We start from the raw sequence: 56313 nt of genomic DNA, 5'->3' as shown, positions 1-56313 counted from the left end.
AGGTTGCCCTTCTCGCCCCAGTTGCCGACCTGGAACATGAAGCGGTGCGGGGTCGTCGGCACGTCGTGCGTGATCGTGCCGAGGACCTTGCCGTCGACGCTGTAGGTGACGGACTGACCGGGGACCCAGTCGACCTTGTAGGTGTGCCAGTCGCGCCACGAGACGCCGGTGCCGAGCTGGACGCGCTCGGCTTCCTTGCCCGGGGTCATCGAGTGGTGGAACACCGAGGGGCTGTCCTCGAAGTTGCCCTCGGGGAAGTCGATCTCGCCGTCGGCCCACACGTTCGACGTCGGCCACAGCATGAAGGCCGCGCCGTTGCCGTCGCCGCCGGTCGCCTTCGCGCGGACCGAGAAGGAGCCACCGACGTGGTCCCAGGCGCCGGCGGAGGAGCCGAAGGTGCCGGCCGCTCCGGCACCGGTGCCGAGGGCGACGTCCATCACGCCGTCGTGCACCGACACGGTCTTGCTCGGCGCGTAGATGCCCGAGGTGCCGTCGGGGTAGGCCTGCCACGACTGCGGGTAGAGCGACGAGACCAGGCCGGTGACGGCGTCCTTGCTGAAGTCCTCGACGAACGAGGCGTCCGGTGCGATCGCGGACAGGTCCGCGGGGGATCCCTCCGCTTCGGGCGCTGCTTCCGGCGCTGCCTCGGGTGCGGGCTCGGCGACGGGGGCGGAGTCCTCGATCGGCGCGGAGTCCTGCTCGGGCTCCGCATCCGGGGTCCACTCGTCGGTGGGGGCCGGGGTCTCCGTCTCGTCCGGGGCCGGCGTCGGGGTGGGGTTCACCGGGGCGTCGTGCCAGCGGCGTTCGCCGTCCCAGCCCCACCAGGTGCGGGCGGAGGCGGCGGTGGGGACACCGAGGACCAGGGCGCCGGCGGTCGCGACCGCCAGGATCGCGCGGTGGCGGATCATCGTGTGCCCCCTCGGGTGGTCGGGGGTGTGGACGTGGTCCGTGTGGTCGTGCCGCGCGAGGGCGTGCACGTGCTTCGGGTCGAGATGTCGGGCTCCTCGTGGATGCTCGGGCGCAGGATGCGGGGAGGGACGGACGCATCAGCCGGCCGGATGCCGAGGGTTTCGTTGACACGTCCACGGACATCTTGCATCATTTGTGACCCGTTCGGGGGGCGTCACGGAAATCGACCGACGAACGCCCGGTGTCCGACGGCCGAACGTGCACGGTGCAACGCGCGACGAGCCGACGGGTCAGACCCGGGGGATCGGCTGCAACCGCTGCAGCTGCGTCACGTGCCCCGGCTCGAGCTCGTCGAGCGAGGCCACCCCGAGCAGCCGCATGGTCCGCTCGATCTGCTCGGACAGGATCTGGATCATCCGGTCCACCCCGGCCTCGCCGCCCGCCATCAGCCCGTACAGGTAGGCGCGGCCGACCATCGTGAACTTCGCGCCGAGGGCCACGGCAGCCACGATGTCGGCGCCGGACATGATGCCCGTGTCGAGGTGCACCTCGGTGTCCTTCCCGACCTCCTTGACCACGGCGGGCAGCAGGTGGAAGGGCACCGGGGCGCGGTCCAGCTGCCGGCCGCCGTGGTTCGACAGCGTGATGCCGTCGACGCCCAGGTCCGCCAGGCGCTTGGCGTCGGCCAGCGACTGCACGCCCTTGACGACGACCTTGCCCTGCCACTGGTCACGGATCCATGCGAGGTCCTCGTAGGTGACGGTCGGGTCGAACATGTGGTCGAGCAGCTCGCCGACGGTGCCGGACCAGCGGTCGAGCGACGCGAACGCCAGCGGTTCGGTGGTCAGGAAGTCGAACCACCACCACGGCCGCGGGATCGCGTTCACCACGGTCCGGGCACTCAGCTGCGGCGGGATCGAGAACCCGTTCCGCTTGTCCCGCAGCCGCGCACCCGCGACGGGGACGTCCACCGTGACGAGCAGGGTGTCGAAGCCGGCCTGCTGGGCGCGGGAGACCAGCGCCATCGACTTCTCGCGATCCTTCCACATGTACAGCTGGAACCAGTTGCGCCCGTGCGGGTTGGCGTCGCGGACGTCCTCGATCGCGGTGGTGCCCATCGTGGAGAGCGAGAACGGGATGCCGGCACGTCCGGCTGCCCGGGCGCCAGCCCGCTCGCCCTCGGTCTGCATCATCCGCGTGAAGCCCGTCGGCGCGATGCCGAACGGGTACGACACCGGCGCGCCGAGCACCTGGCGCGAGGTGTCCACCCTCGAGACGTCGCGCAGGATCGCCGGGGTGAACTCGATGTCCTCGAACGCCTGCCGGGCGCGGGCCAGGGAGATCTCCGCCTCGGCCGCACCCTCGGTGTAGTCGAACGCGGCCTTCGGGGTGCGGCGGGCGGCGATGTCCCGCAGGTCCCAGATCGTCAAGGCCTGTTCGAGGCGCTGACGCCGACCCGGCAGCGACGGCTTCTTGAACTGCATGAGCGGCGCGAGGTCCCGCACCGTCGGCAGCTGCCGCTTGACCCGCGTGCGAGCCGCGGACGCGGAACCGGTCGCGGGCGCCGGTGCGCCGGTTGCGGGGTCGATCCGGTGCTGGTCGTCGGTCGTGGTCATGCGTGGCTCCTGACGGGGGATCGATCGGGATCGGCGCGCGACGACGCCGACGGGGTGTACCGCACGGGCTCGACGCTCCGTGCGACGATGCTGCGGAGTGCCTCCAGTGAAGCCCCTCCGAGGCCCGCGAGTCCGACGGCGCGCGCCTGCACCAGCACGTTGCCGAGTGCGGTGGCCTCGACCGGTCCGGCCACGACCGGCAGGCCGGTGCGGTCCGCGGTCAGCTGGCAGAGCAGCCGGTTCTGCGAGCCGCCGCCCACGACGTGCACGACCCGGATGGCCTTGCCGGTCACGTCGGCGATGGTGCGCAGGGTCTCGGCGTACGCCGTCGCGAGCGACTCGAGGATGCTCCGGACGAACTCCGCGCGCGACGCGGGGGCGCTCAGCCCGTGCGCCGCGCACCACGCGGCGATCCGCGCCGGCATGTCGCCTGGTGCCGTGAACGACTCGTCCGCTGGGTCGAAGACGGGGACCGGGGCGGTGACGGCCGCGGCGGAGGCGAGGAGGGCCTCCAGGTCGACGTGGTCGCCACCGCGCTCCCAGGTGCGGACGCTCTCCGACAGCAACCACAGTCCGGACACGTTCTTCAGGAACCGGACGCGGCCGTCGACACCGCCCTCGTTCGTGCAGTTCGCGCGTCGTGCCGCGTCCGACAGGACGGGCGCGTCGAGCTCGACGCCGACGAGCGACCACGTGCCCGACGAGATGTAGGCGAAGTCCGGCTCCGTCGCGGGGACCGCGACGACGGCGCTCGCCGTGTCGTGCGAACCGACCAGCGTCACGTCGGCCTGCCCGCCGACGAGCGCGGCGACGGACGGCAGCAGGGGGCCGAGTCGGTCGCCCGGGTCGCGCAGCGTGGGCAGCAGCCCGGCCGGGAGGCTCGCAGCAGCCTGCACCGCCGGGTCCCACCCACGGGTGGTCGCGTTCAGGGCCCCGGTCGTCGAGGCGTTCGTGCGCTCGGCCGCCTCGACCCCCGTCAGCCAGTACCCGAGCAGGTCGGGGACGAGCAGCGCACGCTGCGCGAGCTGCAGCGACGGGTCGGCAGCCCACTGGAACAGGGTGTTGAACGGCAGGTGCTGCAGGCCGTTCCGTGCGTACAGCTCGGTGGCGGCCATTCGGTCGTGCACGGGGACGACACCGCCCTGGTGCCGGTCGTCGCGGTAGTGCGAGGGCAGCCCGAGCAGTCGGCCGTCGCGGAGCAGGCCGTAGTCGACCGCCCACGAGTCGATGCCGATGCTGGCGATCGCGGGGTGCTCGGCGAACGCACGCCGCAGCCCCTCGGTCACCTGTCGGTACAGCTCGACGACGTCCCAGTGCAGGGCGTCGCGGCCGGTGTCGGCGTCGCCCTCGTGCAGGGTGACGGGGCCGTTCGGGAACCGTGCGACGTGGTCCATCCGGACCCCGTCGGAGTCGACGTGGCCGACGATCACCCGGCCGCTGGTGGCCCCGAGGTCGACCGCGGCGACGCTGCCGCTGGTGTGCATGGCTCTGCTCCTGCTCGGTGTTCGTCGGTCGTCGCTACCGCAGGAAGGCCGCGGCGACACCGGCGTCGACGGGCACGTGCAGGCCGGTGGTGTGCGAGAAGTCGTCGGTGCAGATGGCGTAGACGGCGTTCGCGACGTTCTCGGGCACGACCTCGCGCTTCAGGATCGTGCGCTGCGCGTAGAACTTGCCGAGGTCCTGCTCCTCGATGCCGTACGTCTTCGCGCGGTTGGCGCCCCAGCCGCTCGCGAAGATGCCGGAGCCGCGCACGACGCCGTCGGGGTTGATGCCGTTGACGCGGACGCCGTGCTCACCGAGCTCGGCGGCGAGCAACCGCACCTGGTGGGCCTGGTCGGCCTTCGTGGCGGAGTACGCGATGTTGTTCGGCCCGGCGAACACCGAGTTCTTCGACGAGATGTAGACGATGTCGCCGCCCAGGCCCTGCTCGATGAGCACCTTCGCGGCGGCCTTCGACACCAGGAACGAGCCCTTCGCCATCACGTCGTGCTGCAGGTCCCAGTCCTGCTCGGTGGTCTCGAGCAGGCTTTTGGACAGCGACAGCCCCGCGTTGTTCACGACGAGGTCGAGGCCGCCGAAGTGCAGCAGGGTCTGCTGGATCGCCTGGTCGATCGCGCCGGCGTCCGTCACGTTCGCGGCGACGCCGATGGCGTGGTCGAGGCCGCCGATCTCGGCCGCCGCAGCGGTGGCCTTCTCGAGGTCGAGGTCGGCGATGACGACGGCGGCGCCCTCGGCCGCCAGGCGCTTCGCGATCGCCTTGCCGATGCCGGAGGCAGCCCCGGTGACCAGGGCGATGCGCGTCGCGAGCTTCCTGGGCGCGGGCATCCGCTGCAGCTTCGCCTCTTCGAGGGCCCAGTACTCGATCCGGAACTTCTCGGCCTCGTCGATGGGGGCGTAGGTGCTGACCGACTCGGCACCGCGCATCACGTTGACCGCGTTCACGGTGAACTCCCCGGCGACCCGGGCGGTCTGGGCGTCCTTGCCGTACGAGAACATCCCGACGCCGGGGACCAGCACGATGAGCGGGTCGGCGCCGCGGATCGCGGGGGAGTCCGGTGTCCGGTGCCGGTCGTAGTACGCCTGGTAGTCCGCGCGGTACTGCTCGTGCAGTTCGTGCAGGCGGGCGGTCTGCTCGTCGACGCTCGCCGAGGTCGGCAGGTCGAGGATGAGCGGCTTCACCTTGGTGCGCAGGAAGTGGTCCGGGCAGCTCGTGCCGAGGGCCGCGAGTGCTTCGGCGCGCTCGCTCGCCAGGAACTCGAGCACGACGTCGCTGTCGGTGAAGTGCCCGACGACCGGCTTGTCGTGCCCGGCGATGCCGCGGATCGTCGGGGCGAGGGCGGCGGCGCGTGCGCGACGTTCGTCGGTCGGCAGCGCTTCGAACCCCGCTCGGACGCCGCCGAACGGGTCCGCCTTGCCGTGCTCCGCGAGGTACCGCTCGGCGGTGTCGATGATCCAGCGCGAGTTCGCCTCGGCCTCGTCGCTCGTGTCCCCCCAGGCCGTGATGCCGTGGCCGCCCAGGATCGTGCCGACGGCGTCGGGGTGGTCACGCTTGACCGCTGCGATGTCGAGCCCGAGCTGGAACCCGGGCCGGCGCCACGGCACCCAGACGACCCGGTCGCCGAAGATCCGCTCGGTCAGGGCCGGACCGTCCGCCGCGGTGGCGATCGCGATGCCGGCGTCGGGGTGCAGGTGGTCGACGTGGGCGGCGTCGACGAGGGCGTGCATCGCGGTGTCGATCGACGGCGCGGCTCCGCCCTTGCCGTGCAGCGTGTAGTCGAAGGCGGCGACCATCTCGTCCTCGCGCTCCACCCCGGGGTAGACGTCCTGGAGAGCCCGGACGCGGTCGACGCGCAGGACCGCGAGGCCCGCCGGGGTGAGGGTGCCGAGGTCGCCCCCGGAGCCCTTCACCCAGAGCAGCTCGACCGGTTCGCCCGTGACCGGGTCGGTGTCGGTGCCCTTGGCGGAGGTGTTCCCGCCCGCGTAGTTCGTGATCCGCGGATCCGAGCCGAGCGCGTTCGAGCGCGCGATGAGTGCACTGATCGTCTCGTCTGCATCCGTGAGCTGCGTTGCGGGGTCCACCCGTGCCTCCACTGTGTTCGTCATGTTCCTACGCGCCCCAGCCGGCCTGGACGCCGCCGACGCGGTCCTCGGCGATGGACTGCTGGTAGCCCGAATCCAGGTACGCGCGCATCGGGTTCGCCGGCAGTCCGCGGGACTCGCGCCACTCGGCCAGGTCCCTCCGGACGTCGGTCTGGTACGCGTCCATGAAGACCTCGTTGGCGCCGAGGACGTCGTGCGCCTCCTGCGCCGCGGTCAGTGCGACGCGGTCGAGGAGCAGCGCGCGGGCCGTCATCTCCTGCACGTTGAGCACCGAGCGGATCTGGCCGGGGATCTTGTCCTCGACGTTGTGGCACTGGTCGAGCATGAACGCGACGTCGGGGTTGTCGTAGCCGCCGCCGCGGATGACCTCGACCAGGATCCGGAACAGCTGGAACGGGTCCGCGGCGCCCACGATCAGGTCGTCGTCGGCGTAGAAGCGCGAGTTGAAGTCGAAGGAACCGAGCTTGCCGAGGCGCAGGAGCTGCATCACGATGAACTCGATGTTCGTGCCGGGGGCGTGGTGGCCGGTGTCGAGGCAGACCATCGCCTTCGGCCCGAGTGCCGCCGTCTGCACGTAGCTGGTGCCCCAGTCGGGGACGTCCGTGTGGTAGAACGACGGCTCGAAGAACTTGTACTCGAGGACGAGCCGCTGGTCGGCACCGAGGCGGTCGTAGATCGTCGAGAGCGACTCGTGCAGGCGGTCCTGGCGGGAGCGCATGTCCTCTTGACCGGGGTAGTTCGAGCCCTCGGCGAGCCAGATCTTCAGGTCGCGGCTGCCGGTGGCGTTCATCACGTCGATGCAGCGCAGGTGGTGGTCGATCGCCTTCTGCCGGATCGTCTCGTCGACGTGGGTCAGGGCGCCGAACTTGAAGTCGTCGTCCTGGAACGTGTTCGAGTTGACGGTGCCGAGCGAGACCCCGTGCTCCTCGGCGTGGCGCTTGAGGTCGGCGAAGTCGTCGACCAGGTCCCACGGGATGTGCAGCGCGACGGTGGGGGCCAGGCCGGTGTACTCGTGCACCTGGGCAGCGTCGGCGATCTTCTCGTAGGGGTCGCGCGGGGTGCCCGGCGTGCTGAACACCTTGAAGCGGGTGCCGGAGTTGCCGAAGGCCCAGCTGGGCAGCTCGATCTGCTGTCGTGCCAGCTGGTCGGCGATGCCGGCGAAGCTCGGGGTCGATGTCATCGTGTCACTTCCTCGTGTGCGATTGAATCGTTTCATACAGTACGGCGCGCGGCGGTCTGCCGCAACCGTGGTGGTGTCGCGTGGTGGTGCCGCGGGGTGGTGCCGCAAAACACCGGTGTTCACGTGTTGAACACGCGCGTTCGGGGGTTCGACGCGCGAACACCGGTGTTTTGCGAGCCCGGGGGCCTACGCGGCGGGGACCGCGGCGGGGGCGCGGAGGTCATGCGTTCCGGCGCCGACCCGCTGCTCGGGCGCACCCGGCAGGCGCACCACGGCTGAGACGCCCTCGGGCACGGTCGCCCGGACGCGCAACTCGCCGTCGACGAGCTCCCACCGCACGGCGACGTGCCCGTGCACCGTGTCGAGCGAGGTCTCCGCCCACGTCAGCCCACCGCCCGGCTGCGGCGCGATCAGGACGGCCGAGTACCCCGGCGCCAGCGGCGACAGGCCACCCACCACCCGGTGCATCCAGTCCGCCACGGCGCCGAGTGCGTAGTGGTTGAACGAGGTCATCTCACCCGGGTTGATCGTGCCGTCCGGCAGCATCGAGTCCCACCGCTCCCACACCGTCGTCGCGCCCATCGTCACCGGGTACAGCCACGACGGGCACTCCGTCTGCAGCAGCAGCCGGTAGGCGTCCTCCAGGTGGCCCGTCTGCGTCAGCGCGTCGGTGATGAACGGGGTCCCGGCGAAGCCCGTCGAGATCCGGTACCCGGACGCCTCGACCAGCTCGGCGAGACGCTCGCCGGCCACGGCCTGCTCCTGCTCGGACAGGATCCCGAACACGATCGCCAGCGTGTACACCGTGGTCGCGTCCGACAGGATCCGCCCGTCGTCCTGCAGGTAGTGGGTGCGGAACCCGGCCTGGAGGCGCGTGGCGAGTTCCCGGAACTCCGCTGCTTCCGCCTCGTGACCGCCCAACAGCTCCGCCGCGTCCGCCACGATCGTCGCGGACCGGTAGGCGCAGATCGTCGCGACGACGCCCTTGTCGGCCTTCGCGTCGGCCGGGGCCTCGGGCGGGGCGTCCGGGTCGAGCCAGTCGCCGAACTGGAACACGGTGTCCCACAGGTCCTCCGGGGACAGGTGGTCACGGACCCGGCGCAGGTGTGCGGCCATCGAGTCGAACTGCTCCTCGAGCACCGCGCTGTCGCCGTACGCCTGGTACAGGGTCCACGGCACCCAGACGCCGGCGTCCGACCAGACGGCGGTCGCGTCGGGCGTGCCGAAGTCCTCGGCGGGGGAGTACTTCAGCACGTCCGGCACCACGAACGGGATGACCCCGTCGGCGTGCTGCTGCTCGAGCCAGACGTCGCGCAGCCAGTCGGCCAGGAACGTGCGCGTGTCGAACAGGTACGAGGCCGTCGGGGCGAACGCGGCGATGTCGCCCGTCCAGCCGAGTCGCTCGTCGCGCTGCGGGCAGTCCGTCGGCACGCTCAGGAAGTTGCCCTGCATGCCCCGGACGACGTTGTCGTGGAAGGTGTTCAGCAGCTCGTGGCTCGACGCGAACGTGCCGGTGCGGGTGAGGTCCGACCCGACCTGTACGGCGGTGACCGCGGCACGGAGTTCGTCGTGGGTGCCCGGCCAGCCGTCGACCTGCGCGTACCGGAACCCGTGGAACGTGAACCGGGGCTCGAACGTCTCGGGCTCGTCGTCACCACGCAGGGTGAATCGGTCCGTCGCCTTCGCGGTGCGTAGGGGGCGGGTGCCGAGCTCGTCGTGCTCGAGCACCTCGGCGTGCTGCAGGGTGAGCACGGTGCCGGCCGCGCCAGTCGCGGTGACCCGGAGCCACCCGACCAGGTTCACGCCGAAGTCGAGCAGGGTCGCTCCCGACGGGCTCGTCCAGATCGCCACCGGGGCGATCTCGGCGAGCGGGCGCACCGGCGGCACCGTGTCGGCGACGAGTTCGCGCTCGCCGATGTCGACCGTGTGCACCGTGCTCGTCCGCCCCCGGTGCCCGTCGACGCTGGGCACGGTGACCTCGCCGGGCGTCAGGAACGAGCCGTCGCGGAGTCGGGCGTCGATGTCCTGCCCGTCGTAGAGCTGGTCCGCGGTGATCGCGCTCGACAGGGCCTGCCAGTCGGTGTCCGTCGTGACGTGCTGCTCGTGCCCGTCGGCGAAGGTGATCCGGAGCTCGGCGAACCCGGCACGCTCGTCGGTGTACCAGCCGCCACCGCCGCCCCAGGCCAGTCGTCCGGCGGCCCAGCCGTTGCCGACGACGAGCGCGAGCACGGCAGGCTGGCCGGGGAGCGTGTCGGACAGGTGCTCGGTGACGTCGTGCGAGACGACGCGGATGCGCCACTCGTAGCTCGTCCACCCCGGTTCGAGCAGGTGGTCGGAGACGCGCTGCCCGCCGAGCCAGGCCTCGACGACGCCGAGGGCGCTGACGTCGAGGGTGGCGGCGGTGACGGCGCCGTGGCCGTCGTCGAGGGGGAACTCCCGACGCAGGATCGGGGCGCTGCCGAGGTCGGTGTCGGCCGCGATGAACGGTGCGGTCCAGGTGGTCATGTGGTGGTCCTTTCACGCGACCGGTCGTCGTCGACCGGTGCGGGGGTCGTGGGCCCGGCCGTCAGCCCGGGTGGGCGGTGTGGCGGAGGCGGGGCGCGCCTCCCGGCCGGGGTGGGCGGTCAGCCCTTGACGGCGCCGCTGGTCATGCCGGCGACGATCTGACGGTTGAAGAAGACGTAGAGGATCAGCGGCGGGATCGTGATGAGCAGCACGTCGGTGAACAGCAGGTTGAGCTGGCTGACCGACTGGCTCTGGAACGCGTAGAGCGTCTGCTGCACCGTCGCGTTCTCGGACCCCGGCAGGAAGTACAGCGGGTTCGTGAAGTCGTTGAACACCGTCACCGACTGCACGAGCACGACCGTGATGATCACCGGCTTGAGCAGCGGCAGCACCACCCCGAAGAACAGGCGGATCGGGCCGGCACCGTCGAGCACGGCGGCCTCGTCGAGTTCCTTCGGGATCGTCGCGACGAACGCCCGGAACAGCAGGATGCAGAACGACAGGCCGAAGGTCGCCTCGATGAGGATCATCCCGCCCATGGTCTTGAACAGGTTGAGCCCCTGCAGCACCCAGATGGTCGGCACGATCGCCGGCGGCACGATGAGCCCCGCCAGCACGAAGAAGTTGATCAGCCCGTTCCACTTGCTCGGCCGCCGCTGCAGGACGTACCCGACCATCGCGGAGAACACCACCATGACGGTGACGCTGCCGACGGTGAGCAGGGCGCTGTTCCAGAACGCGCGCAGGATCCCGCCGTCGCCGCTCTGGAACACCGCCCGCAGGTTCTGCCACAGCTGCCAGTCCGTCGGCAGGCTGAAGCCGAGCTGGTTCGCCTCGGCGGGGTTCTTCGCCGCCTGGAGCAGGACGAACACGAACGGCACCAGGAAGACGACGAAGCTGACGACGATGGCGATCGAGCCGATGATCCACCGGCGAGCACGCCCGGGGTGGCGGTTCCGGCTCGCCGGTGTCGGGCGGCGGCTGCCGGACGCCGGCGCGTGACCGGTCCCGGGGGTGGTGACGGCGGTCACAGGTCCGCCTCCTTGCGGTTGAGGAGCCACGAGACGGGGACCATGATCGCCGTGACGACGACGAACAGGACCACGTTGCCGGCGGTGGACAGGCCGTAGAACCCGGCCTGGTACTGCTTGTAGATCACGCTCGCGATCACGTCGCTGGTGAACCCCGGCCCGCCGCCGGTCATCGCCCAGATCAGGTCGAACGACCGCAGGCCGCCGATGAGCGACAGGATGATGACCGTGCCCATCGCGGGGCGGGACAGCGGCAACGTGATGTTCCGGAAGATCGACCACGCGCTCGCGCCGTCCACCCGTGCCGCCTCGAAGTACTCCTGCGGGATCGCCACGATGCCGGCGATGAAGATGAGCGTCGCGATGCCGACGCCCTTCCAGACGTCCACCGCTGCGACGCTCCACAGGGCGAGCGCCGGGTCGGTCAGCCAACCGGGGGTGGGCAGGCCGACCGAACCCAGCACGCCGTTGATGATCCCGTGGAACGGGTCCATCAGCGCCTTGAACGTGATGCCGATGCCGATGGTCGACACGAGCACCGGGAAGAACACGACCGCCCGCAGGTAGCCGCGCCCCAGCACGGGCGACGTGAGGAGCAGGGCGAGGGCGAGTCCGAGGACCACCTTCGCCGCGCTCGTCACGAAGCCGTACTGGAAGGTGTGCACGAACCCGGAGACGAGCTGCGGGTCCTGGAAGAACCGGACGAAGTTGTCGAAGCCGATGAAGGTCTGGTCGAACAGCGTCCAGCGGGTGAGCGAGAAGTAGAACCCGGCGAAGGTCGGGACCGCGAAGAACACGACGTACAGCGCGATCGCGGGGATGAAGAACCACGCGGGGTAGAACGAGCGCATCCGCTTGCGCGCTGGTCCGGGGCGGCCGGCCTTGCGTGTCTGCGGCGGGGCCACCGCCGTCGTGAGGGTCGCGGTCACACCGATCACCAGCCCTTGATGCCGAGCTGCTGTGCCTGCTGGACGACGTCGTCGTCGTACTGGTCGGCGCCCTTGCTCGCGGTGGTGATGCCCGAGCCGACCTGCACGCAGATCTTCTCGAGGTTCGGACCCTTGATCGGGGACAGGAACTCGAGCGCGGGGCTCGCCTTGCCGTCGTCCAGGTACTTCTGCAGGTCGTCGATCATCGGGGGCACGTCGTCCGGCAGCGAGCAGGTCGAGATGACGTACGGGCCGGCGGGGGTGCCGGTGTCGTTCTGCACCTGGCAGCCCTCGGTGGAGTTCGCGAAGGCGATGAACTTCTTCGCCGCCGCCAGCTTGTCACCGGTGGTCGTCTTCGGGATGTACAGGCCGTTCGGCTCCCAGATCGTCAGGTTCGTGTCCGCGGCGTCCTCGGCCGGCAGGGCGAACGCGCCGATGTCGTCGACGGCGTCGGGGGAGTCCTGCTGGATCGCGGAGATCGCGTTCGTGAGCATCGGGTACTGCGCGCCGGTGCCGTCGGCCAGCATCTTCAGGCCGTTCGCCTGCGTGGCCGAGGCGTAGTCCTCGTTGTAGAGGTCCTTGCCCTTGCCCTCGGCGAGGTGCTGGAACCCGGCGAGTGCGGGTTCGTCGGCGTAGGACTCCTTGTTGGCGGTGTAGTCGTCCGCCCACTTCTCGTCCTGTGCGGTGATGTTCGCGAAGTCACCGAGGACGAACAGCTGGCTCGTCCAGGTGTCGCCGTAGGTCTGGATGATCGGGGCGACGTCGCCCGCGTCCTTGATCTTCTCGCTGTTGCTGATGAACTCGTCCCACGTGGTCGGGACCTTGAGGCCGAGGTCGTCGTAGACCTTCGTGTTGTAGAGCACCGCACCGCCGAAGCTCGTGCCGAACGGGGCGCCGTACATGCCCTTGTCGGTGCTGACGACCTTGGTGAACTGCGGGTCGACGTCGCCCGCCCACTCCTCGTCGGACAGGTCCACCAGGGTGTTGTCCGGGTTGAGGGCCTGCATGAGCGAGCCGGAGTTGTAGTTGAAGACGTCGGCGGCCTCGCCGGTCGACAGGCGGGTCTTGATCAGGTTGTCGCCGTCGGTGCCCTGGGGTCGGGTGTCGAACTTGACGGTGATGTCGGGGTTGGCCTTCTCGAAGGCCTCGATGAGCGGCTTCGCGGTGGCCGCGGTGGCCGGGGCGTTGTCGGCCTGGTAGGTGATCTCGACCTTGCCGCCGCCTTCGTCGGCGGAGCCGCCGGACGAGCACGCTGCGAGCCCGCCGATCAGGACCGTTGCGCCGCCGATGGCGATCGCGCGCTTGGTCATGGAACGAACTGACATTCCTTACCTCCTCGTAAGGCCCGGGGCTGGGGTACCCCGGGTGAAACGGACCCGGATCCCGCGCCGTCGCGGGGTCCGGTCACTGCGTTTTAGAACGTTTCAATCAGGATGGAACCACGCGGATTGAAGCGTGTCAATCGCTGTGCCGATTTCGTTACGCGATCCCGCGGAGCTCGCTCGCTCGCCCATTCGTCTGGTGCGAGGTTCCACACTCCGTGACGGGCGCGCGGGCTCGCACGGAGTGCGGAACCTCGCACCGAGCCGACGCGCGGTGCTGCACCGTGCGGTGGTCGCGCCGCCCGCCGGCCGGGAGGCCCGTGCCGGCCCCGCCCCGCGCCTCCCGTCCGGTGCCCGGTCTCGTCCGCGGGCCCCCGTCGCCTCGTGCGCGCCGGCGCGCCGGCCCGTGGCCCGCTGCCCGCACCGCCCGTGCGCGCCGATGTGTCGGCCCGCCGCCCGCTGCCCGCGAAGGCGACAGTGCGCCGCCGAACGTTCGCGCCGATCTGTCGCTCTGGCGGACCGGACGGCGTGGCCACCTTTGGATGTGTCGCTTTCGCGGGTTGGTCCGCCGCCGGTCAGGCCTCGGTGCGCCTCGGGTCGCTCGACGTGATCGTGCCCGCGACGGCGGCCGCGGCGGCTGCTGCGGCCGCGCCCTCGCGACCGAGCGTGCTCTCGCGGGGCACCAGCTCGCTGCCGAGCACGACGGTCCGGTGCACGTGCATCGGGTCCGTGAGTTCCTCGAGCAGCAGTTCCACCGCAGCCGCACCCATCTCCGAGCCGTGCATCGTCACCGAGGTCAGCGGCACCGCACCACCCCACGCCACGGAGTTGTGGTCGCAGCCCGACACGGGGATGTCCTCCGGGACGCGGATCCCGGCGGCTCGGAGCTCGGAGACGACGGCCATCGCGAGCAGGTCGGTCACACCCAGCACCCCGTCGGGGCGTTCGTCCTCGGGCATCCGGGCGATGCGGAGCCCGGCGTCGGTGCCACCCGGCGGGTCGATGTCCCCGGCGTCGACGTCGACGAGCTCGACCCCGGGATGCGCCGCGACGGCCCGCAGCACGCCGGTCCGTCGTCGGTCGACGGGCTGCAGGTCCGGACGGGCGCTCACGAACCCGATGCGTCGGCAGCCTCGGTCGATCAGGTGCTCGGTCGCCAGGAACCCGGCCTGCTCGTTGTCCACGACCACCGCGCACGCGTCGAGTTCGGTCGGTTCGTAGTTGACGTACACGACGGGTCGGCCGTGGCGCCGCGCGACCTCGACCTGGTCGCGGGACTCCGTCATCGAGGCGAGCAGGATCCCCGACACCCGGGCGCTCTCGAGGTAGGCGAGGTGTTCGCCCTGCGCCTGCAGGTCGTCCTCGCTGCTGGCGATCAGCAGGGTGAAGCCGCGTTCCCGCGCGGCCAGCTGTGCGCCGTTGACCATGTCGCTGAACAGGGAGTTCCGCAGCGACATCACGACCAGGCCGATCGCGCGCGTGCTGCCGGACACCAGCGCCCGGGCGTTGCGGTTCGGCGTGTACCCGAGCGCGTCGATCGCGTCCCGCACGCGTGCGGCGGTCGCGTCGGCGACCCGCTCGGGGTGGTTCAGGACGTTCGAGACCGTGGCGAGCGACACCCCGGCCCGGGCTGCGACGTGGTGCACGCTCGGCGGACCGTCGCGCCGGGGGACATGCACCATGCTCCGATCGTAGGCGGCGGGGGAGCCGTGTCCGGACCGTGCCCTAGGCGTCGGCGACGGAGGACTGCCGCACCACGAGCTCCGGTGTGAACTCCACGTGCTCGAGGTCGATGTCCTGCCCCTGCTCGACCTGCTTCGTCAGGAGTTCGATCGCGCGACGACCGAGGTCCTGCGCGGGCTGCCGCACGGAGGTCAGCGGGACCACGGCGGACTCGGCGAACGCGATGTCGTCGTAGCCGACGATGGCGATCTGCTCGGGGACGGCGATGGTGCCGCGCATGATGAAGGCCTGTTCGAGCCCGACGGCGAGCAGGTCGTTGGCGGCGAAGACGGCGTCCGGGCGTTCGGCGGCCGGCCGTGCCTGGATCGCTTCGCCGATGCGGCGCCCCTCGAGCACGGACAGCGAGGTGGTCGGCAGGGCTTCGAGCCGGATGCCGGCGGCCTGTGCGGCGGCGAGTGCCCCGGCGTGCCGGTCGGCGACCTGGCGGATGCCGAACGGCCCGCCGACGAAGGCGATGTGCGTGCGGCCGATCGCCGCGAGGTGCTCGACCGCGATGCGGCCGCCGGCGATGTCGTCGACCGAGACCGAGGCGAAGTGCTCGTCGTCGGCGCGACGGTCCACCAGCACCACGGCGGTGCCCTGGTCACGCAGACGCGCGAGGCGGGACAGGTCGTCACCGGCGGGGGAGATCAGGAGTCCGGCGACACGGCGTTCCTCGAACAGGTCGACGTAGGTGCGTTCGCGGTCGGTCGACTCGTCGGAGTTGCCGATCAACACCGCGAGGCCGTTGTCCATCGCGGCGTCCTCGGCGCCCCGGGCGACGTCGGTGAAGAACGGGTTGCCGCCGTCGAGCACGATGAGCCCGACGGTGGAACTGCGTCCGGCCCGGAGCTGCCGCGCGGAGTCGTTGCGGACGAACCCGAGCGTCGCGATCGCCGACTGCACGCGTTCCACCGTGCCGGGAGCGACCTTGTCGGGGCGGTTCAGCACGTTCGACACCGTGCCGAGGGACACGCCCGCGAGCGCTGCCACCTCTCGCACACTGACCGCCATGTGGCCATCCTGGCATCGGCGCGGTCCGCGCGGTCGGCCCGCGCCGTGATCTGTGGAAAACGCGGACGGGAGGCGCGGGGCGGGCCGGTGCCGGGCCTCCCGTCCGTGGGTGGTCGCGTCGACTGCCCCGCGCACGGTGCGAGCCGTGCGGCTGGTGCGAGCCGTGCGGTTGGTGCGAGCCACGCGGCCGGTGCGAGCCGTGCGTCCGGTGCGAGCCGTGCGGCTGGTGCGAGTTTCCGCACTCGGTGCGGGGTGGAAAGGCTCGCACGGAGTGCGCAACCTCGCACGGTGCGAGCGCCCCTCGCACGGTGCGAGGCGCAGCCCGGCGAACCCGCTCTTGCCAGCGCGCACACCGGAGCGCTATCGTCCTCGTCGTCCCGTTGAAACGATTCACCGACGAACACGCGAACGGAGGACCAATGGCGGTCCGCATCGGAGCCCGGAACACCACGGGCTGGAAGGCCACCGTCTCGGTGGCCATGTCGAACTACATCGAGTCGGGGTCGATCATCGCGATCGCCACGAGCCTCAGCCTGTGGCAGGCGGAGTTCCGGATCGGCGACCTCGAGGTCGGCCTGCTCGCGAGCCTGTCCGCGAACGCCTTCGGTGCCGCCGTCGGCGCGATCGTCGGCGGACCGCTGTGCGACCGGTACGGCCGGAAGTTCATCTACACGTACGACCTGCTCCTCTACATGCTCGGCATCCTGCTCGCGGTGTTCGCCGGCAGCTACGGCATGCTCCTGGTCGGCTTCATCCTGACCGGCATCGCCGTGGGTGCGGGGGTGCCGGCGAGCTGGACCTACATCGCCGAGCAGGCCCCCGCGGACAAGCGCGCGGCCCACGTCGGCACGGCACAGCTCGCGTGGTCGATCGGGCCGATGGTCGGGTTCGCCCTGGCGATCGCCGCCGCACCGCTCGGCCTGCTCGGCAGCCGCCTCATCTTCGCCCACCTGTTCGTCGTCGCCGCGATCGTGTGGTGGCTCCGCCGCGGACTGCCCGAGTCGGCGATCTGGAAGGACGAGCGCGCGGCCACCGGCACGGCGAACTTCTTCCACGGGATCACGCAGCTGTTCAGCCGCCGGAAGAACCTGACCGCGATGCTGTTCCTGTTCGGCGTCTACGCGCTCTGGAACACCGTCGCCGGGCAGGCCGGCATCTTCCAGCCCCGGGTGTACGCGGCGACCGGGGTCACGAGCGTCACCGAGCAGTACGGACTGCAGATCCTGGTCTGGGGCTGCACCGTGGCCGCGACGTACTTCGGCTTCATGCGGTACGCCGACCGGGTCAGCCGACGCGCGCTCTACGCCGCCGGTGCCGTGCTGGCGATCATCGCGTGGGCCGTGCTCATCTACGCGCCCGCCAACCTCGGCACCCTGCTGTTCTTCGCCGTGGCGTGGGGCATCTCGTCGGGCATCGGCGCGCAGGCGTTCTACGGCCTGTGGACGAGCGAGCTCTTCGCCACCCGGTACCGCGCCAGCGCCCAGGGCGTGCTGTTCCTGGCCGCCCGCGTGATGGTCGGACTGTTGAGCATCTGGTTCCCGCTGCTGCTGTCGGACATCGGGCTGCGGGCCCTCGGCGGCCTGATCCTCGGGCTCCTCGCGCTGTCGTTACTGGTCGGCACGATCTGGGCACCGCGCACCCAGGGCAAGACCCTCGAGGCGATCGAAGCCGAGCGCTACGGCACCGTCACCACGGTCACCGGGACCGTCCGCACCGCCGACGAGCGCACCGTCCACGACGCCGAGCAGCGTCGCCGCGAACAGGCCGGACGGTGACCCGCGTCTGCTTCCGGCTGCAGGTGCAGGTCGAGCTGCTCGACGCCTACCGCGAGCGGCACGCCGCCGTGTGGCCGGCGATGCTCCGGACGATCGCGGCGGCGGGGCGGTGGAACTACTCGCTGTTCCTCGACGACGACGGGCTGCTCATCGGGTACTACGAGACGGACTCGGTGGCCGATGCGGACGCCGCGCTCGCCGCGTCCGAGGTGGCCACGGCGTGGGAGGCGCACATGCAGGACCTCTTCGCCGGGGCCACCGGGCGCGCCGACCAGACGGCGCGGGTGCTGCCCGAGGTGTTCAACCTCGAGGACCAGTTGGCCGCAGCTCCGGACTGACGGTCGGACGCAGACTTCGTGAGCAGGAATGGTCGGGTCCGCTGGCGCGACCCGACCATTCCTGCTCACCAAGCGCCCGCAGCACCGGACTGACGGGGGCCGTGGCTACCGTGGACGCATGCAGCCGCCAGCATCCGGGACCCTCCGCATCCTCCACCTCTCCGACACCCACCTGACCGGCGACGGCGCCCTGCAACAGGGCGCGGTCGACACCACGGCCGCGCTCGAACGGCTGCTCGCCCACGTCGACCAGGTGCCCGGCATCGGGCTGGTGGTCGTGTCCGGCGACGTCTCCGAGGACGGCAGCTCCGAGTCCTACGCGACCGTGCGGGACCGCGTCGGCGGCTGGGCGGAGCGGCACGGTGCGGCCTTCGTCGCGGTCCCCGGCAACCACGACCTGCGCGAGGGCTTCCGGCAGGTCCTGGCGAACGGGCACGTCCTGGGCCAGGGCGGCACGGCGCTGATGCACACGATGGAGTACCTGCCGCCGACGGTGCCGGTCTCCGGGCAGTCGGTCGTCGCCGGGCGCCGGATCGTGACCGTCGACGTGAGCGTCCCGGGTGCCGGGTACGGCGAGCTCAGCGACACGGCGCTCGAGCACCTGCGCACAGTCCTGGCCGAAGACGCCCACAGCGGCCCGGACGACGCCCCGCGCGGCACCGTCGTCGTCCTGCACCACCCGCCGCTGCCCGCTCCGACCGAGCTGCACGAGGCCCTCCGTTTGCAGAACCCCGAGGCGCTCGCCGACGTCATCCGTGGTTCCGACGTGCGGGTCGTCCTCGCCGGCCACTACCACCACCACTTCGCCGGGTCACTCGCGGGCGTCCCGGTCCTCGTCGCCCCCGGTGTCGCGAACGACACCGACGTCGTCGGCCCGTACGACGAGGAATCGGCCGTCGTCGACAGCGGCGCACTCGTCGTCGACGTCGCCGCGGACGGCTCCGTCTGGTCGACACCGGTCCGCGTGCCCCGGGGCGACGCCGACCCGCGGGCGTTCCGCCTCGACCCCGAGACGGTCCGCGCCGTCATCGCGGCCGCCGGCAAGCACTGAGCCCGGTCCCCACGCGCGGTGGACGCGCGTGACGACGGACTGGAGGCCCGTGGCGGCGCCGCCACGGGCCTCCAGTCCGCCGTCTGGTCACGTCCACAGCCGCGGTACCCCACGTCTTCGGGTTGCGTGCGGGAACACCGAGTAGCACGGACGCACACCTGGAGCGAAGGAGCACCCATGCGAGTCGGCAGTGCAGTGCAGTACGACCGGTACGGCGACTTCGACGTCGTCGAGCTCGTCCCCCAGCAGAAGCCCGAGGCCGGACCGGGCGAGATCGTCGTCGAGATCGTGGCCGCGGGCCTGAACCACATCGAGCGGTTCCTGCGCGAGGGGAAGCTCCGCGACCACGTCGACCTCGAGTTCCCCGCACACCAGGGCGTCGACTTCGCCGGCATCGTGCGCGCGCGGGGCGACGGCGTGAAGGACCTCCGCATCGGCGACGAGGTGATGGGGCACGCGCCGACCGGCGGCGCCCACGCCACCTGGATCGCGGTGCCGCGCGGCGCCGTCATCAAGAAGCCGGAGCACGTCGGGTGGGAGGTCGCCGGCGGCCTGTACCTGGCGGGCTGCACCGCGGTGTCGGTCGTCCGGTCGCTCCGGCTCGGACCGCAGGACACCGTCGTGATCTCGGCCGCAGCCGGTGGCGTCGGACACATCGAGTGCCAGCTGGCGCACGACGCCGGCGCGACCGTGATCGCCCTCGGCAGCCCCCGCAACCACGACTACCTGCGACAGATCGGCACGCTGCCCGTCGCGTACGGCGAGGGCGAGGAAGACCGCATCCGCGACATCGCCGACGGCCGGCCGATCACCGCGTTCATCGACAACCACGGCGAGAGCAACGCCGAGCTGCTGGCCGAGCGCCTCGGCGTCGGCCAGGAGCGGTTCGTGTCGTCGGAGGAGCGCCGGGACATCGAGGTCCGGTTCCTCCGTGCACCCGCCGAGGACGAGGAGACCCGCGAACTGCTCACCCTGCTGGCGAAGGCCGTGCAGGATCGCCGGGTGCAGGTCCTGATCTCGGGCTTCTACCCGTTCGAGTACATCGTCGAGGCGTACGAGGACCTGGCCGAGATGAAGTCCCGCGGCAAGGTCGTGATCGGGATGCAGACGGTGGAGACCGGGGCGCGGCTCGACTGGTACCGCTCCGAGAAGGCCCGTGACCTGCGTGACCGGTACGCCGATGCGCGGGGGACCGACACGGAGACGATGGCCGGCGGATCGGCGTCGCCCGCGAGCTGAACGAGCTGCGCGTCGCAGGGGCCCGACACCTTCGTGCCGGGCCCCTGCCGCGTCAGCTCAGGATGTCCTTCGAGGCGAACCGGCTGTATGCCAGCGCCCCGAACACCACGACGTACCCGAGCTGCAGCACCGCGTTCGACCCGAACGAGTCGAACGAGATCGGGTCGCGCAGCAGGTCGCCGAACCCGAGCCACTGGTGCGAGAACAGGAACGGGTGCAGCCAGTCGAGCTGGGGGAGCTGGTCGAGTACCTGCGACGCCCCGGCGAGCACGACCGTCGCGGCCATCGCGCCGACCGGCACGTTCGTCAGCGTCGACGTGAACATGCCGATCGCCACGAGCCCGAGCATCGACATCGCGACGTACAGCGCGAGCAGCAGGGCACGGCCGGCGTACGACCAGCCGCCCACCTGGGTGCCGGACAGCAGCGTGACGGGGCCGATCGGGAACAGCACGGCACCGATCGCCGCACCGACCAGCACCACCAGCAGGGTGGCGGCCAGGCAGAACGCGACGGCACCGGCGAACTTCACCAGGATGAACCGCACGCGGCCCGTCGGTGCGACGAGCAGGTAGCGGATCGTGCCGTGGCTGGCCTCGCCCGCGACGGTGTCACCGGCGACCACGCCGACGGTCAGCGGCAGGAACAGCGGGATCGACACGGTGAGTGCGGTGAACGCCACGAACAGGCCGTTGTTGGTGATGTCGCCGAGGAACGCCGGCCCGCCGTCGTCGCCGTCGGTGGTGAGCTTCACGGCGACCGCGATCAGGATCGGCACGAGCGCGAGTGCCCCGAGCATCGCCCAGGTGCGGCGACGCCGGAACACCAGCGCGAGTTCGGAACCGAGCAGTGCGAACGGGCGCTGCCGGCGGCGGACGGGCAGGTCCCGCACGGCCGCGTCAGGCTGCGACATCGAATCCCTCTCCGGTGAGTGCGACGAACAGGTCCTCGAGGGTGCCGCCGCCCACCGTCAGGCCGCGCACCCGGACGTCGGCGCGCACGAGCTCCGCGGTGATCGTCTCGGGCAGCAGCTCGTTCGGCAGGTCGGCCACCAGCACGTCGGCCCCGCCGTCGTGCCGCGGGGCGAGCCCGAGTCGGGTGAGGACGGACCCCGCCTGCCCGACGTCGGGCGTCCGCACGGTCACGGTCCGGGCCCCGGCTGCGCGGAGCTCGTCGAGGGGGCCCTGCGCGACGATCTTGCCGGTCCGCATGACGGCTGCGTGCGTGCAGACCTGTTCGATCTCGGCCAGCAGGTGGCTCGACACGAACACCGTGGTGCCGTCGTCGGCCAGGGAGCGGATGAGGTTGCGGACCTCGCGCGTGCCCTGCGGGTCGAGGCCGTTGGTCGGCTCGTCGAGCACCAGCAGGTCGCGCGGGGACAGCAGGGCGTTCGCGAGGCCGAGCCGCTGCTTCATGCCGAGGGAGTAGGCGTGCGCCTTCTTGTCGGCCGCGTGGGTCAGCCCGACGCGGTCGAGGGCACCGGCCACGCGGGCCTTGCGGGTACGTGGGTCCGACGTGGGGTCGGCGGCGTCGAAGCGCTGCAGGTTGGCCCGGCCGGACAGGTACGGGTAGAAGGCCGGCCCCTCGACGAGCGCGCCGACGCGGGGCAGGACCTCGTGCAGCGCCTTCGGCATCGGTTCGCCGAGCAGCTCGATGGTGCCGCCGCTCGCGCTCGAGAGCCCGAGCAGCATCCGGATCGTGGTGGTCTTGCCGGAACCGTTCGGCCCGAGGAACCCGAAGACCGCGCCGCGCGGCACAGCCAGGTCGATCCCGTCGACCGCGCGCTGCTTGCGGAACACCTTCTGGAGGCCCGTGGTGCGGATCGCCAGGTCGGGCGCCGGTGCCGCAGTGCCCGCCCCGCGGTCGGCCGTGCTCACCTCGTGGTCGGCGGTGCGCACCTCGTGGTCGTCCGCGCTCACTTCGCGGCGTCGACCAGGGAGGCGACCGGCACGGCACCTGCGAGCACTCGGCCGTCGTCGGTCAGGTAGACCGAGACGAGCGACGTCTGCACGGCACGGCCGCCGTCGACGGGCTTGGTCAGCTGGTCGAGCAGGCCGGAGGCCTCGCCCTCGAGCCCGGACCGGTCCACCGTGCCGGCGGGGAGCTCGGCGATGGTGCTCCAGCCCGTGCCGGTGAAGGTCGGCTCGTCACCGCTCGGGGTGCCACGGCGGTCGCCGTGCTCGCCATTCGCGTGGGGTCCGGCGTCGGACAGGTCCTTCTCGGTGACCTTGGCGTTCGACGGCGGGGTGAAGTCGAAGAGCCGGGCCGCCGGGGCGCCGTAGTCGAGGCTCGTGAACCCGACCTGCACCGCGGGGTCGTCCGCGCCTGCGGCCTGGACGCTCGCGCGGAGCGGGAGTCCGGTCTGCTGGTCGACGGCCAACCGGACGGCTCCGACGAGGGTGTCCGACGACTTCGGCGTCAGGGTGATCTGCCAGGCGTCGTGTCCGGCGACGCTGACCTCGGTCGGCTTCGACACGGTGGTGGTCGGGGTGATCGCGTCGATGGCCTGCTTCGCGATGTCGGCCGGGGTGGTCGCGCCGTCCTGCAGGTCCTTCGCGGTGTCGCTCGGCAGGGTCACGTGCGTGGCCGTGCGCTCCTTCGAGTCCCAGGTCCAGACGTCCGAGCCGTTGCGGACGACGTCCTGCTCGGCGAGCTGCTGCGTCAGCTGGACGCGCTGCTTGTCGGGGCCGTCGACGTAGACCCGGGCGGTGTGCGACGCGGTGAGCAGCCCGAGCACGTCGGAGGCGTCGCCCTCGAGCGAGGAGCCGCCCGAACCCGTGGGCAGTTCGGGGAGGCCGAGCGCGCTCGTCTGCGAGAGCTTGCCCGAGTACTGGGCGTCCGACGACTTCGCGATGCTGGCGATGACGGCCGACGCGCTGGGGTTCGTCCCCGCGATCGGGTCGTTCGCGGCGTTCGCGATCATCGGGGCGGCAACGGCGCCGGCGACGACGACCGGTGCGATGACGGCTGGCAGCCAGGCTGACTTCTTCATCGGGTTCCCCTCGTGGAGCATTGGAGTCGTCGGTACGGTACGTCCGGCCCCCGACAGGCAGCTGGGCGTCGCTCGTAGACTCGTGGCGCGACCGGCGGCGGTCGTGTGGCGGCGAAGGAGGCGGCATGCGAGCGGTGCTCGGTCTGGACATCGGGACGTCGAGCACGAAGGCGTTGCTGGCCCGGTTCGACGGCACCGTGCTCGCCGAGGTGAGCCGCCGACACGACGTCGACCGTCCCGAGCAGGGCCTGGTCGAGATGGACTCCGCAGTCTGGTGGGAAGAGTTCACCGCCCTCACCCGCTCGCTGCTCGACCGCGTGCCCGACGTCGAGGTGCAGGCGGTCGGCGTGAGCGGCATCGGACCGTGCGCGCTGCTGACCGACGTCGACGGTGCGCCGCTCGGCCCGGCGATCCTGTACGGCATCGACACCCGCACGGCGACGCTGCTCGACGACGTCACGGCGGAGCTCGGCGGCGAGGGCGCGATCCGTGCCCGCTGCGGCTCCGCCCTGAGCACGCAGGCCGCCGGCGTCAAGCTCGCCTGGCTTGCCCGGCACGAACCCGACGTCTGGGCGCGGGCTGCCCGGTTCACGATGCCGTCGTCCCGCGTGGTCGAGCGGCTGACGGGTGAGTACGTCCTCGACCACCACTCGGCCAGCCAGACGACACCCCTCTACGACGTGCACGTGAACCGGTGGATCCCGGAGTGGTGCGACCGACTGGCGCCCGGTCTCGCCATGCCGCGCCTGCTGTGGTCGGGCGACCAGGCGGGCGTCGTGACGCCCGAGGCAGCCGCGGCCACGGGCCTCCCGGCCGGCATCCCCGTGACGGCCGGGACCATCGACGCCTGGGCCGAGGGTGTGAGCGTCGGTGAGTCCGTGCCGGGCCGGATGTTCTTGCAGTACGGAACCACGATGTTCATGATCGTTCCGACGGCCGAACCCACGGCGGTGCCGGGGATGTGGACGACCGTCGGCACGCACCCGGGCCAGCCGAGCGTGTCCGGGGGGATGGCGACCTCCGGAGCGATCACGGACTGGTTGCGACGGCTGGTCGACGGCGAGTGGTCGACCATGCTCGAGGAAGCGCGGTGCTCCGGCATCGGGGCGAACGGGCTGCTGATGCTGCCGTACTTCGCGGGGGAGCGGACGCCGATCGCCGACCCCGACGCCCGCGGAGTGCTCGCGGGACTGACGGTCCGGCACACGCGCGGGGACATCTACCGGGCGACGCTCGAGGCGACGGCGTACGCGGTACGGCACCACCTCGAGGCGCTGCGCGACGCCGGGGTCGAGGTCCGCGAACTCGTCGGGGCCGGCGGCGGGCTGCTCGGACGGCTGTGGCCCACGATCGTGTCGGACGTCACCGGGCTGCGGCAGACGGTGCCGAGCGTGACGATCGGTGCGTGCTTCGGCTCGGCGTACCTGGCTGCCGAGCTGGTCGCGGGGCCGGGCGACACCGTGGACATCGGTGCGTGGAACCCACCGGCGACGGTGATCGAGCCTGACCCTGCAGCGACCGCGGCGTACGAGGCCGGCTACCGGGACTACCGCGAGCTGTACGAGGCGACGAAGGCCGTCGTGCACCGCCTGGCCGCCCGCGGCTGAGCGGCGCGGAACGGCTCGCGGGACACCGGTGTCCGCGTGCCGAACACCCGAACGGGCGTGTTCAGTGCGCGAACACCGGTGTCGTGCGCAACCCGAGCGACCTACGCCTGGGCGTCGACGCCGGCGGGCGCGCTGCCGTCGTACTCGCAGATGGCGTTGACCTTCTCGGCGCTGGCACTGGCACGGTCGAACTCGTAGCCGAGCCACTCCTTCGCCAGCCGGCGGGCGAGCTCGACGCCGACGACGCGCTGCCCCATGCAGAGCACCTGGGCGTCGTTCGACAGGATCGACCGCTCCACGCTGTAGGAGTCGTGCGCGGTCACGGCACGGATGCCCGGCACCTTGTTCGCGCTGATCGCCACACCGAGGCCGGTGCCGCAGATCAGGATCGCGCGGTCGGCCTCGCCGTTCGCCACCAGGCGCGCAGCGTCCACGGCGACGTGCGGGTAGGCGGTGTGGCCGTCCGAGTCGACGCCGACGTCGGTGACGTCCGACACACGGTCGTCGGCGAGCAGGTCGGCCTTGATGATCTCCTTGTAGTCGAACCCGGCGTCGTCGGACCCGATCACGAGACGGTACGTCATGCGTGTGTTCCTTCCTTGTCAGCACGGGCGGCGAGGACCTCGCCGATCCGCGTGAGGATCATCCCCATCGAGGTGGCACCCGCGTCGGGTGTCCCCAGGCTCTTCTCGGCCAGCGGCCTGGCCCGTCCGACCTTCGGCGTGAGGTCGGCGGTGGCCTCGGCCTGCTCGACCGCGACCCGCGCCGCGGTCTCCCACGCTGCCACGAGCGGTGCGCCGGTGTCGACGGCCCCGCGCAGTTCGTCCACGAACGGCAGCAGCGCGTCGAGCAGCGTCTTGTCCCCGCGGGACGCCCCGCCCAGGTGGACGATCGAGTCGGCGAAGTGTTGCGCCGCGTCGACGACGTCGGACGCCCGGTACGAGTCACGGTCGTCGCCGAGGGAACGGCCGAACGCCTCGAGTGCGGCGCCCCACAGGACACCGGAGGTACCGCCCGCGAACGCGGCCCATGCGTCACCGGCGCGTCCGAGGACGAAGGCGACCCCGGCCTCCGGGCCGAGCCCGTCGACCGCCTTGCGCGCCGCACCGATCCCCTTGACCATGCCGCGGCCGTGGTCGCCGTCCCCGGCGACCGCATCGATGCGGCCGAGCGTCTCCTCGTGCTCGCGCAGGAGCGCGTCCATCGCCTCGACGGCGGCTCGTGCCGTCTGCGCGGCCTGCCGGGAGGCATCGGTCGCCTCCGGGACGACCGTCGCCTCGTCCTCGGCGGCGTCCACCGCGTCGGCCGGCACGAGCGCTGCGACCGGCGCCGCCACCTTGCGGAACGCCGGCGTGTAGGCGTCGGCGCGCCAGAACCGCTCGAGTTCGTCGTCGAGCCACTGCAGCGTCAGCGAGCAGCCGCCCATGTCGAGGCTCGTGACGAGTTCGCCGACCTCGGGTTCGACGACCTGGAGCCCGGCGTCCTGCAGCAGGGGCAGCACCCGGCCCCAGAGCAGGAAGAGCTCCTCGTACTTGGTGTCACCGAGCCCGTTGAGGATCGGGGCGACCCGGGAGCCGGCGGCTGCGGGGCGGTCGGTGAGCAGCCGTTCGGCGAGCAGGGACGCCAGATCCGTCGCACGGAGCAGCGGGACGTCCTGGATGCCCGGTTCGCCGTGGATGCCGAGCCCCAGGCCGAGGTGGCCCTCGGGGACGGTGAACAGCGGTTCGGTCGCGCCGGGCATGGTGCAGCCGGAGAACGCGACGCCGATGGTGCGGGTCGCGGCGTTCGACGCGCGGCCGATCCGTTCGACCTCGTCGAGATCGGCTCCCTCGGCAGCGGCGGCACCCATCGCCTTGAAGACGGAGAAGTCGCCGGCGATGCCGCGCCGCTTCGTCTCGTCGTCGGCACTGGCGACGTCGTCGGTGACCACGACGATGCGGGTGTCGATGCCCTCGGCGCGCAGCCGCTCGGCCGCGAGCCCGAAGTTCATGGTGTCGCCGGCGTAGTTGCCGAACGACAGCACGACACCGCGGCCCTGGTCGGCGGCCTTGGCGACCGAGTAGACCTGCGCGGTCGACGGCGAGGTGAAGACGTTGCCGACGACGGCGCCGGTGGCGAAGCCAGGACCGACGACGCCGCAGAACGCGGGGTAGTGGCCGGAGCCGCCCCCGACGACGACGGCGACCTGCGGTGCGGCCCCCTCGGTGGGCAGGGTGACGACGCCGCCGTGGACGCCGCGGACCCGGTCGGCGTAGAGCGCGAGCCAGCCGCTCAGCTGGTCTTCGGCGAACTCGTCCGGGTCGTCGTGGATCGTGGTCATGGTGCGGGTCCTCCGGGGATGGTGGTGGGTGGTGCACCGGGCGACGACGGGACGGCCGTCGTCGCCCGGAACTCAGTGTCCTCGGTCGCCCTGCGGGACCTTGAGGAAGTGGATCATCACGAAGGCGCAGGCGTACAGGCCGACGAACGTCCACGTGGCGGCCTGGCCACCGCCGCCCAGGGCGAAGACCGCGGCGACGACACCGGTGCCGAGGAACGCGGCGCCCCCGGCGGCCGTGGTGTACATCGCCATCGCGGCGCCCTTGTGCTCGGGGGCGAGCGCCGGCATGATCGCGCCCATCGGCACGAACCCGGCGAGCAGGCAGCCGAACAGGCAGCCGGCGACGACGGAGAGCACGTAGCCCCAGTCCGACCCGGCGGGGACGAGCTGCGGCACGTACCACCAGGCGATGAGCCCGAGGGCGGAGCCGACGATGCCGAACCACTTGACGGTGCGCTGCCAGCCGATCTTGTCGCCCACCCAACCGAACAGGGCGTTGACCAGGATGTTCGTCGCGTAGACGCAGACGGTCATGAGCAGCCAGCGGCTCTGGCCCCAGCCGCGCTCGTTCGCGATGACCGCGGGGAGCACGACGAACATGCCGAACTCCGGCGCGGTGTTGATCAGGCGGACGAGGAAGCCCATCAGGATCTTCGGTCGCGTGACCGTCAGGCGGATGCCGCTCGTCAGCACCTGCCAGGCGCTCTCGCCGGCGGGGGCGATGCGCGTGAACCCGTTCGGCAGCCGGACGCCGAACAGCATGATGAGGAACCCGATCACGACCAGGCCGATCGAGGCGACCATCGCACCGGTCTCACCGACCGTGCCGCCGCCGAATACCGGGATGGCACCGATCGCGAACAGCGAGCCGAGGGTCGGCAGGCCACCCGTGAAGGCGACGTAGAACCAGCCGACCGCGGAGCCGTTCCGTTCGACCGGGGTGGTGATGTTCACCCAGACCAGGAACGCGAAGGCGAACAGCGGGTAGCCGAACCCACGCAACGCGTAGGTGACGGCGGCGAACGGGACACTGCCGGCGCCGAGTGCCAGCAGGAACAGGACCTCGAACACGACCCAGACGGCGAAGCCGAGGATCATCACGCGGCGCGGCCCGACCAGATCGGACAGGGCTCCCGAGACGTAGCTGCCGATCAGTGCGGCCAAGCTGTAGAAGGTGACGATCGTCGCCACGGTGGCCTCGGGGCTGCCGAGGACCGCCACCATGTGCGGCGTGATGAAGTTCGACTCGACGCCGTTCCCGGTCATGAAGACCAGGACGGCGACGAACCCGAGGGCGAGCGGACGGGGGATGCCCATCCGGTCCAGGCGGCCCTCGGTGCGGGGCGCGGTCGTGCGGGCGCCGGTGGCGCGGGCTGTCGTCGCTGACATGCTCGTTCTCTCCCTGCTGGCGGAGTCGGTCAGGCCTGTGCGGCCTGTGCGGCCGTGGTGGGGGCGGTCAGGGACGGGATGATCGACACCTTGACGCTGGCACCGGCGGAGTCGCCGACCAGGTCGAGGGCCTCCTGGAACTGCTCGAGCGGGAACTGGTGCGTGCAGATCTCCGACATCGGCAGGGTCTCGGCCTCGAGCAGCTTGATCGCCGCCGGCCAGGTGTGCGGACCGAGGTGGGCGCCGCGGACGTCGAGCTCCTTGTCGTCCGAGATGATCGACCAGTCCACGGACACGTCGTCCTTGAACACCGAGTACTCGACGAAGGTCCCGAGCTTGCGGAGCAGGTTCAGTCCCTGCGGCACCGCCGACGGGTGCCCGGTGGCCTCGATGTAGACGTCGGCACCGTAGCCGTCGGTGAGCTCCTTGACCCGGGCGACCGCGTCCTCCTGGGCGATGTTGATCGTGAGGTCGGCGCCGACCTTGCGGGCCAGCTCGAGCTTCGCCTCGACCACATCGAGCGCGATGATCCGGAGCGGGTTCTTCTGCCGTGCACCGGCGATCGCGGAGAGGCCGATCGGGCCGGCACCGGCGATCACCACGGTGTCGCCGAACTTGATGTCCCCGCGCTCGACGGCGTGGAACGCGCAGGACAACGGCTCCGAGAACGCGGCGACCTGGCCGGGCAGCGCCTTCGACACCGGGTGGGTCAACGCCTTCGCCGGCACGAGCACGTACTCGGCCATCGCGCCGTCGTAGCCCTTGAAGCCGAACATGTCGTGCACGTTGCACATCCAGTACGCGCCCTCGAGGCAGTAGCGGCACTCCCAGCACGGCACGATCTGCTCGCAGGCGATCCGGTCACCGAGGGCGACGCCACGCTTGGTCAGGGCGGTGTCGTCACCGGCGACGATCGTGCCGACGAACTCGTGTCCGGGGATGCGGTCGCGCTCGGCCCAGGCCGCACGGTTCTCGTCGCCCCAGAACTTCGCGGCGCCGTGGTAGCACTTCAGGTCGCTCGCGCAGATGCCGACGGCGTCGGTGCGGAGCAGGAGTTCCCCGGGGCCGGGCGTCGGGACGGGACGCTCCTCGAGCCGGTAGTCACCGGGGCCGTGGACGACGACGGCGCGCATCGTCGTGGGGATCGTGGTGGGGGCGGTCGTGGCCGCGTTCTCGGTCGTCGTCGACATGAGCTGTTCCTCCGTTGGGTGGCTTCGGCGATGACTGTACACCCTGCAGAACGTTTGTCCAGAACACAATTTCTGGTAGGTTCGACTGCGAACGCAAGGGAGCGAACATGACGACGGACTTCGCCGCGGCCCTCCGACCGGGCCCCGACACGATCGACCTGACCAACGACTTCAGCGGCCGCACGGCGGTGGTGACCGGTGGGGCGTCCGGCATCGGCAACGCCATCGCCCGGGCCCTGGCCGCGCGGGGTGCCCGCGTCGCCGTCGTCGACGTCCGTGCGGACGGTGCCACGTCGGCGGCGGCCGACCTGCCCACGTCCGCCGGGCCCGTGACGACCGGGCCGGACGCCGCGGCCGACGGGGCGGACGCGGCCACGGGCCTCCATGCCGGCTTCGCCTGCGACGTGACCGACGCCGACTCCGTGACCCGCACCGTCGCGGACGTCGTCCGGCACTTCGGCGGCGTCGACGTGCTGGTGAACTGCGCTGGCATCGCCGCGCTCGCCCCGGCAGAGGACCTGGCTGCCGAGACCTGGGCAGCGACCATCGACGTCAACCTGACCGGCACGTTCCGCGTGGCGCAGGCCGTCGGCCGGCACATGCTCGACGCCGGGTACGGGCGGATCGTCAACATCGCATCGCAGGCGGCCCACGTCGGTATCGACGGTCACGCCGCCTACTGCGCCTCGAAGGCCGGCGTCATCGGTCTGACGACCGTGCTCGCACTCGAGTGGGGTGGCCGCGGTGTCACCGTGAACACCGTGTCGCCGACCGTCGTCCTCACCGACCTCGGCCGTGCTGCCTGGGCGAACGAGAACGGCATCCGGCACCAGGACGAGATCCCCACCGGCCGCTTCGCGACCCCCGACGAGATCGCCGCGGCCGTGCTGTTCCTGGCGGGGGAGTCGAGCGCCATGGTGAACGGTGCAGACCTCCGCGTGGACGGCGGGTTCACGATCCGCTGAGGCCTGCTCGGACTACGATCGCGGTGTCCGATCGAGTCGAAGGGTCCCGCTCCATGTCGTCCGAGAGCACCGCTGGCCCCGGCCCCGACGCGTCGCGCACCCGGTTCCCGCTGGACACCGTCTACCAGGCGGCGCGGATGTACTACCTCGAGGACGCCACGCAGGTCGAGATCGCCTCGCGCCTCGGCGTCTCGCGCCCGACCGTCTCGCGGCTCGTCGCCGAGGCCCGCAAGGCCGGACTCGTCCGCATCGAGGTCGTCGACCCGTTCCAGGACGAGACCGTGGCGCTCGCCGAACGGCTGCAGGTCGTGCTCGGGCTGCGCGCGGTCCACCTCGCCGCGGTCACCCACGCCGCCACGCTCGGCGCCGACCTGGCCGCCCCGCTGGCCGCCGCGGTCGAGGGCATGGGACTCGTCCCCGGCGACGCCGTCCTGATGTCGTCCGGCCGCACCGTGTACGACGTCGCACGGTCCGGCATGCCGACCATGCCCGGCGTGCAGCTCGTGCCCACCGTGGGCGGGCAGGCCGACCCGATGCCGTGGTTCCAGACGAACGAGATCACCCGGACGGCCGCGGAGCACTCCGGCGCGATCCCGGCGTTCCTGTTCGCCCAGGCGCTGCCGTCCCCGGCGATGCGGTCCACCCTCGACGAGGACCCGGCGTTCCAACACGTCGTCGGGCTGTGGAGCCGGGCGAAGGGCGCGATCCTCGGCATCGGGGCGCCGACGCACACGCGTGACGCCCTGGCCCGGGGCATCCCGGTCGAGGACGCCGCGTTCGACCGGGCCGCCGGCGACGTCTGCCTGAACTTCTACGCCGCGGACGGCTCGCCGATCGAGTTCCCCGGCAGCGACCGGATGGTGCGGACCTCGCGCGAGATCCTGTCGACCGTGCCGCACGCGGTCGGGGTCGCCGTGGGCAGTGCCAAGGTCACGAGCATCGTGGCCGCGGTGCGGGGTGGGCTGGTCAACGAGCTGGTGACCGACGCCGCGACGGCGCGCGCCGTGCTCGACGCACTCGCCTGAGCGCCCGTTCCTTCCCATCACACGTGCGATGGAGGGTGCTTTCGGGCATACCTGGTCGTTTCTTCTTGGCAGGTAGGCCCGGTTTCGGCAGGTACGCCCGGTTTCGGGAGGTACGCCCCGTTCCGGCAGGTACGCCCGGTTCCGGCAGGTACGCCCGGTTTCGGGAGGTACGCCCGGTTTCGGGGGCGACCGCGTGCGGCCTGGAGGCGCGGGGCGGGGCCGCACCGCGCCTCCAGGCCGGCGGTCCCCACGTCTAGAGCGTGCGCCGCACGTCCCACAGGTGGTGCACCGGGTCGTGCGCGTAGTAGGTGGCGAGCGTCGCGACGGTGAAGGCGCTGCCGTCGGACCGGAGCCCGGTGCGCTCGAGCACCTCGTCGGGCACCGCCGCGAAGGCCCGGGCCGCGCGGTCGGCCGACTCCCGCAGCTCCTCGGCGACGACCGCGGGGTCCTGCTCGCCGTAGCGGTCCTCGACGGCGGTGGCGTCCTGGTCCCAGTTCGGGAACGTCGGGGCGTCCTCGGTGAGCATCAGCTCGAGGCGCTCCGCCATCTTCCGGTGGACGTCCCGCACGTGGGCGCCGTACTCGAGCGGTGACCAGGTCTGGTCGTCGGGGCGGTCGCGCACGTCGTCGCGTCCGAGGACCGCGGGCCACCCGGCCGTGTTCTCGTCGATGATGCCCGGCACGTCGCGGACGGTCACCGCGCTGCCGTCGTAGCCGCACTCGGGACACGCGGACTCGATGACCCACGTCCAGTTCTTCGTCTCCGGTTCGATCGCCATGGGCCGATGTTATTGCCTCGTTACTCAGCTTCGGGGTTCGCCGGACTGGTGCGGATCGGCGGCCACCCCCGTTCGGGTGACACGCCGTTCCCTGGGAATCACCGGCCAATGACATTTCGGTTGCTCGGTAACGTCGCTCGCTGTTCTGGGCCGGTTCCCGACGGCCCACCGATCTTCTCGAGGAGCGATGCATGGGTTCCGACCCCAGCAGTACCCACCCCCGACCGCACCGACGGCTGCGCGAGAGCGACGTCACCGTGGTCGACAAGAGCATGATGCGGCGAGCCGTCAGCGGCATGGTCGTCGGCAACACCATGGAGTGGTACGACGTCGGTGTGTACGGCTACCTGGCCGTCACGATGGGGAAGGTCTTCCTGCCGACGGCCGAACCCGCGGTGCAGATCCTGTTCAGCCTCGGGGTGTTCGCGGCGACGTACATCGCGCGGCCGCTCGGTGGCATCGTGTTCGGACGCCTCGGTGACCGGATCGGTCGGCAGAAGGTGCTCGCGACGACGCTGATCATGATGGCGGCGTCGACGTTCCTGATCGGGGCGCTCCCCGCGTACGCGACGATCGGCGTGTTCGGCCCGATCCTGCTCGTCGTGCTGAAGCTCGCGCAGGGCTTCTCGACCGGTGGTGAGTACGCCGGGGCGACGACCTTCGTCACCGAGTACGCCCCGGACCGCCGTCGCGGGTTCTTCGCGAGCATCCTGGACTTCGGCAGCTACCTCGGCTTCGCGCTCGGTGCCACGGTGGTGTCGGTGCTGCAGCTCACCCTCGGTGACGAGGCGATGACCGCCTACGGCTGGCGGTTCCCGTTCCTGGCGGCCGGTGTGATCGGCGTCGTGGCCATCTACTTCCGCCTGCGGATCGAGGAGTCGCCGGTGTTCCAGGCGACCCAGGCCGCGCAGGAGGCCGCGACCGAGTCCCGCGCGTCCTTCGAGGGTGAGCGTCCGGCCAACGTCGTCGCGATGGTCCGTCAGCACTGGCGTCCGATCGTCATCGCGATCATGCTCGTCGCCGCGTCGAACACCGTGGGCTACGCCCTGACCTCGTACATGCCGACGTACCTGACCGACTCGCTCGGGTACTCCGCCATCGACGGCACGCTGCTGACGATCCCGGTGCTCCTGCTGCTCGCGGTGATGCTGCCGCTGACCGGCAAGCTCTCCGACCGCCTCGGCCGCCGCGTCGTGATGTGGATCGGTGCCGCCACCACCGTCGTGCTCGTCGTGCCGGCGTTCATGCTCATCGGGCACGGAGCGCAGTGGTCGACGCTCGCCGGCCTCGGGCTGCTCGCGCTGATGACCGCGCTGTGGGTGTCGAACCAGGCGGCGTCGCTGCCGGCGCTGTTCCCGACCTCGACGCGGTACGGCGGCATGGGGTTCGCATACAACATCGCGATCGCGGTCTTCGGCGGGACCACGCCCCTGATCGTGCAGGCGCTGCTCACCGCGACGGGTGACGAGCTCGCGCCGGCGTACTTCCTGATGGCGATGAGCGTCGTCGGAGCGATCGGTGTCTTCTGCATGAATGAGTCCTCGCAGCGCCCACTGCCCGGGTCGATGCCGGCGGTGGAGACCGAGGACGAGGCGAAGGAGCTCGTGCTCACGCAGGACACGAACCCGCACCTGGACCTCGGTGACCTGCCGTTCGCCGCGCAGGACGCGGCGGCTGCTGCTGCGCGCGAGGCTGAGGGGGTGCCAGCGCGCTGACGCGAGTGGGGGATCGGTCGGCGGGGGTGCGTCCGGCCGACGTGGAACGACGGGGTCGTTGTCGTACGACAGCGACTCCGTCGTTCGTTGCGTGCGCGGGCTGTTGCACCGTTCGGGGAGCGACGATGTCGCAGTCGTACGACATCGACAGTGTCGTTCGGCGTCGGCGTCGGCGTCGGCGTCGGCGCGCGCCGCGCCCTCACTCGTGCCGGTGCTCCGACGCCGGGTCCACCGCGGGCCACACCGGGAACGGGTCCGGCCAGCCGCGCCACACGTCCGGGCCGGCGAGCAGCTCCGACGGCGTGAGCAGCGCCCCGTCGAGCGCCCGCTCGATCGCCCGGACCTCGAGCTGCTCGCCGACGAACCACAGCGCCTGCCCGATCGGGGCGTCGACGTCCCAGGACGGGTTCGCGGTGGGGTCGAGCGCGAGCATCGACCCGAAGCTCGACCACGAGCCGACGTGGTCTGGCCGGGACGCCAGGCGGAAGAACCCCCGCGACCGCAGCACGCGGCCGTTCACCCCGGCGGACAGGTCGTCGGCGATGACGGACGACAGCCGTCCGGGGTGGAAGGGCAGCGGCTCCCGGTAGCGCATCGAGACCAGGGCGTCGCGGGCCTCGCGCCCGGTGTCCGCACCGCTCGACAGTGCCCGCATCCAGCCGGCACCGGTGGCGAGCACCCGCGCGGCTCCACCGTTCGAGGCCGGCAGGTCGGCGGCGCTGCGGATCGCGGGCAGGGCGACGATCACGGCCTGGGGTGCCATCCGGTGCAGCAGCGAGACGAGCGCCCGACGCCGACGGCCCGACAGCGGTTCGATGCGGTCGAGGGCGATCACCGTCGCGTACTCGACGAGTGCGGCCATCCGGTCCGCGGCCACGAAGGCGTCGTCGACGTCCGACCACAGCAGGTGCGCGACGTCGTCGGCCCGCAGCACCCCGACGACGTGCCGCAGCACCCGGTCGTCGCCGGTCTCCGACCGTGCCGCGTTGGCGAGCAGCATGCCGACCGCTCGGGCATCGGCCCCCGGGTGCAGGGTGACGACGAGCCCGTGGCCCGCGTCGGGTCCGCAGACCCGGTCGAGCTGGTCGGCCCGGTCGGCCACGGCGCGGGCGGTGGCGAAGGCACTCCCGGCGACGTGCATCCGGTGTCCGTCCGAGATCCGGGCGGCGACGCGGTCGGCGTCGACCTGGTGCAGGGCGGTGACGAGGGTGATGGCAGCAGCACGCATGTCCGCTACTGTAACTGAAAACCGTTATCAACAAGGAGGCTCGTCGTGAAGGTCCGCAACTCCCTCAAGGCCCTGAAGAAGATCCCCGGCTCGCAGGTCGTCCGACGCCGGGGCCGCGTCTACGTCATCAACAAGAAGAACCCCCGCTGGAACACCCGGCAGGGCTGACGTCAGCGGCGGTCCGTAGGGTGGCGGCATGCGACTGCTGCTCATCCGCCACGGCCAGACCCCCGCGAACGTGCACGGCATCCTCGATGCCGTGGTGCCCGGACCGGGCCTGACGGAGCTCGGGCAGCAGCAGGCCGACGCGCTGCCGGCAGCGCTCGCCGACCGGGGGATCGAGCGACTGTTCGTGTCGTCGATGGTCCGCACGCAGATCACCGCGGCGCCCCTCGCGACCTCGCTCGGCCTCGAGCCCGTGGTGCTGCCGGGCCTGCGCGAGATCGAGGCGGGCGACACCCAGGGCAAGAGCGACAAGGTGTCCGTGCAGACCTACATCTCCACCGTGCACGGCTGGTCCGGCGGCGACCGGACGACCCGGATGCCCGGTGCCGAGAGCGGCACCGAGTTCTTCGAGCGCTACGACGACGCCGTCCGGCAGATCGAGGCCACCGGGGTCGCCGTCGCCGCCGCCGTCAGCCACGGTGCCGCGATCCGCACGTGGGCGAGCGCGGCTGCGCAGAACACCCCGGACCACTTCGGCACGAAGCGCCACCTGGAGAACACCGGCATCGTCGAGCTCGAGGGCACGTTCGCCGACGGCTGGCGCCTGGTCGACTGGGAAGGCGAGCCGGTCGGCGGCGACCAGCTCATCGACCGCACGGCGCTCGACCCCACCGGCGAGCGTTTCTGACGCGACCAGCGGTCGCCGACGCGACCAACGGCTCGCAGACGCGACCACGAACGGACGGGAGGCCCGGTACCAGCTGGTACCGGGCCTCCCGTCCGTCTTGTCCTTGCGTCGACTACGCGAGCTGCGACGCCGATGCGGACGTCAGCGGCACGATCACGCCGTGCGACTCACGCAGCACGTCGAGCGTGCGCTGGACCTCGTCCGCGCGCTCCTCGGTCGTCCAGCCGAGCGCCTCGGCGAGCACGTCGGCCAGCTCGTCGAGCAGGTCGATCGTGACCCCGCCGACGAACGCCAGGTTCGTGCGGCGCAGGACGACGTCGACCAGGTGGACGGCCTGCTCGTGGCGGGCGAAGTACGCGACCTCGGCGCGGGTGAGCGACGGGTCGGACTCGAGCGGCTCGACCGGGCCGTCGGTCAGGACGTCCACGACCTCGGCGGCACGGGTGCCGTAGCGCTCGAGCAGGCCCTCGACCAGCGACTCGTCCAGGCCGTCGCGGTGCGACTTGATCCACAGGGCGCGCTGCGCGTCGGTGGTCGGGAACTCCTTGCCACCGCCGATCGGCATGCCGGTGGTGTCGACCTTGCGGCTCATGCCGAGCTTGGTGGTCGCCTCGGTGGACAGGTGTGCAGCGAGGGCACGGAAGGTCGTCCACTTGCCACCGACGAGCGACAGCACGGTCGACTTCGGCAGCCCGGCGATCTGGGTGTCCACGATCCGGTAGTCACGGGACACGAAGCCGGGGGCGGTGTCCTCGTGGCGGGGGAGCGGGCGGATGCCGGAGTAGCTGTAGACGATGTGGTCGCGGGTGACGTCGATCTGCGGGAACACGTGCTTGACGAGCCCGAAGAAGTAGTCGATCTCCTCGTCGGTCGTCGTGACCGGCTTCGCGGGGTCGGCGTCGATGTCGGTGGTGCCGATGAGCACCCGGCCCTTGAGCGGGTAGATGAGGACGATGCGGCCGTCGTCGTTCTCGAAGAAGAGCTCGCGGCCCTTGGTGGCCTCGAGCAGCTCGTCGTTGTGCACGACGATGTGCGAGCCCTTCGTGCCGCCCATGAACTTCGTCTCGCCGCCGAACGCCTCGTTCGTCAGATCGGTCCAGGGGCCGGAGGCGTTGATCACGACGTCGGCGGTGAAGACGAACTCGTCGCCGGTCTCGCGGTCGCGCAGCAGGACGCCGCCGTCGCGGGTGCCGGCTGCCTCGACGTAGTTCGTGGCGCGGGCGGTCGCGGCTGAGCCGCTCCCGGCTCCCGCGGCCAGGCCGTCCTTCAGGACGTCGAGGGCCAGGCGCTCGGGCTCGTGCACACTCGCGTCGTAGTAGGTACCCGTGTACTTCAGGTCCTTGTTGAGGGCGGGCATGTCCTCGAGCGCGGCCTTCTTGGTGCGGAAGACGTGCTTCGGGACGGAGCCGCCGTCACGCGAGAAGGAGTCGTAGATCGTCATGCCGATCTTGATGAGCATCGCGCCGCGCTCCTTGGTGGAGCGCTGCTTGTGCGTCAGCATGCGCAGCGGGGCGTTCATGATGCCGGAGAACGTCGAGAAGATCGGCATGGTCGTCTGCAGCGGCTTGACGTAGTGCGGGGCGATGCGGATCAGGCCGTTGCGCTCCTGCACGCTCTCGCGCACCAGGCGGAACTCGCCGTTCTCCAGGTAGCGGATGCCACCGTGGATCATGTGGCTCGAGGCCGCGGAGGCGCCGGAGGCGTAGTCGCCACGCTCGACCAGGGCGACGTCGACGCCCTGGAGCGCCAGGTCGCGGAACGTCGCGATGCCGTTGATGCCGCCGCCGACGACGAGGACCTGCGCGTTCGGGCGCTCGGTGAGGGCGGTCACCGTGTTCCGGGGCTGTGTCTTCTTCGACATGGTTCGTCGCTTCCTTCGTCTGTTCGTGGGGTCAGGATCGATCGTGCGCTCGTTCGACAGGGCGGGCAACTCGCGTGCACGAACGTGCAGCACACGTGTCGTCCAGGCCCGACACGGCGGTCAGGAGGCGCGGCAGGGGTTGCAGAGGCCCTGCACGTCCGTGCATGGTTGCGTTCGACAGATCGGAGCACCATGAGCGATGCGGCTCAGCCCATGCGCACGCAGCAGGCGCTGCGCGCCGCCCACCTGTACTACCTGCAGGACCTGACGATGGACGCGATCGCCGACGAACTCGGCACCTCGCGCTCGTCGGTGTCGCGGCTGCTGAAGTACGCCAGGGACACCGGGCTCGTCGACATCCAGATCCGTTCGCCCCTGGACCAGGCCGCTGCGCTGAGTCGGAGCATCCGCTCGCGCTTCGGGGTGCACGCGCACGTCGTCCCGGTGCCGGACCACACGAGCGACGTCGACCGGCTCGAGCGGGTCGCGCTGTCCGCCGCCCGGATCCTGACGCAGTACGTCGAGTCGAACATGGTGATCGGGATCTCGTGGGGCTCGACCGTGAGTGCGGTCAGCCGCTACCTGGTGCCGAAGACCACCCACGGCTCGACGATCGTGCAGATCAACGGCGCCGCGAACACCCGCACCACCGGCATCGTCTACGCGTCCGAGATCCTGCGCCGGTTCGGCGAGGCCTACGGGGCCTTCGTGCAGCAGTTCCCGGTGCCGGCGTTCTTCGACGACCCCGCGACGAAGGAAGCCCTGTTCCGGGAGCGCTCGATCCGCCGTGTGCTCGACCTGCACGAGCGGATGGACCTCGTCGTGTTCGGTGTCGGTGCCCCGCAGGCCCCGGTGCCCTCGCACGTGTACTCCGGCGGGTACCTCGACCCCGAGGACCGTGACGAGCTCACGCAGGCCGGGGTCGTCGGGGACGTCTCGACGGTGTTCTACCGGGCCGACGGCTCGTGGAAGGACATCGGGGTGAACGCCCGCGCCGGCGCTCCGGACCTCGACACGATCAAGCGTGCGCCGCGGCGGGTCTGCGTCGTCGCCGGGCGGTCGAAGGCGGCTTCGCTGCGGGGCGCGCTGGCCGCCGGGCTCATCACGGACCTGATCCTGGACGAGAGCGTGGGGCAGGCGATCCTGCAGCCCTGAGTCAGCACCTGACGCAGTTTGTCGGTGGTCCGTCGTAGGTTCTCGACCATGGTGCTTTCTCTCGAACAGCCCGGTCAGCGGTACTTCCGGCGGATGGTCGGCAGCGACGTCGACCAGGCGCTCGCGTTCTTCACGGGCGACTACGACTTCCGTGCACCACTGGTCCGTCGCACCCACGAGAACGCCCACTGGGACTTCGCCGGCGTCGGTGACGAGCGGATGTCCCTGCGATCGTCACGCTTCATGGTGGACCTGCGGAGCGAGAGCCAGGTCGACGACGAGTTCCTCGTCGCTTGGATGCGGAGCGGCTCGAGCCGGATCACCTCGGGCGGCGAGACGTACGAGCTCGAGGCCGGGGTGCCCGTCGTGCTGCCCTTCGCCGAGCCGTACGCGCTGCACCACCGCGACATCGCCCTGAACCTGGTGCACCTGGACCGCGACTTCGTCCGTGCCGTGGCCGGCGACGACGACTTCGCCTTCGAGCCGATGCGCCGTCCGACGCCCGACGGCATCGCGCTGTGGCGGTCGGTGGTGCGGAAGTACTCGGCCACGTGGCTCGACGTCGACCGGTCGATGAGTCCGGTGGTGCAGCACGACATCGCCGAGGCCTTCGCGACCGCGGCGATCCGGGCGTTCCCGCAGCGCAACAAGTGGCGTGCGTCGGTGTCCGGCAGCGGCCCGGAGCACGACCGCCTGCGCCGGGCGCTCGAGTTCGTGCACGAGCACGCGCGCGAAGCGATCGGCACCCCGGACATCGCGGCGGCGGCGGGGCTCAGCCCGCGCGGGCTGCAGCAGTCCCTCCGCCGGCACCTCGACCAGACGCCGGGGGAACTCCTGCGCGGCGTGCGACTCGACGGCGCCCGGACCGACCTGGTCGGCAGCGGCCTGGACGAGACGACGGTGGCCGAGATCGCGCGCACGTGGGGCTTCGGGCACCTCGGTCGCTTCTCGGCGACCTACCGCAGCCGTTTCGGGGAGCTGCCGAGCGAGTCGCTGCGCGGGCACTGACCGACTGCTGCTGCGAACCGTTCCGCCGAATCTCGTGACACGGATCGCCCTGCCGCTGTCCGGATGTTCGGCTCGGCGCTGCTGTGGGCGAATCCGGTGCTCAATGGACGGGACGAACGCACCGCCCACGAAGGAGTCAGCATGCGCATCGGCGTCCCCACCGAGATCAAGAACAACGAGTACCGCGTCGCCGCCACTCCGGCCGGCGTCGCCGAGCTCGGGTCACACGGCCACCAGGTGCTGGTGCAGGCCGGTGCCGGGTCCGGTTCGGCCTTCACCGACGACGAGTACCGCACCGCCGGGGCCACGATCGTCGACACCGCGGCCGAGGTGTGGGAGCGCGCCGAGCTGATCCTCAAGGTGAAGGAGCCGGTCGCGTCGGAGTACCCGATGATCCGGCCGGGCCAGGTGCTCTTCACCTACCTGCACCTCGCCGCCGACCGACCGCTGACCGACGCGCTCATCGACTCGGGCGCGACGGCGATCGCCTACGAGACCGTGCAGCTGCCGGACCGCTCGCTGCCCCTGCTGTCGCCGATGTCCGAGGTCGCCGGGCGACTGTCCGCCCAGGTCGGCGCGTTCCACCTGATGCGCACGAACGGTGGGCGCGGGCTGCTGCTCGGCGGGGTCCCCGGCACGCCGAAGGGCCGCGTGGTCGTCATCGGCGGCGGCGTCGCGGGGGAGCACGCCGCGACGATGGCGCTCGGCATGGGCGCCGACGTCACCGTGTTCGACATCAGCCTGCCGCGGCTCCGGGCCCTGGACGCCCGGTTCGACGGCCGCGTCACGACCCTGCGCTCGTCGGCGCACGCCATCGCCGAGGCCCTGCGCGACGCCGACCTGGTGATCGGCTCCGTGCTCATCCCCGGGGCGTCCGCACCGAAGCTCGTCACCGACGCGATGGTCGCCGACATGCGGCCGGGCTCGGTACTGGTCGACATCGCGATCGACCAGGGCGGCTGCTTCGAGGGCTCCCACCCGACCACCCACGACGACCCCACGTTCGCCGTGCACGACACCGTGTACTACTGCGTGGCGAACATGCCCGGTGCCGTCCCGCGCACGAGCACGATCTCGCTGACGAACGCCACGCTGCCCTACGCCGTCGCGATCGCCGACCGTGGCTGGGAGGCCGCGCTCGAGGCCGACCCCGCGCTCGCCGCCGGACTGAACGTGCACGCCGGCCGGGTCACGAACGCCGCGGTCGCCGCCGCCCACGGCCTGGTGGCGTCCGCGCAGTCGTCGCGCTGAGGCCGCGCGAGTCTTCGCGCTGAGCGACACCTCACGGGCCAGCGGCCGCGTGAGGTGTCGCTCAGCGCGAAACGACGCGCAACGCCACGCGCGTCAGGCCGGCACCGGTGCCGCCGCCCGACCGGCACGCCCGCCGACCCAGCCGGCGCGGGCACGCACCACCACGGTCACGACGACCACGGCCGCCGCAGCCACCACGGCCGCGACCGCCGTCGGCACGGAGACGAGCGGCCCCTCGAACCGGGCCACGGCGACCCACGCCAGACCCCACGCGACCGACGCCATCGGCGCCAGGCGTCCCCGGCCCCACAGGGCGATGAGGACCCCGATGAGCCCGGCCACCGCGGCGACGACCACACCCCACGGGTCCTGCCCGAGTCCGAAGCCCCGGAAGCCCGCCGCGGTCAGCACCGCAGCGGTGTTGGCGGCCGTCGCGACGCAGACCCACCCGAGGTACAGCCCGAACGTGCCGTCGGTCAGGATCGCCTCGACGACCCCGCGGGACGGGGTCCGGCGCAGGATCGTGAACGTCCAGATCAGCACGACGAGCAGTGCGACGATGATCGGCTCGCTCGCCCACAGGAACCCGAACTGCACCGACAGGATCCACGCGGCGTTGAGCAGCAGGGAGAGCACCGCTGGCACCACCAGCCGCTCGTGCCGCTCGTCGTTCGCGGTGCGGAAGAGCTGCAGCACCGCGTAGCCGATGAGCCCGGCGTAGACGACACTCCAGATCGAGAAGGCCGGGCCGTCCGGGGCGATCGTGGTGGAGGACGCCGACAGTGCGCCACCGGCGGCGTCCTGGATGGGCGTCCCGCCGGCAGCGCCCGACCCGACGTACGCGCCGATGACGGCGACGACCGCGCTCACGGCCACCGCGATGCGCTTCCAGATCCTCTTCATGACAGTCCCTTTCGTCAGCATGCTGATGACCTGCACCGTAGGCGGCCGGTGCCGCCGGTCGTGCAGCGCGCGTTCAGGCAGGACGCGGGGCGCACGGCGGGCGTGCCACGGGCCTCCAGGCCGGAGACCGGCCACCCTGCGTACGGTGGGCGCGTGAGCGTCGAACTGAACACCGTCTACATCGACCGGATCGCCCCGATCGCGAGTCCGTCCCTCGACGACACCTTCCGGATGCTCGACGAGCAGGGCGCCAGCGCGTGCATCGTCCTGCACCAGCCCGACGCCGAGGAACTCGGCGACGTCGCGGTCGCCCTCGGCCTGCACGAACTCGCGGTCGAGGACTCCGCCGAGGGGCACCAGCGACCGAAGCTCGAGCGCTACGGCTCGACGCTGTTCGTGGTGCTCAAGCCCGCGCTGTACAACGACCAGCAGGAAGAGGTGGCGTTCGGCGAGGTGCACGCCTTCGTCGGTGAGACCTTCTTCCTCGCCGTCGTGAAGGCCGACCCCCGTGGCAAGCAGACCGTTCCCCGGGCGCTGCAGCGGTTGAGCGGCAAGCCGGGGCTGGTGACCGTCGGCCCGCAGGCGCAGCTCTGGGCGCTGATGGACTCCATCGTCGACGGCTACGTGCCGGTGATCGACGGACTCGAAGAGGACATCAACCAGATCGAGGACCAGCTGTTCTCGGGCGAGGCCGGGGTGTCCCGGCGCGTGTACGAGCTGTTCGGCGAGGTCGTCGACTTCCAGCGTGCGGCGCGTCCACTCGTCTACATGATCGAGAACCTGCACCGCGGCGCCGAGAAGTACCACCTGCCGATCGAGATGCAGCGGCGGTTCCGCGACGTCCTCGACCACGCGATCCGGGTGGTGGAGCGCCTCGACACGTTCCGGCAATTGCTGCAGAACGCCCTGACCGTCGACTCGACCCTGGCGGCGCAGAAGCAGAACGACGACACGAAGAAGATCTCCGGCTGGGCGGCGATCCTGTTCGCGCCGACGCTCATCGCCGCGATCTACGGGATGAACTTCACGCACATGCCCGAACTCGGCTGGACGTGGGGGTACCCGCTGTCGATCGTCGCGATGGTCCTGTTCGCCGCGATCCTGTACGTGGTGTTCAAGGTCAAGCGCTGGTTCTGAGCCGCGCCGCGACCTGAGCCACAACCTGAGCCGCAACCGGAGCCGCGCCGCAGCCGGATTTGCAGCGGACGGCTCCGGACCGGAAAGCTCTGACGTGCAACGACGCCGACTGGAGCCCCGCATGCCGCACGAACTCGTCCACCTGACCGCCGGTGGCGTCTCGCTCGTCCTGGACTGCCGCGACGACGCGCTCCCCGCCGTCGTGCACTGGGGAGCGGCACTCGGCCCGCTCGACACCGACGCGCTGACGGCCCTCGCCGACGCCGACGTCGCGCCCGTCGCACCGAACGAGATGGACGACCCGGTCCGCCTGTCGGTGCTGCCCGAGCCGCACCGGGGCTGGAGCGGTCGTCCGGGGCTCGCCGGGCACCGTGACGGCGCCGACTGGTCGCCGGCGTTCACGGTGACGTCGCTCGCGGTCACCGACTCCGCGGTCACCGCCGACGCCGAGGACACCGTCGCCGGGCTCACCGTCCGGGTGACGATCGAGATGCTCGGCTCCGGGCTCGTGCGGGCCCGCGCGGGCGTGACGAACACCGCCGACGGCCTCTACACCGTCGACGACCTGACGCTCGCGATGCCGATCCCGTCGGGGGCCCGCGAGATCCTGGACTTCGCCGGCCGCTGGGGCAAGGAGCGGACCCCGCAGCGCCGCGAACTCGTCGTGGGGACCCACCAGCGCGAGGGACGGAAGGGTCGCACCGGCACCGACGCCGCGACCGTGCTGACGGTGGGGGAGCCGGGCTTCGGCTTCGCGCACGGTCAGGTCTGGGGCGTCCACACCGCCTGGAGCGGCAACCACCGGCACCACGCCGAACGCCTCGCCACCGGCCGCCAGGTCATCGGCGGCGGCGAACTCCTGCTGCCCGGCGAGGTCCGGCTCGACACCGGTGCCACGTACGAGGGGCCGTGGGTGTACTTCGCCCACGGTGACGGCCTCGACGACCAGGCCCGACGGTTCCACCGCTGGCTCCGGAGCCGCCCGCAGCACCCGACGACGCCCCGCCCGATGACGATCAACGTGTGGGAGGCCGTGTACTTCGACCACGACCTGGCCCGCCTCGTCGACCTCGCCGAGCGTGCTGCAGCCCTCGGCGTCGAACGCTACGTGCTCGACGACGGCTGGTTCCGCGGCCGCCGCGACGACCACGCCGGCCTCGGTGACTGGTACGTCGACGAGGAGGTCTGGCCGGACGGGCTCGGACCCCTGGTCGACCGGGTCCGTGCGCTCGGCATGGAGTTCGGCCTGTGGTTCGAACCCGAGATGGTGAACGAGGACAGCGACCTCGCCCGCGCCCACCCGGAGTGGATCCTGCAGGCCGACGGTCGGCTGCCCGCGCGTTCCCGCGACCAGCAGGTGCTCAACCTGGCGATCCCCGAGGCCTTCGACCACGTGCTCGAACGGATGACGGCGATCATCGGCGAGTACGCGGTCGACGCCGTGAAGTGGGACCACAACCGCGACCTCGTCGAGGCGGGGTTCCCGGGCGGCGGCGCAGCGGTCCACGAGCAGACCCTCGCCGCGTACCGGTTGATGGCGACGCTCGGCGAGCGGTTCCCGTCGCTGGAGATCGAGTCGTGCTCGTCGGGTGGCGGTCGGGTCGACCTCGGCGTCATCGAGCACACCGCGCGGGTGTGGGTGTCCGACGACATCGACCCGCTCGAGCGCCAGCAGATGCACCGGTGGACGCAGCAGCTCCTGCCGCCGGAGCTGCTCGGGTCGCACATCGCGAGCGGCCGGAACCACACGACCGGTCGCGTCCACGACCTCGCCTTCCGTGCCGGCACCGCCCTGGTCGGCCACCTCGGCATCGAGTGGGACCTGGCCGGCGCGACCGCCGACGAGTCCGCGGCGCTCACCGAGTGGATCGCGCTGTACCGCGAGCTCCGCCCGCTCCTGCACGGCGGTGACCTGGTGCGGTCCGACGAGGTCGACGACGCGCGGCTCGTGTACGGCACGGTCGCGCCGGACCGGCGGCAGGCCGTCTTCTTCCTCGCCGGCATCGGCCGCTCCGAGGTCTCCGGCACCGGCCGGGTCACCTTCCGCGACCTCGACCCCGACACGGCGTACCGCGTCGACCCGGTGGTCATCGGCGACGGCCACGACCTGGTGCGACCGGACTGGTGGTCCGGCCCGCGGGTGTTCAGCGGCCGGGTGCTCGGCACCGTCGGCCTGCAGCCACCGCTCATGCCGGCCGACTGCGTGGTGCCGTTCCGGGTGACGGCCGTCTGACGGCGGGTGGTCGGGGCTCCCGGCCTGGAGGCCCGTCCCGCGTCCGGCGGCCCGTCGCGGTCCGTCATCGGGTGCGTCCAGCCCGTTAGGCTTCCGGTCATGCCGCACTCCGGACACGCGACCCCGGTCTGGGCCCTCAAGCTCGCCGTCGTCACCGCCCTGGTGGGCGTCTCCGGCGGCATCGCCGGCATCGCGGTGTGGCTCGCGCTCCAGCTCATCCAGTTCGTCGCCTTCGGGTACGGGTTCGGCGGGCACCTCGAGGCCGCCGACGCACCGTCCGGCCTGAACCGGTTCCTCGCGCTCACCGCGGCCGGCGTCCTGACCGGGTTCGCCTGGTGGGCGCTCCGTCGGTGGGGGCGCTCGATCGTCTCGGTCACCGCGGCCGTCGGCGGCAAGCGGATGCCGGCCCTGGCGACGCTCGCGAACGCCGGCATCCAGATCCTGGCCGTGGGGCTCGGCGCGTCCATCGGCAAAGAGGTGGCGCCGCGCGAGGTCGGGGCCTGGCTCGCCCAACTCGTCACCCGTCGTGCGGGGCTGACCGCACGCGAGACGAAGATCCTCGTCGCCTGCGGTGCCGCGGCCGGCCTCGCCGCCGTGTACGACGTGCCCCTCGGTGGTGCGCTGTTCGCGGTCGAGGTCCTGCTCGGGGAGATCAGCTTCGCGACCGCCCTGCCCGCCTTCGCCACGAGTGCCGTCGCCGCCATCACCGCCCGGCTCGTGATCCCGGACGAGGTGCTGTACCACGTGCCCGCGATGCACCTCTCGCCGTCGCTGCTCGTCTGGGCGGTCGTCGTGGGACCCGTGCTGGGGCTCGCCGGGGTCGGGTTCGTCAAGCTGACCAACCGGCTGCAGGGCATCGCCCCGAAGGGCTGGCACCTGCTCGTCGTGCTGCCGGTGGTCTTCGCGATGGTCGGGCTCATCGCGATCCCGTTCCCGGAGATCCTCGGCAACGGTCGGGCGCTCGGCCTCGTCGCGATGAACACCACGCTCGACGACGCCTCGTTCGCCGGCCTCTCGCCGATCGTGCTCCTGCTGCTGCTCGGTGTCCTGCGGACCGTGACCACCTCGGCCACCATCGGGGCCGGTGCGGTCGGTGGCACGCTGACCCCGTCGATCGCGATCGGTTCGGCGATCGGCGGTGGCCTGGGCGGTGCCTGGCTGCTGCTGTGGCCGGCCGACGGTCCGAGTCTGGCGGCCTTCGCCTTCGTCGGTGCGGCGGCCTTCCTCGCCACCACCATGCGGGCGCCGTTCACCGCACTCGTGCTCGTCGTCGAGTTCACCCAGCAGGGCACCGACATCCTCGTGCCCTCGTTGCTCGCGGTGTCCGGCGCGGTCGCCGTCGGGTACGTGCTCGCCCGCCGCCGCAGCGCACAGATGGTGTGAAGACCCCGAGCGTTCCGGTACGGACGGCTGCCCGGCGGCCTACTGTCGGCGCCAGGACGGAGCGACGGGCTCCGCACCGAGACGAGGAGTACCCGATGGCGGGGTTCGACGACATCACGAAGAAGGCCCAGGAGTTCCTGAAGGACGGCAAGGTCCAGGACGCCCTGAAGAGCGAGAAGGCCGAGGGCGTCAGCGACAAGGTGCTCGGCGGCGTGGCCGACGCGGTCAAGAAGGCCACGGGCGGCAAGTACGACGACAAGATCGACGGGGCCCGCGACGCTGCGGACAAGAAGATCGGCAACGAGTAGCGGACGACGTGCAACGGCCCAGGACCCGGCGTGGTCCTGGGCCGTCGCCGTGCCGACTGGACGTGGTCGGGAACAACGGACACCATGGACGGGTTGCTCCGGACAGCAGCACCAGGAGGACGAGACGTGACAGTCGTGGCGCCGAACCAGCCGCTCACCGAGACCGAGGTCGAGGCGATCAAGCGGGACTTCCCGATCCTCGCGCAGGACGTGAACGGGCAGCCGTTGGCGTACCTGGACTCCGGGGCGACGGCTGAACGCCCGCGCCAGGTCCTCGATGCCGAGCGCCGGTTCCTCGAACACGACAACGCCGCCGTCCACCGCGGGGCCCACACGCTCGCGGCGCTCAGCACCGACGCCTACGAGGACGCCCGCGCCACCGTCGCCGGCTTCATCGACGCCGCCGCCCCGACCGAGGTCGTGTGGACCGCGAACGCCACCGACGCGCTCAACCTCGTCGCGTACGGCATGGCCAACGCCAGCCGTGGCCGCGGCGGTGCCGACGCCGAGCGCTTCCGCCTGGGCGCCGGTGACGAGATCCTCGTGACCGAGGCCGAACACCACGCCAACCTCGTGCCGTGGCAGGAGCTCGCCGCGCTGACCGGTGCCACCCTGCGCTGGATCCCGGTCGCCGACGACGGCACCTGGACCGCCGACGACGCCGCGGCCCTGATCACCGACCGCACGAAGGTCGTCGCGTTCTCGCACGTCTCGAACGTCACCGGGATGATCGCCCCCGTCGAGCAGGTCGTCGGTCTCGCCCACGCCCGCGGCGCCCTCGTCGTGCTCGACGCCTGCCAGTCCGCACCGCACCGTCCCCTCGACGTGCAGCAGCTCGGGGTCGACTTCGCCGCGTTCTCCGGGCACAAGATGCTCGGCCCGAACGGCATCGGCGTGCTCTGGGGACGTGCCGAGCTGCTCGACGCCCTGCCGCCGTTCCGCACCGGTGGCTCGATGATCACCACCGTGACGATGGAGGGCTCCGAGTTCATGCCGGCGCCCGAGCGGTTCGAGGCCGGCACGCAGGCCGTCTCCCAGGCGGTCGCCCTCGCCGAGGCCGTCCGTTACCTGCAGGGCATCGGCATGGAACGCGTCCGTGCCCACGAAGAGCACCTGGCCCGCCGGATGCTCGACGGTCTGGCAGCAGTGCCCGGCATCCGCGTGGTCGGCCCACCCGCCGGCGTCCCGCGCTCCGGCCTGGTCGCGTTCGACGTCGACGGCGTGCACGCCCACGACGTCTCGCAGTACCTCGACGCCCAGGGCATCGCCGTGCGTTCCGGCCACCACTGCGCCCAGCCCCTGCACCGCCGCCTCGGACTCGTCGCCACGAGCCGCGCGAGCACCTACGTCTACACGACCGAGCACGACGTCGACCGGTTCCTCGCAGCCGTCGCCGAGGTCCGCGACTACTTCGGAGCGACCGCGTGAACGCCCTCGACAGCCTGTACCAGCAGGTCATCCTCGACCACGCGAAGGCGCGTCACGGCGACGGTGTGATGCCCGACGCGGATGCCTCGCACTTCGAGCGGAACCCCACGTGCGGCGATGAGATCACGGTCAGCCTGCGGCTCGAACCCGGCACCGACCGCATCGCCGGGCTCGCCTGGCAGGGCGACGGCTGCTCGATCTCGATGGCCTCGGCGTCCGTCCTCACCGACATGGCGGTCGGCCGCACCGTGCCCGAGTTCCTCGCACTGACCGAGGAGTTCCGCACCATGATGCGCTCGCGCGGCGTCGGTGAGCCCGACGAGGACGTCCTCGAGGACCTCGTCGCCTTCCACGGCGTCTCGAAGTTCGTCATGCGCGTCAAGTGCGGCATGCTCGCCTGGGTCGCGGCGGAAGCCGCCGCGCGCGAGGCGACCGCGTCCCGCTGACCCGGGTGCGGCACGCGATTGCGAGCACCCGACAGTCGGGAGGCCCGTTGCGGGCCCGCCCCGCGCCTCCCGTCCGCAGCACGGTCAGCGGCAGACGTCCTGCGTTGCCGCCTTCGTGTCGTTGATGACGATCGTCGTGACGATGTCCTCAGCGCCGGAAGCGCCACCCGTCGTGTCGAAGTGCAGCCAGTGGCCATCCGTGGTCGGTGCCACGTACTCGCGGTAGCCGCCGATCGGTGGCTCCCACGTGTCGATCGTCTTCTCGAGCCCGGGGTACGCCGCGCGCACGTCGTCGGCGGTGGAACCGAGCGCGATGCCGGTGGACGTCAGCACGGGCGACGAGAACGCTCCGGGGTCGGTTGCCTGTCCCGCCACGGAGATGTAGCGCACACCGGGTCCGGAGTCGTCGGACGTGACCAGGATCCGGTACCCGGACCCGCTGGGGGTGGACAGGTCGGCGGACTGCCACTCCCAGAACGTCGGGCAGCCGCTCGACGGCTGACGCGAGAACCCGGCAGCCGGCAGCGCCGTGCTGGCGTCCGTGGCACCGAGCTGGACGGGGCCGAACGAAGCGTCGCCGAAGACCCAGCTCGCGGGGCCGCTCGGGCTGGACGACGGCCGGACGCTCGTCGGCGTCGGGGTCGGGTTCGATTTCGGGGTCGTCGTCGGCGTGGCGGCCGTCGCACTCGTCTGCGTGGCGGTCGGCGCGCTCGGCCTGGACGCTGTCGCGCAGCCAGCCGCTCCGATGAGGAGCGTGGCGATGCTGACGGTGAGGATGGTGGTGCGGAGCGTGGTCATGATTCTCCCTTCACCTTGCAGTGTCGTCGTCCGGGCGATCCTGACGGACGTCGGCGCGGACTGATGGCGGTCACGAGCACGAGCACGAGGATGGACCACGTGATCGTCGAGACAGCGCATCCCGGCGCGGCCGGATCCGACGCGATCGTGCGGGACTACCTGACGGAGGTCGCGTCGCGGTGGTACGGGCGCGTGGCGACGTCGGCCGAGGTCGACCGGGCGCTCGACGAGGAGCCGTACGACGACCTGCAGGGACACTCCGGGGTGTTCCTCGTCGCCGCCGACGGGGGAGCGGTGGTCGGTTGCGCCGGCGTGCGCTTCGTGGGTGCCGTCGGCGAGCTGACGAAGGTGTTCACGCTGCCGGAGCACCGCGGCCGAGGCGTCGGTTCGGCGCTCCTGCGCCACGTCGAGGACGTCTGCCGGGGACGCGGGATCACGTCGCTGCGGCTGGACACGCGGGCCGAGCTCGCCGAGGCCTGTGCGCTCTACGAACGGCTCGGCTTCGTCCGGGTGGCGCCGTTCAACGACGACCCGTACTCCGACCGCTGGTACGCGAAGGCGCTCGCTCCGGGGTAGCGATCAGGCGATGGCGCCGATCTCGCGGAGCGCGTCGCCGACGCTGATGCGCTCGTTCCGATCCTGCGCCCTTGCCCAGCGGGCCTCCGCGCGCGCGATGGCCTGCTCGTCGAGACCGAGGAGCTCGTAGAGCCCGTCGAGCTCACGTGGTGCGAGGTGCATGAACCGCAGCGGGAACTTCCGTTCGGGGCTCGCGAAGCTCTGCTCCGCAAGCTGGTCGAGGACGCCCGGGTCGGTCTCTCGCTGTTCCATGAGCAGGACGACGGCCCGCGACCTCGTCATCATGAGGAAGGCGGACCGCACGTTCTCGTCCGGATCGGTCGCCAGGGTGATCTCGACGGCGAGGGGGAGGTCTTCTTCGCAGGCGAGCTCCCAGCGCTGCGAGGTGTCCCCGTGGATCGCCGTGAGCATGTCGGGGTGGACGCCGAGGCCGCGCTCACCGCGTTCCGGTCGCAGCGAGGTCGGGCGGGGGCCGTCCCCGACGCGGGCCGTGGGGAAGCCGACACCCGTGTAGGCGGTGTGGGCGACCGGCAGGAAGTGGAGCGCCTGGTGCAGTGCGGTCGCGGCGTCCTGCACGGCCGGGGCCGTCACGTCACCGTCGGCGGCCTCGATGGCGGTGGCGTAGTCGGACAGTGCGGTGTGCTGCTGGTCGATCGCCAGTGCGAACATCTCCTTGCCCCTGGCGGTGTCGCCGAGGAGCCGCGGGTCCAGGTGCAGCGTGACGGCGCTCGGGTCCTGCAGGTGCCCCCGCGGCGTGCCAGCGCCCGACATCGTGATCTGGAACGTCTCGTCGTCTTGCTCGTGGGCATCGGTCACGTCGCTGACGCTACCGGCTCAGGGGAGGGTGACGACGAGCTTCCGGGCGGAGACACCCGCGCGGAGCTCGGCGAGGGCGTCCGGGATCGCGGCGAGTCCCGATCCGACGACGGATGCGGTCGGGGTGGCGCGGTACCGACCGGTGCGGAGCGCCTCGGGCAGGAAGTCGCGGTAGATCGCAGGGCCGACCTGGGACTCGGTCGGGCGGCCGCCCCAGATCGCGGTGACGTGGACCCCGTGTCGGCGCTCGAGCCGCGCACGGATCGTCGTCACCGGTGTCGGGTACGCCGACGCGAGCCGGCCGGAGCCGGTCGCTGCCCGGACGATCGGGAGCGTGCGGGTCAGCGAGCCCTGCCCGAAGGCGAGGGTGCCGGCGAGCTCCCGGTCGGCGAGTGCCTGGAGGATGCGGCGGGCGGCTCCGTCGTCGCGGTAGTCGAACACGGCTTCGGCCCCGAGGTCCTGCACGAACCCGTGGTTCTTCGGCGATGCGGTACCGATCACGGCGTACCCGGCGGCGCGTGCGAGCTGAACCGCGTTGGCGCCGACGCTCGTGGACGCACCCCACACCAGGACGACGCCGTCGCGGTCGACCGCATCGGCCGTCGGGAGCGACAGCGCGAGCTGGTCCGGTTCGAAGAGCCCGGCCGCGGCGGTCGAGACGGCGAGCGGCAGGACCGCTGCCTGCTCGGCGGGCAGGCCGTCCGGAACCGGGGCCGTCACACGGTCGAGCAGCAGGACCAGGTGCTGGAAGGCCCCTTCGGCAGCGCTGTTCCGGTGCTGCTCCTGTCCCGCGGCGTGTCCGACGACCCGGTCGCCCACACGGAACCGCTCGACGCCGGGACCGATCGCGACCACGGTGCCGGCGACGTCCGAACCGAGGACCGCGGGGAACCGCAGCTTCGGGTACACCAGGTGCCGGAAGAGCCCGCCGACGGCGTCGACCGGGTTGACGGCGACGGCCTCGGCGCGGACGACGAGTTCGCCGGGGCCGGGCTGGGGGACCGTGGCGGGCCCGACGGCGAACCGCCCGGTCGACGTGGTCCAGAGTGCTGCGTTGCCCGATGACGACATGGTGTCCCGATCTCTTGCTCGAAGTGAGTCATGACACGACGTGTCATCACCGAGTCAATCATGACACGACGTGTCATCACCAGTACTCTTGGCCCATGCGTTGGTCACCGGATGCCCGAGGGCGACTCGAGCGAGCGGCGTTCGAGCTCTTCGCCGAGCAGGGCTACCAGGCGACGACCGTGCCGCAGATCACCGCACGGGCCGGCCTGACGACCCGCACCTTCTTCCGGTACTTCGAGGACAAGCGCGAGGTCATCTTCGCCGGCGACGAGATCCCCGACCTCGCCCGGGCCGCCATCGAGGGCGCGCCGGCCGGGATCGACCCGCTCGACATCGTGGTGCGCGGCCTCCGTACCGTCGCCGACGAGCGGTTCGAGGGGCGGCACGGTGAGGTCGGGTCGGTGCGGCGGCTGGTGCTGTCCGAGTCCTCACTGCGGGAGCGCGACGCCCGGAAGCGTGCCGACCTGACGGACGCGGTGCGCGAGGCCTTCGTCGACCGCGGGCTCGATCCGTCCGAGGCAGCGGTGATCGCCGAGACGACCGTGATGCTGTTCCACCTGGCCCTCGAGTCGTGGCTCACCGGACCAGCCGAGCGCCGGATGGCCGACGTCGTCGACGAGCAGCTCAGTGCGCTCCGTGGGGTGCTCGATCGGCGGCCCGCAGCGTCATGAACACGTCGACGCCGTCGTCGGTGTCGAGCACGAAGCCGTGGCGTTCGTAGAGTCGGCGAGCCGGGCTACCCACCAGCACGTTGAGCCGCGTCGGGCCGTCGTGGGGCTCGTCGAGGACGGCGCGCAGCACCGTCGACCCGACTCCGCGCCCCTGGACGTCGGGTGCGAGGTAGAAGTGCTCGACCCAGCGAACGTCGTCCTCGACCCGCACGGTGACCGACCCGACGTCGCGGCCGTCGACCACGACGACGCGGGTCAGCTCCGGCTGGAACGCGTCGCGAAGGCGCTGGCGGACGCGCGTCTCGTCGAACACTCCGAGCCGCGTCAGGTCGTCGCGCAGCACCACGGCCCGGAGCTCGACGAGCCACTCGAGGTCCTCGGTGGTGCTGTCCCGCAGTGCCACGTCCATCCGCTCAGCCTACGAACCCCGGTGCACCGTCATCGACCTCGTACGCTTGCCCGATGGACCGCGACGGCGTCATCGACCTGGTCGCGTCCCGTCGTGCCTCGGCCCGTGCACCGATCGTCGTCGGTGTCTCCGGGTACTGCGGATCCGGCAAGTCGACGCTGACGCGCACGCTCGTCGAGGGACTCCCCGGCGTGGTCCGCATCCGCGGCGACGACTTCCTCGACCCCGTCCGGTCCCACCGGCGCTCCGTCGACTGGGACGGCGTCGATCGTCCCCGCCTGGTGTCGTCGGTGCTCGAACCGCACCGGGCCGGTCGGGCGAGCGCGTTCCAGCGGTTCGACTGGTCGGTTCGAGCCCTCGGCCTGGCTGAGCCGCTGCCGCAGACGGACGTCCTGATCGTCGACCTGATCGGACTCTTCCACCCCGACGCACTCCCACACCTCGACGTCAGCATCTGGTGTGACGTGGACCTCGACACGGCAGCGCGTCGGGGCATGGCTCGTGATCGTGCGCTCGGGCGCCGGCACGATGCCCTCTGGCGGGACGTGTGGGTCCCCAACGAACGCGACTTCGAGGAGCGCTACGCGCCGAAGGACGCCGCCTCGGTGCGCTACCTGGCCTGACTGCGGAGCGAAGCGACCATGCTCCGCAGGATCCGACGGGCCTCGGTCTGCTGGTCGTCGGTCAGATCGGCGAGCATCCGCTGTTCGACGCCGCGGATCGCCGCGCTCGCCTGCGCCAGGCTCCGGCGCCCGCTGTCGGTCAGCTGCGTGGGGAGCGCCTTGCCGACCGACGGCTCGGTGGCGCGGGTGACGAAGCCGTCCCGCTCCAGGGCCTGCAGCAACACGTTCATCGACTGCCGGGTGACGAAGGTGCCCCGCGCGAGTTCGGAGTTCGACAGGCCGGGGCGCTGTGCGAGCAGTTCGAGGCAGGAGTAGTGCGTCACCGTCATGCCGAGCGGGCGCAGCACGGCCTCCATCGACGCGCGGAGGGCGCTCGCGGTCTCCTTGAGCAGGTAGCCGATCGACGTCTCGAGGTGGATGCCGGTGTCGTCTTGACGCATGTCAGTAGTCTGACATAGCTTGTCCTGTGTCAGAAGACTGACACGTACCCGAGGAGCACCACATGCCCGTCACCGGCCCCGACTTCATCTCCCTGCAGACCCGCGACCTCGATGCCTCGCAGGCGTTCTACGAGCGGCACCTCGGCCTCGTCCGCTCCCAGGCCGGCCCGCCGCACGCCGTCGTGTTCGAGACCACGCCGATCGCCTTCGCCCTGCGCGACCTGGTGCCCGGCACGGACCTCGACGCGGTGGCGCAGCCCGGCATCGGCGCCGCGATCTGGCTGCACGCGACGGACGTGCAGGCGATCCACGACGCGCTGGTCGCCGACGGGCACCGGATCGTCTCGGCGCCGATCGACGGTCCGTTCGGTCGGACGTTCACGTTCGCCGACCCCGACGGCTACCACGTCACGCTCCACGACCGCGCCTGAGCCCTGGAGCCTGCCCCGCGTCCGACGTGGGCGGCGGGGCGGGCGTGGGTCGCGCCTCCAGGCCGTTGCCGGAGCCGACCGTCACGCTTCGTCACGATCCGTGACGCTCCGAGGTGTCCGACGTAGCGTCACGACCCGTGACCACCAGCAGCGAACACCGGCAGATCCGCTTCAACGCGTTCGACATGAACTGCGTCGCGCACCAGTCCTCCGGACTGTGGCGGCACCCCCGCGACCGGTCGCGGGACTACCGCGACCTGACCTACTGGACGGACCTGGCGAAGACGCTCGAGCGCGGGGTGTTCGACGGCATCTTCATCGCCGACGTCCTGGGCACCTACGACGTGTACGGCGGCTCGAACGAGGCCGCGCTCCGCACCGGGTCGCAGGTGCCGGTGAACGACCCGATCCTGCTCGTGTCGGCGATGGCGTCGGTGACCGAGCACCTGGGCTTCGGCATCACGGCCGGCACCGCGTACGAGCACCCGTACCCGTTCGCCCGGCGCATGTCGACGCTCGACCACCTGACCAAGGGCCGGGTCGGCTGGAACGTCGTCACCGGGTACCTGCCGAGTGCCGCACGGAACATGGGCCAGACCGATCAGCTGTCGCACGACGACCGGTACGACGTGGCGGACGAGTACCTCGAGGTCCTCTACAAGCTGTGGGAGGGCTCGTGGGAGGACGACGCCGTCGTCGCCGACCGCGAAGCCGGCGTCTTCACGGACCCGGCGAAGGTGCACCCGATCGAGCACCACGGCACGCACTTCGACGTGCCCGGCATCCACCTGTCGGAGCCGTCCGTGCAGCGCACGCCCGTCATCTACCAGGCGGGCGCGTCACCGCGCGGCATCCGCTTCGCCGCGGAGAACGCGGAAGCGGTCTTCGTGGGCGCACCGACGCTCGAGCAGCTCGCGTCGACCGTCGCGAAGGTCCGGGACGCCCTGGAGGCAGCTGGTCGCGACCGGTACGCCGCCCGCGTCTACACGCTGCTCACCGTGATCACGGACGCCACCGACGAGCTGGCCCAGGCGAAGTACGAGGACTACCTGTCGTACGCGTCGGAGCTCGG

51 protein-coding genes (2 of these 51 running past the window's edge) are annotated in these 56313 nt (G+C 71.5%); 24 read left to right on the top strand and 27 right to left on the bottom strand.

The features are described from left to right. From HQQ79_RS18720 to HQQ79_RS13260, 11 genes are all read right to left on the bottom strand, one after another. On the bottom strand, window positions 1-908 hold the 5' portion of the coding sequence (locus HQQ79_RS18720) for a glycoside hydrolase family 16 protein (RefSeq protein ID WP_254066260.1). The gene continues 31 nt to the left of window position 1, outside the view; only the first 908 of its 939 coding nucleotides appear in the window; it begins with the start codon at window positions 906-908; the stop codon falls past the left edge of the window. 291 nt (window positions 909-1199) lie between these two features. Next, the gene (locus HQQ79_RS13305; RefSeq protein ID WP_173035327.1) at window positions 1200-2393 is read right to left on the bottom strand and encodes an alpha-hydroxy acid oxidase; all 1194 of its coding nucleotides are present in this window, start codon (window positions 2391-2393) and stop codon (window positions 1200-1202) included. Between the two features lie 128 nt (window positions 2394-2521). Continuing rightward, complete coding sequence (locus HQQ79_RS13300) at window positions 2522-4009, bottom strand: rhamnulokinase family protein (RefSeq protein WP_173034853.1); 1488 nt, start codon at window positions 4007-4009, stop codon at window positions 2522-2524. Between the two features lie 34 nt (window positions 4010-4043). Beyond that, entirely contained in the window at window positions 4044-6128 is a 2085-nt protein-coding gene (locus HQQ79_RS13295) for a bifunctional aldolase/short-chain dehydrogenase (protein ID WP_173034851.1), read from the bottom strand. Window positions 6129-6132: 4 nt separating this feature from the next. Beyond that, complete coding sequence (gene rhaI / locus HQQ79_RS13290; protein WP_173034849.1) at window positions 6133-7305, bottom strand: L-rhamnose isomerase; 1173 nt, start codon at window positions 7303-7305, stop codon at window positions 6133-6135. 186 nt (window positions 7306-7491) lie between these two features. Continuing rightward, window positions 7492-9810, bottom strand: coding sequence for a family 78 glycoside hydrolase catalytic domain (locus tag HQQ79_RS13285; protein WP_173034847.1), 2319 nt, complete (start codon window positions 9808-9810; stop codon window positions 7492-7494). A gap of 119 nt (window positions 9811-9929) precedes the next feature. Then, entirely contained in the window at window positions 9930-10736 is an 807-nt protein-coding gene (locus HQQ79_RS13280) for a carbohydrate ABC transporter permease (RefSeq protein ID WP_258370923.1), read from the bottom strand. A 101-nt stretch (window positions 10737-10837) separates the two neighbouring features. Beyond that, window positions 10838-11770, bottom strand: coding sequence for a carbohydrate ABC transporter permease (locus HQQ79_RS13275; RefSeq protein ID WP_232536511.1), 933 nt, complete (start codon window positions 11768-11770; stop codon window positions 10838-10840). Window positions 11771-11775: 5 nt separating this feature from the next. Then, window positions 11776-13095: an ABC transporter substrate-binding protein gene (locus HQQ79_RS13270; RefSeq protein WP_173034843.1), complete on the bottom strand. Its 1320-nt coding sequence runs from the start codon at window positions 13093-13095 to the stop codon at window positions 11776-11778. A gap of 572 nt (window positions 13096-13667) precedes the next feature. Beyond that, the gene (locus HQQ79_RS13265) at window positions 13668-14774 is read right to left on the bottom strand and encodes a LacI family DNA-binding transcriptional regulator (protein ID WP_173034841.1); all 1107 of its coding nucleotides are present in this window, start codon (window positions 14772-14774) and stop codon (window positions 13668-13670) included. Window positions 14775-14817: 43 nt separating this feature from the next. Continuing rightward, the gene (locus HQQ79_RS13260) at window positions 14818-15828 is read right to left on the bottom strand and encodes a LacI family DNA-binding transcriptional regulator (protein WP_071247721.1); all 1011 of its coding nucleotides are present in this window, start codon (window positions 15826-15828) and stop codon (window positions 14818-14820) included. Between the two features lie 419 nt (window positions 15829-16247). Here HQQ79_RS13260 and HQQ79_RS13255 point away from each other — a divergent pair, with 419 nt between their 5' ends. The 4 genes from HQQ79_RS13255 (at window position 16248) to HQQ79_RS13240 (ending at window position 20231) form a co-directional block, all read left to right on the top strand. Next, window positions 16248-17603 (top strand): MFS transporter, encoded by a 1356-nt coding sequence (locus HQQ79_RS13255; protein WP_216852510.1) that lies wholly within the window; start codon window positions 16248-16250, stop codon window positions 17601-17603. Further along, on the top strand, window positions 17600-17941 hold the full coding sequence (locus HQQ79_RS13250) for an L-rhamnose mutarotase (RefSeq protein WP_173034839.1): 342 nt from the start codon (window positions 17600-17602) through the stop codon (window positions 17939-17941). Before HQQ79_RS13255 ends, HQQ79_RS13250 begins: the two co-directional genes overlap by 4 nt. A 118-nt stretch (window positions 17942-18059) precedes the next feature. After that, window positions 18060-18992, top strand: a complete 933-nt coding sequence (locus HQQ79_RS13245) for a metallophosphoesterase (protein ID WP_173034837.1) — start codon at window positions 18060-18062, stop codon at window positions 18990-18992. Between the two features lie 177 nt (window positions 18993-19169). Beyond that, a complete protein-coding gene (locus HQQ79_RS13240; RefSeq protein WP_051596869.1) occupies window positions 19170-20231 on the top strand; it encodes an NADP-dependent oxidoreductase in 1062 nt (353 codons plus the stop codon). A 52-nt stretch (window positions 20232-20283) separates the two neighbouring features. Here the strand turns inward: HQQ79_RS13240 and HQQ79_RS13235 are convergent, their stop codons facing one another. The 3 genes from HQQ79_RS13235 to HQQ79_RS13225 are packed head-to-tail and all read right to left on the bottom strand — an operon-like array spanning window position 20284 to window position 23223. Continuing rightward, window positions 20284-21144, bottom strand: coding sequence for an ABC transporter permease (locus HQQ79_RS13235; protein WP_027466217.1), 861 nt, complete (start codon window positions 21142-21144; stop codon window positions 20284-20286). After that, window positions 21131-22108, bottom strand: coding sequence for an ATP-binding cassette domain-containing protein (locus tag HQQ79_RS13230; protein ID WP_173035323.1), 978 nt, complete (start codon window positions 22106-22108; stop codon window positions 21131-21133). Before HQQ79_RS13230 ends, HQQ79_RS13235 begins: the two co-directional genes overlap by 14 nt. A gap of 38 nt (window positions 22109-22146) precedes the next feature. Further along, window positions 22147-23223 carry an outer membrane lipoprotein carrier protein LolA gene (locus HQQ79_RS13225; protein WP_173034836.1) on the bottom strand — a complete coding sequence of 359 codons (1077 nt, stop codon included), beginning with the start codon at window positions 23221-23223 and terminating at the stop codon, window positions 22147-22149. 125 nt (window positions 23224-23348) lie between these two features. Here HQQ79_RS13225 and HQQ79_RS13220 point away from each other — a divergent pair, with 125 nt between their 5' ends. Continuing rightward, window positions 23349-24830, top strand: coding sequence for an FGGY-family carbohydrate kinase (locus HQQ79_RS13220; RefSeq protein ID WP_027466220.1), 1482 nt, complete (start codon window positions 23349-23351; stop codon window positions 24828-24830). A gap of 101 nt (window positions 24831-24931) precedes the next feature. Here HQQ79_RS13220 and HQQ79_RS13215 read toward each other — a convergent pair whose 3' ends face one another. The 4 genes from HQQ79_RS13215 to HQQ79_RS13200 all read right to left on the bottom strand — a co-directional run bounded on the left by HQQ79_RS13215 (window position 24932) and on the right by HQQ79_RS13200 (window position 29729). Beyond that, entirely contained in the window at window positions 24932-25414 is a 483-nt protein-coding gene (locus HQQ79_RS13215; protein WP_173034834.1) for a ribose-5-phosphate isomerase, read from the bottom strand. After that, window positions 25411-27150: a dihydroxyacetone kinase family protein gene (locus HQQ79_RS13210; RefSeq protein WP_173034832.1), complete on the bottom strand. Its 1740-nt coding sequence runs from the start codon at window positions 27148-27150 to the stop codon at window positions 25411-25413. Before HQQ79_RS13210 ends, HQQ79_RS13215 begins: the two co-directional genes overlap by 4 nt. Before the next feature lie 72 nt (window positions 27151-27222). Continuing rightward, window positions 27223-28539 carry an MFS transporter gene (locus HQQ79_RS13205; RefSeq protein ID WP_216852509.1) on the bottom strand — a complete coding sequence of 439 codons (1317 nt, stop codon included), beginning with the start codon at window positions 28537-28539 and terminating at the stop codon, window positions 27223-27225. 29 nt (window positions 28540-28568) lie between these two features. Next, window positions 28569-29729 carry a zinc-binding dehydrogenase gene (locus tag HQQ79_RS13200; protein ID WP_173034830.1) on the bottom strand — a complete coding sequence of 387 codons (1161 nt, stop codon included), beginning with the start codon at window positions 29727-29729 and terminating at the stop codon, window positions 28569-28571. 107 nt (window positions 29730-29836) lie between these two features. On the opposite strand from HQQ79_RS13200, the gene HQQ79_RS13195 reads away from it, so the two are divergent. Further along, window positions 29837-30694, top strand: a complete 858-nt coding sequence (locus HQQ79_RS13195) for a GolD/DthD family dehydrogenase (protein ID WP_071247697.1) — start codon at window positions 29837-29839, stop codon at window positions 30692-30694. 53 nt (window positions 30695-30747) lie between these two features. Beyond that, window positions 30748-31719 (top strand): sugar-binding transcriptional regulator, encoded by a 972-nt coding sequence (locus tag HQQ79_RS13190; RefSeq protein WP_027466226.1) that lies wholly within the window; start codon window positions 30748-30750, stop codon window positions 31717-31719. A 253-nt stretch (window positions 31720-31972) separates the two neighbouring features. Here HQQ79_RS13190 and HQQ79_RS13185 read toward each other — a convergent pair whose 3' ends face one another. Next, window positions 31973-32497 (bottom strand): DinB family protein, encoded by a 525-nt coding sequence (locus tag HQQ79_RS13185; protein WP_173034827.1) that lies wholly within the window; start codon window positions 32495-32497, stop codon window positions 31973-31975. A 191-nt stretch (window positions 32498-32688) separates the two neighbouring features. Here HQQ79_RS13185 and HQQ79_RS13180 point away from each other — a divergent pair, with 191 nt between their 5' ends. Next, the gene (locus HQQ79_RS13180; RefSeq protein WP_173034825.1) at window positions 32689-34212 is read left to right on the top strand and encodes an MFS transporter; all 1524 of its coding nucleotides are present in this window, start codon (window positions 32689-32691) and stop codon (window positions 34210-34212) included. 199 nt (window positions 34213-34411) lie between these two features. On the opposite strand, the gene HQQ79_RS13175 is transcribed toward HQQ79_RS13180, so the two are convergent. After that, entirely contained in the window at window positions 34412-35440 is a 1029-nt protein-coding gene (locus tag HQQ79_RS13175; protein ID WP_173034823.1) for a GTP-binding protein, read from the bottom strand. Window positions 35441-35485: 45 nt separating this feature from the next. Between HQQ79_RS13175 and ykgO the strand changes: the two genes are divergently transcribed. Then, window positions 35486-35608, top strand: a complete 123-nt coding sequence (gene ykgO, locus HQQ79_RS13170) for a type B 50S ribosomal protein L36 (protein ID WP_017888460.1) — start codon at window positions 35486-35488, stop codon at window positions 35606-35608. A gap of 28 nt (window positions 35609-35636) precedes the next feature. Then, complete coding sequence (locus tag HQQ79_RS13165; protein WP_173034821.1) at window positions 35637-36293, top strand: histidine phosphatase family protein; 657 nt, start codon at window positions 35637-35639, stop codon at window positions 36291-36293. A gap of 112 nt (window positions 36294-36405) precedes the next feature. On the opposite strand, the gene HQQ79_RS13160 is transcribed toward HQQ79_RS13165, so the two are convergent. Then, on the bottom strand, window positions 36406-38154 hold the full coding sequence (locus HQQ79_RS13160) for a glycerol-3-phosphate dehydrogenase/oxidase (protein ID WP_027466230.1): 1749 nt from the start codon (window positions 38152-38154) through the stop codon (window positions 36406-36408). Between the two features lie 213 nt (window positions 38155-38367). On the opposite strand from HQQ79_RS13160, the gene HQQ79_RS13155 reads away from it, so the two are divergent. From HQQ79_RS13155 to ald, 3 genes are all read left to right on the top strand, one after another. After that, complete coding sequence (locus tag HQQ79_RS13155; protein ID WP_110862278.1) at window positions 38368-39309, top strand: sugar-binding transcriptional regulator; 942 nt, start codon at window positions 38368-38370, stop codon at window positions 39307-39309. 48 nt (window positions 39310-39357) lie between these two features. Beyond that, window positions 39358-40317, top strand: a complete 960-nt coding sequence (locus HQQ79_RS13150; RefSeq protein WP_173034819.1) for an AraC family transcriptional regulator — start codon at window positions 39358-39360, stop codon at window positions 40315-40317. Window positions 40318-40458: 141 nt separating this feature from the next. Beyond that, window positions 40459-41568 (top strand): alanine dehydrogenase, encoded by a 1110-nt coding sequence (gene ald / locus HQQ79_RS13145; RefSeq protein WP_138803944.1) that lies wholly within the window; start codon window positions 40459-40461, stop codon window positions 41566-41568. Between the two features lie 93 nt (window positions 41569-41661). Here ald and HQQ79_RS13140 read toward each other — a convergent pair whose 3' ends face one another. Then, complete coding sequence (locus tag HQQ79_RS13140; protein WP_173034817.1) at window positions 41662-42471, bottom strand: tryptophan-rich sensory protein; 810 nt, start codon at window positions 42469-42471, stop codon at window positions 41662-41664. Between the two features lie 153 nt (window positions 42472-42624). Between HQQ79_RS13140 and HQQ79_RS13135 the strand changes: the two genes are divergently transcribed. The 6 genes from HQQ79_RS13135 to sufU all read left to right on the top strand — a co-directional run bounded on the left by HQQ79_RS13135 (window position 42625) and on the right by sufU (window position 49406). Next, the gene (locus HQQ79_RS13135) at window positions 42625-43608 is read left to right on the top strand and encodes a magnesium and cobalt transport protein CorA (RefSeq protein ID WP_071247679.1); all 984 of its coding nucleotides are present in this window, start codon (window positions 42625-42627) and stop codon (window positions 43606-43608) included. Window positions 43609-43729: 121 nt separating this feature from the next. After that, window positions 43730-45841, top strand: coding sequence for an alpha-galactosidase (locus HQQ79_RS13130; protein WP_173034815.1), 2112 nt, complete (start codon window positions 43730-43732; stop codon window positions 45839-45841). Between the two features lie 99 nt (window positions 45842-45940). Continuing rightward, complete coding sequence (locus HQQ79_RS13125) at window positions 45941-47224, top strand: chloride channel protein (RefSeq protein WP_173034813.1); 1284 nt, start codon at window positions 45941-45943, stop codon at window positions 47222-47224. Window positions 47225-47319: 95 nt separating this feature from the next. Beyond that, entirely contained in the window at window positions 47320-47532 is a 213-nt protein-coding gene (locus HQQ79_RS13120; protein WP_027466238.1) for an Rv0909 family putative TA system antitoxin, read from the top strand. A 135-nt stretch (window positions 47533-47667) separates the two neighbouring features. Next, a complete protein-coding gene (locus HQQ79_RS13115; protein ID WP_173035317.1) occupies window positions 47668-48960 on the top strand; it encodes a SufS family cysteine desulfurase in 1293 nt (430 codons plus the stop codon). Further along, a complete protein-coding gene (gene sufU, locus HQQ79_RS13110; protein WP_027466240.1) occupies window positions 48957-49406 on the top strand; it encodes a Fe-S cluster assembly sulfur transfer protein SufU in 450 nt (149 codons plus the stop codon). Before HQQ79_RS13115 ends, sufU begins: the two co-directional genes overlap by 4 nt. A gap of 84 nt (window positions 49407-49490) precedes the next feature. On the opposite strand, the gene HQQ79_RS13105 is transcribed toward sufU, so the two are convergent. Then, window positions 49491-50204, bottom strand: coding sequence for a hypothetical protein (locus tag HQQ79_RS13105; RefSeq protein WP_173034811.1), 714 nt, complete (start codon window positions 50202-50204; stop codon window positions 49491-49493). 99 nt (window positions 50205-50303) lie between these two features. On the opposite strand from HQQ79_RS13105, the gene HQQ79_RS13100 reads away from it, so the two are divergent. Further along, on the top strand, window positions 50304-50780 hold the full coding sequence (locus HQQ79_RS13100) for a GNAT family N-acetyltransferase (protein WP_216852507.1): 477 nt from the start codon (window positions 50304-50306) through the stop codon (window positions 50778-50780). 3 nt (window positions 50781-50783) lie between these two features. Here HQQ79_RS13100 and HQQ79_RS13095 read toward each other — a convergent pair whose 3' ends face one another. After that, complete coding sequence (locus tag HQQ79_RS13095; RefSeq protein ID WP_173034807.1) at window positions 50784-51596, bottom strand: hypothetical protein; 813 nt, start codon at window positions 51594-51596, stop codon at window positions 50784-50786. 18 nt (window positions 51597-51614) lie between these two features. After that, window positions 51615-52667 carry a zinc-binding alcohol dehydrogenase family protein gene (locus HQQ79_RS13090; protein ID WP_173034805.1) on the bottom strand — a complete coding sequence of 351 codons (1053 nt, stop codon included), beginning with the start codon at window positions 52665-52667 and terminating at the stop codon, window positions 51615-51617. 95 nt (window positions 52668-52762) lie between these two features. Between HQQ79_RS13090 and HQQ79_RS13085 the strand changes: the two genes are divergently transcribed. Then, entirely contained in the window at window positions 52763-53338 is a 576-nt protein-coding gene (locus tag HQQ79_RS13085) for a TetR family transcriptional regulator (RefSeq protein WP_173034803.1), read from the top strand. Here HQQ79_RS13085 and HQQ79_RS13080 read toward each other — a convergent pair. Beyond that, window positions 53292-53747, bottom strand: a complete 456-nt coding sequence (locus tag HQQ79_RS13080; protein WP_071247660.1) for a GNAT family N-acetyltransferase — start codon at window positions 53745-53747, stop codon at window positions 53292-53294. The two genes, HQQ79_RS13085 and HQQ79_RS13080, sit on opposite strands and share 47 nt — an antisense overlap. Window positions 53748-53800: 53 nt before the next feature. Between HQQ79_RS13080 and HQQ79_RS13075 the strand changes: the two genes are divergently transcribed. Further along, on the top strand, window positions 53801-54370 hold the full coding sequence (locus tag HQQ79_RS13075) for a uridine kinase (protein ID WP_173034801.1): 570 nt from the start codon (window positions 53801-53803) through the stop codon (window positions 54368-54370). On the opposite strand, the gene HQQ79_RS13070 is transcribed toward HQQ79_RS13075, so the two are convergent. Continuing rightward, on the bottom strand, window positions 54358-54810 hold the full coding sequence (locus HQQ79_RS13070) for a MarR family winged helix-turn-helix transcriptional regulator (protein WP_173034799.1): 453 nt from the start codon (window positions 54808-54810) through the stop codon (window positions 54358-54360). The two genes, HQQ79_RS13075 and HQQ79_RS13070, sit on opposite strands and share 13 nt — an antisense overlap. A gap of 62 nt (window positions 54811-54872) precedes the next feature. Here HQQ79_RS13070 and HQQ79_RS13065 point away from each other — a divergent pair, with 62 nt between their 5' ends. Together HQQ79_RS13065 and HQQ79_RS13060 are read left to right on the top strand one after the other, a co-directional pair. Further along, window positions 54873-55241 carry a VOC family protein gene (locus HQQ79_RS13065; RefSeq protein WP_173034797.1) on the top strand — a complete coding sequence of 123 codons (369 nt, stop codon included), beginning with the start codon at window positions 54873-54875 and terminating at the stop codon, window positions 55239-55241. A gap of 137 nt (window positions 55242-55378) precedes the next feature. Next, on the top strand, window positions 55379-56313 hold the 5' portion of the coding sequence (locus HQQ79_RS13060; RefSeq protein WP_367948098.1) for an LLM class flavin-dependent oxidoreductase. Its footprint extends 469 nt past the window's final position; the window shows 935 of its 1404 coding nt (coding positions 1-935); the start codon lies at window positions 55379-55381; its stop codon lies beyond the right edge, outside the window.

The organism is Curtobacterium sp. VKM Ac-2852 (assembly GCF_013205045.1).
In the GTDB taxonomy this organism is placed as follows: Bacteria; Actinomycetota; Actinomycetes; order Actinomycetales; family Microbacteriaceae; genus Curtobacterium; species Curtobacterium flaccumfaciens.
The sequence above is the reverse complement of the archived record's forward strand: the minus strand, read 5'-3'. Positions and strand labels throughout refer to the sequence as shown.

Bases quoted from the DNA above. Each gene is read 5' to 3' on its own strand.
- HQQ79_RS13065 (WP_173034797.1), top strand. From the start codon at position 54,873: ATGCCCGTCACCGGCCCCGACTTCATCTCCCTGCAGACCCGCGACCTC.
- HQQ79_RS13215 (WP_173034834.1), bottom strand. From the start codon at position 25,414: ATGACGTACCGTCTCGTGATCGGGTCCGACGACGCCGGGTTCGACTAC.
- HQQ79_RS13300 (WP_173034853.1), bottom strand. From the start codon at position 4,009: ATGCACACCAGCGGCAGCGTCGCCGCGGTCGACCTCGGGGCCACCAGC.
- HQQ79_RS13195 (WP_071247697.1), top strand. From the start codon at position 29,837: ATGACGACGGACTTCGCCGCGGCCCTCCGACCGGGCCCCGACACGATC.
- HQQ79_RS13070 (WP_173034799.1), bottom strand. From the start codon at position 54,810: ATGCGTCAAGACGACACCGGCATCCACCTCGAGACGTCGATCGGCTAC.
- HQQ79_RS13180 (WP_173034825.1), top strand. From the start codon at position 32,689: ATGGGTTCCGACCCCAGCAGTACCCACCCCCGACCGCACCGACGGCTG.
- HQQ79_RS13210 (WP_173034832.1), bottom strand. From the start codon at position 27,150: ATGACCACGATCCACGACGACCCGGACGAGTTCGCCGAAGACCAGCTG.
- HQQ79_RS13295 (WP_173034851.1), bottom strand. From the start codon at position 6,128: ATGACGAACACAGTGGAGGCACGGGTGGACCCCGCAACGCAGCTCACG.
- HQQ79_RS13260 (WP_071247721.1), bottom strand. From the start codon at position 15,828: ATGGCGGTCAGTGTGCGAGAGGTGGCAGCGCTCGCGGGCGTGTCCCTC.
- HQQ79_RS13270 (WP_173034843.1), bottom strand. From the start codon at position 13,095: ATGTCAGTTCGTTCCATGACCAAGCGCGCGATCGCCATCGGCGGCGCA.
- HQQ79_RS13075 (WP_173034801.1), top strand. From the start codon at position 53,801: ATGGACCGCGACGGCGTCATCGACCTGGTCGCGTCCCGTCGTGCCTCG.
- HQQ79_RS13245 (WP_173034837.1), top strand. From the start codon at position 18,060: ATGCAGCCGCCAGCATCCGGGACCCTCCGCATCCTCCACCTCTCCGAC.
- HQQ79_RS13160 (WP_027466230.1), bottom strand. From the start codon at position 38,154: ATGTCGAAGAAGACACAGCCCCGGAACACGGTGACCGCCCTCACCGAG.
- HQQ79_RS13225 (WP_173034836.1), bottom strand. From the start codon at position 23,223: ATGAAGAAGTCAGCCTGGCTGCCAGCCGTCATCGCACCGGTCGTCGTC.
- HQQ79_RS13130 (WP_173034815.1), top strand. From the start codon at position 43,730: ATGCCGCACGAACTCGTCCACCTGACCGCCGGTGGCGTCTCGCTCGTC.
- HQQ79_RS13285 (WP_173034847.1), bottom strand. From the start codon at position 9,810: ATGACCACCTGGACCGCACCGTTCATCGCGGCCGACACCGACCTCGGC.
- HQQ79_RS13185 (WP_173034827.1), bottom strand. From the start codon at position 32,497: ATGGCGATCGAACCGGAGACGAAGAACTGGACGTGGGTCATCGAGTCC.
- HQQ79_RS13190 (WP_027466226.1), top strand. From the start codon at position 30,748: ATGTCGTCCGAGAGCACCGCTGGCCCCGGCCCCGACGCGTCGCGCACC.
- HQQ79_RS13200 (WP_173034830.1), bottom strand. From the start codon at position 29,729: ATGTCGACGACGACCGAGAACGCGGCCACGACCGCCCCCACCACGATC.
- HQQ79_RS13165 (WP_173034821.1), top strand. From the start codon at position 35,637: ATGCGACTGCTGCTCATCCGCCACGGCCAGACCCCCGCGAACGTGCAC.
- HQQ79_RS13085 (WP_173034803.1), top strand. From the start codon at position 52,763: ATGCGTTGGTCACCGGATGCCCGAGGGCGACTCGAGCGAGCGGCGTTC.
- HQQ79_RS13090 (WP_173034805.1), bottom strand. From the start codon at position 52,667: ATGTCGTCATCGGGCAACGCAGCACTCTGGACCACGTCGACCGGGCGG.
- HQQ79_RS13105 (WP_173034811.1), bottom strand. From the start codon at position 50,204: ATGACCACGCTCCGCACCACCATCCTCACCGTCAGCATCGCCACGCTC.
- HQQ79_RS13140 (WP_173034817.1), bottom strand. From the start codon at position 42,471: ATGAAGAGGATCTGGAAGCGCATCGCGGTGGCCGTGAGCGCGGTCGTC.
- HQQ79_RS13120 (WP_027466238.1), top strand. From the start codon at position 47,320: ATGGCGGGGTTCGACGACATCACGAAGAAGGCCCAGGAGTTCCTGAAG.
- HQQ79_RS13220 (WP_027466220.1), top strand. From the start codon at position 23,349: ATGCGAGCGGTGCTCGGTCTGGACATCGGGACGTCGAGCACGAAGGCG.
- HQQ79_RS13150 (WP_173034819.1), top strand. From the start codon at position 39,358: ATGGTGCTTTCTCTCGAACAGCCCGGTCAGCGGTACTTCCGGCGGATG.
- HQQ79_RS13155 (WP_110862278.1), top strand. From the start codon at position 38,368: ATGCGCACGCAGCAGGCGCTGCGCGCCGCCCACCTGTACTACCTGCAG.
- HQQ79_RS13305 (WP_173035327.1), bottom strand. From the start codon at position 2,393: ATGCAGTTCAAGAAGCCGTCGCTGCCGGGTCGGCGTCAGCGCCTCGAA.
- HQQ79_RS13265 (WP_173034841.1), bottom strand. From the start codon at position 14,774: ATGGTGCATGTCCCCCGGCGCGACGGTCCGCCGAGCGTGCACCACGTC.
- HQQ79_RS13240 (WP_051596869.1), top strand. From the start codon at position 19,170: ATGCGAGTCGGCAGTGCAGTGCAGTACGACCGGTACGGCGACTTCGAC.
- HQQ79_RS13125 (WP_173034813.1), top strand. From the start codon at position 45,941: ATGCCGCACTCCGGACACGCGACCCCGGTCTGGGCCCTCAAGCTCGCC.
- HQQ79_RS13235 (WP_027466217.1), bottom strand. From the start codon at position 21,144: ATGTCGCAGCCTGACGCGGCCGTGCGGGACCTGCCCGTCCGCCGCCGG.
- HQQ79_RS13255 (WP_216852510.1), top strand. From the start codon at position 16,248: ATGGCGGTCCGCATCGGAGCCCGGAACACCACGGGCTGGAAGGCCACC.
- rhaI (WP_173034849.1), bottom strand. From the start codon at position 7,305: ATGACATCGACCCCGAGCTTCGCCGGCATCGCCGACCAGCTGGCACGA.
- HQQ79_RS13175 (WP_173034823.1), bottom strand. From the start codon at position 35,440: ATGCGTGCTGCTGCCATCACCCTCGTCACCGCCCTGCACCAGGTCGAC.
- ald (WP_138803944.1), top strand. From the start codon at position 40,459: ATGCGCATCGGCGTCCCCACCGAGATCAAGAACAACGAGTACCGCGTC.
- HQQ79_RS13080 (WP_071247660.1), bottom strand. From the start codon at position 53,747: ATGGACGTGGCACTGCGGGACAGCACCACCGAGGACCTCGAGTGGCTC.
- HQQ79_RS13205 (WP_216852509.1), bottom strand. From the start codon at position 28,539: ATGTCAGCGACGACAGCCCGCGCCACCGGCGCCCGCACGACCGCGCCC.